Raw genomic sequence first — 56698 nt, 5'->3', positions numbered from 1 at the left:
TTCGCTGCCGAAGGCGACAACGTGTATGAAGGTCAGCTGGTCGGCATCCACTCCAAGGACAACGACCTGACCGTCAACGCGATCAAGACCAAGCCGCTGACCAACATGCGCGCTTCGGGCAAGGACGATGCGATCCAGCTGACCCCGGCGATCAAGTACTCGCTGGAACAGGCCCTGGACTTCATCGAAGACGATGAGCTGGTCGAGATCACCCCGAAGGAGATCCGCCTGCGCAAGAAGTTCCTGACCGAAAGCGATCGCAAGAAGGCTTCGCGCGGCGGCTGAGCCTGCACCCCGTGAACCAGAGCGGCTACAACCCGGATCCACACCGGCATCCGGGCCTGCACGTCATCGCCCTGCTCGAAGCGAGCAAGGCGATGCTGGCGCTGTTGGCCGCCACCGGGCTGGAAGTGCTCGGACCGCAGCCGCTTCGGCACGGCATCATGGTCCTGATCCGGCGTTTCAGCCTGGATCCGGACCATGGCACCCTGCCCTCGCTGCTGCATATGATCAGCCCCGACGCGGTCCACCTGGCCGCGGCGGGGATGATCGGCTACGGCCTGCTGCACCTGGTCGAAGCCTGGGGCCTGTGGCGGGCCAAGGCCTGGGCCTCCTGGCTGGGCTGCCTGACTGCCTCGCTGTACCTGCCCTTCGACATCTTCGCGATCATCCGCCACCCCGGCTGGCCGTCGTGGACGATCCTGGCGATCAACCTGATCGTGGTCTACGTTCTCGCCCGCGACCTGCGCAAGCGCCACCGCTGAGCACCGGCTACACTGGGGATTGGAGCCGACCAAGCCGCCCCATGCGCCCGTCCTTGCCGCCTCTGCTGACCTGCCTGCTCGCCGCGCTGCCTGCGCTGCTTTCGGCTGGCTGCAGCCCGGCCACGCCCAGCGCGCATGCGGCCGAACCTGCGAGCCGCAACGTGCCGTTCCCGTACGCTGAAACCGATGTTGCCGACCTGCAGGCGCGGATGACCGCCGGTGAACTGGACAGCACCACCCTGACCCAGGCCTACCTGCAGCGGATCGCCGCCCTGGATCGGGCCGGCCCCCGCCTGCGCGCGGTGATCGAGCTCAACCCCGATGCCCTGAAGGAAGCCGCGGCGCGCGACCGCGAGCGCCGCGATGGACGCCTGCGTGGCCCGCTGCACGGCATCCCGGTACTGCTGAAGGACAACATCAACGCGGCGCCGATGGCCACCAGTGCCGGCTCTCTGGCCCTGCAGGGGCTCCGCCCTGACGATGCGTATCTGGTGCGGCGCCTGCGCGAGGCCGGGGCCGTGGTGCTGGGCAAGACCAATCTCAGCGAATGGGCCAATTTCCGCGGCAACGATTCGGTGTCCGGCTGGAGCGCGCGCGGCGGCCAGACCCGCAATCCCTATCGCCTCAGCCACTCGCCTTGCGGCTCCAGCAGCGGCAGCGCGGTAGCGGTCGCCGCCAACCTGGCCAGCGTGGCGATCGGCACCGAAACCGACGGCAGCATCGTCTGCCCTGCGGCGATCAATGGCATCGTCGGCCTCAAGCCGACCGTCGGCCTGGTCAGCCGCGATGGGATCATCCCGATTTCCTTCAGCCAGGACACTGCGGGGCCGATGACACGCAGCGTCGCCGACGCTGCGGCCGTACTGACCGCAATTGCCGGCCGCGATGATGCCGACCCGGCCACCGCAACCATGCCCGGCCGTGCGGTGTACGACTACACCGCGCGGCTGGATCCGCAGGGACTGCGTGGCAAGCGCATCGGCCTGCTGCAGACGCCGCTGCTGAAATACCGCGGCATGCCGCCACTGATCGAACACGCCGCCACCGAGCTGCGCCGGGCCGGTGCCGTCGTGGTGCCGGTGGAACTGCCCAACCAGGGCGCCTGGGCCGACGCCGAACGCAAGGTACTGCTGTACGAGTTCAAGGCCGGGCTGGAGCGTTACTTCAGCGCCCACCGCGCTCCCCTGCACAGCCTGGCCGAATTGATCGCCTTCAACCGGGCGCACAGCAAGCAGGAACTGGGCCTGTTCGGCCAGGAACTGCTGGTAGAGGCCGACGCCACCGCCGGCCTGGCTGACCCCGCCTACATCCGCGCACGCAGCGATGCGCGCCGGTTGGCGGGCCCGGAAGGCATCGATGCGGCCCTCGCCGCCCACCAGCTCGACGCCCTGGTCGCGCCGACCACCGGCGTTGCGTGGCCGATCCGCAGCGAAGGCGACGACTTCCCCGGCGAGAGCTACAGTGCCGCCGCCGTCGCCGGCTATCCCAGCCTCAGCGTGCCGATGGGCCAGATCGATGGCCTGCCGGTCGGCCTGCTGTTCATGGGCACCGCCTGGAGCGAACCGAAGCTGATCGAAATGGCGTACGCCTACGAACAGCGCACCCGCGCGCGGCGGCCACCGCATTTCGGCACCGACACGCTGATCGACGCCGGCGAGCCCTGATCCGGTAGTGCCGGCCGCTGGCCGGCGCTACCGCTCGGGTTCCGGCTCCATCGGCACGATTGCCGCCTCACCGTCTTCAGCCCCCGGCGAACGCACATCTGCAGTACGTGCGCGTGGACCACGCGGCATGTCCAGCTCGTCAGCATGCTGCAGCCGCGCGCGCAGCTGCGGCAGCGACTGCGGATGCTCACGTGCGAGGAAATCGAGCATGCGCTCGCGTACCAGGCAACGCAGGTCGAACGCGTCGCCGGAGCTGCGCGCACTCACCAGCAGGCGCACCTGGATCGCGCGCTCGCTGGTTTCGGTCACCTGGGTCACGCAGACCCGGCCATCCCACAACGCTTCGCCCCGGCAGATGCGCTCCAGTTCAGCACGGATCGCCGCAATCGGGGCACGATAATCCAGCCACAGGAAGGCTGTGCCGAGCAGGTCAGCGCTACGCCGCGTCCAGTTCTGGAAGGGGTTCTCGATGAACCAGGTCAACGGCACCACCATCCTCCGCTCGTCCCAGATGCGTACCACCACGTAGCTGCTGCCGATCTCCTCGATGCGTCCCCACTCGCCCTCGACGATCACCACATCGTCCAGCCGGATCGGCTGGGTCACTGCAATCTGCAGGCCAGCGATCAGGTTGCCGAACACTGGCTTTGCGGCGATACCGGCCACCAGGCCGATGAGGCCCGCCGAGGCCAGCAGCGCGGTGCCGATCTTCTGCACCATGGGGAAGGTCAGCAGCACCAGCGAAGTGCCCAGCACGATGATGCCGCCCATCAGCACGCGGCTGAGCACCCGCGTCTGGGTCTGGATGCGGCGCGCTTCCAGATTATCGGAGACATCGATGGGATGGCTGCGCAGGATGGCCCGCTCACCCGCTGCCACTGCGCGTACCAGCAACCAGATGAAGCAGGCGGTCAGTGCGATATGCAGCACCCGTTGCAGGTTGCCCAGAAGGGGATCCTGCAGCGGCGTGGCCTGCAACGCAGGAATCAACAGCAGCAGCGGCCATGCGGTGGCCATTGGCAGCCCGAGCACACGCCCGATGCGCGCGCGCCGCCGATCACGCCCTTTCAGCCGATGATAGATCCACAGGATCAGCCACGCGCCGATGCCGCCCACCAATGCGGCCAAACCCAATGGCCATGCATAGGCCTGCATGTGCTCCCAAGGCACTCTTGCCACCTCCACGTGAAAGCGTGAACGGACAGCCTCGCGCATGGCACATGAGCGTCACGTCAGCCGTTCGTAAGGAGGGTGTTGATCGGCAGGGCTTGCAGCCTGCACCTGCGGTAGTGCCGGCCGCTGGCCGGCAACCTCAACAGCAACAGCCGAAGCAGAAGCGGGTTTGCTGTGGGATGGCGGGGTGGGTCCGGTTGCGGGCGGCGCTGCAAGTACCCCTCCGGGGCCCGGCCCAGCCGCTGGCGGCTGTGCGTTCGGGCGCTTGCGAAGCAGTGCTTCGCAAGCAAAGCGCCCTCACCCATGTAAGCTCGGTCGCCGCATCCATGCGGCTCACGCCCCCGCAACCGGACCCACCCCGCCTACGACAGATCTCCGCGATCTGCAGTAGATCCACGCCATGCGTGGATGAATCTCCATCGGAATCGAATATTTCGAATTGGATTCCAAAAGCATCCACGCATCGCGTGGATCTACCGTGTCGACCAAGGTCGACACCTACCAGCAGCCGAGTGAACCTGTCGAAGGTGGGGCGGTGTCGGGGTGCGGGGTGTCAGCCGCATGGATGCGGCTGCCAAGCCTACAAGGACGTACTTGCGGCGTCCCCGCACTCCGACACCGTCCCGCCAACCCACGGATAGCCCGCTTTTGACGTTGACGTTGACGTTGCTCTGGCTCGTAGCAGGTGCAGGGCTGCAAGCCCTGCCGAAAAATCCTTACCGCACCAGCTCCTGCTTGCGCACGATCGCCATCGCGATCTCCAGCGACTGCTCGTAGTTCAACCGCGGGTCCACCGTCGAACGATACGCACGCTCCAGGTCGCGCTCGGTCAGTTCGCGCGCGCCGCCGATGCACTCGGTCACGTCCTCGCCGGTCAGTTCCAGATGCACACCGCCCAGGCGCGTACCGGCGGCCGCATGCAGATCGAACGACATCTCCACCTCGCCACGCACGTTGTCGAAGCGGCGTGTCTTGAAACCGTTGGCGGTGCTTTCGGTATTGCCATGCATCGCATCGCACACCCACAGCACGCGGCGACCATCACGCTTGACCGCGTCCAGCAGCGGCGGCAGTTTCTCTGCGATCTGCGTTGCGCCCATCCGGTGGATGAAGCTCAGGCGGCCCGGCTCGTCATGTGGGTTGAGCACATCGATCAGGCGCAGCAGCTGGTCCGGCGTCACCGACGGGCCCACCTTGATCGCAATCGGATTGCGCACGCCACGCAGGTACTCCACGTGCGCGCCATCGAGCGCGGCCGTGCGCATGCCGATCCACGGGTAATGCGTACTCAGGTTCAACCAGCCCTGCTGGCGCGGCACCTGGCGGGTCAACGCCTGCTCGTAGGGCAGCAGCAGCGCTTCGTGCGACGTGTAGAAGTCGATGCGGTTGAGGTTGTGCACGCGGGCCCCGGCCAGGGTCTCCATGAAGTGCACCGCATCGCCGATCGAGGCCACCATCTTCTGGTACTCGGCCGCCAGCGGCGAGTGGCTTACCCACTCCAGGTTCCAGTATTCGGGGTGGTGCAGGTCGGCGAAACCGCCGTCGATCAGCGCACGCACGAAGTTCATCGTCATCGCCGAATGCGCGTGGGCCTGCAGCATCCGCTTCGGGTCCGGCAGGCGTGCTGCCTCGGTGAAGGCCGGCGCGTTGATCACATCGCCGCGGTAGCTGGGCAGGGTCACGCCGTCGCGGGTCTCGGTGTCGGCCGAGCGCGGCTTGGCGTACTGGCCGGCGAAGCGGCCCACGCGGATCACCGGCTGGCGCAGGCCGTGCACCAGCACCAGGCTCATCTGCAGCAACACCTTCAATCGGTTGGAAATGGTGCCCGATTCGCAGTCGCTGAAATTCTCGGCACAGTCGCCGCCCTGCAGCAGGAAGCGCTTGCCTTCCTGGGCCTCGGCCAGCTGCTGCTTCAACGCCAGGATCTCCCACGAGGTGACCAGCGGCGGCAGCCGCTTCAGCTCGTGCAGAGCGGCGTCCAACGCCACCGGGTCCGGGTAGGTCGGCATCTGCAGCGCGGTCTTGCCACGCCAGCTCTCCGGCGACCAGGCAGCGCCAGCGGTGGTCGCGTCGGAATCGGAGGCGGGCGGAACGGCGGACAGGCTCATTGCAGACTTCCGGGGTGGGGGCGGCCATGGTCGCAGAGCCAGCCGCTGACGCAAAGGCCCACCCCACCGCCCCGGCCACCTGAACGGCAGGGAAAGGCCAACGCCAGCAGCCAGATCCGGCATGGCCAGCCGCACGGGACAGGCGCATGATTTGTTACGGAGTAACACTTGCACGTCATGGACCGGCCCCTTCCACGCCCAGCCGCCCCCTCTCTCACCATGAAGCCCTCGCCCCTCGCTACCGGTATTACCTTCGCCCTGGCCTTGGCCAGCCTGCCCGCCTTCGCCGCAACGACCGACGACACCTCTTCCTCCGTCAAGGATCTGGACGCAGTCACTGTCCACGCCCAGCTCGACCAGGCCCGCAACGCGCTGTCGCCGGACATCGGCAGCAGCCAGTACCAGATCACCGCCGAGGACATCCAGAAGCAGCCGCTGGGTGCCTCCGCGCCGCTCAGCCAGGTACTGCTGCAGGCCCCGGGCGTGGTCCAGGATTCCTATGGCGGCGTGCACGTGCGCGGCGACCACGCCAATCTGCAGTACCGCATCAATGGCGTACTGCTGCCCGAATCGATCTCCGGCTTCGGCCAGACACTGGATGCCCGCACCGTCAAGAGCATCCGCCTGATGGATGGCGCGCTGCCGGCGCAGTTCGGCGAGCGCACCGCTGCAGTGGTCGACATCACCACCCGCAATGGTGCCGAGCTCGGCAATGGCGGCAGCGCCGGTCTGACCGCAGGCTCGTTCGGCAAGATCAATCCGAATGCCTCGTGGTGGGGCAACCAGGGGCGATGGAGCTGGTTCCTGACTGGCAACTACGACCAGAACGAGGTTGGCCTGGAAAACCCGACCCGCTCGCGCAAGCCGCTGCACGACGACACCCACCAGGGCAAAGCGTTCGCTGACCTCACCTACCTGGTCAACGAGAACACCCGCCTGAGCGTGTTCGCCGGCTTCGCCAACAACCGCTTCCAGATCCCGGTCAACCCCGGGCAGACCCCGCAGTTCGGTTACCTGGACACCACCACCTTCGACTCCAGCCAGCTGGATGAAACCCAGCGCGAAACCACCCGCTTCGGCATGCTGGTGCTGCAGGGCGCGCTGGGCAGCACCGCCTACCAGCTGTCCGCCGGGCAGCGCTACAGCGATGTGGCGTTCAACCCGGATGTCATCGGCGACCTGGTATTCAGTGGCGTCGCCTCGCAGGTGCAGCGCAGCAACCGCGCCAACACGCTGCAGGCCGATTTCTCCACCCCGCTGGGCAACGACCACACGCTGCGCTATGGCCTGTACGGCAACTACGAGAACGCGCGGGCCAGCAACAGCAGCTGGGTGTTCCCGGTCGATGACGCCGGCCAGCAGTCCAGCACCACGCCGCTGCTGATACCTGACCGCAGTGCCTTCCATGCCAGCACGCTGGCGTTGTACGTGCAGGATGAATGGAAGATCGGCGACGACTGGACCGTCAACTACGGCCTGCGCGGCGATCGCTACAAGGCCTTTGGCCACACCGAGGGCCAGCTCAGCCCCCGCCTGGGCGTGGCCTGGAATGCCAGCGACAGCACCACCGTGCATGCCGGCTATTCGCGTTACTTCACGCCGCCGGCCAGTGAGCTGATCGCCAGCAGCGATATCGCGCTGTACGACGGCACCACCAACCAGCAGCCGAGCGGCGGCAACAACACGCCACTGGGCGAGCGCAGTGACTACTACGACATCGGCGTATCGCATCAGCTGGGCGAACACCTGACCCTGGGCTTGGACGCGTACGACCGCCGTGTTGCGCGCCTGCAGGACGAAGGCCAGTTTGGTGCCGCCTACATCTATTCGACGTTCAACTACCGCCGCGGCCATATCCGTGGCCTGGAGTTCAGTGCCGACTACAGCAACGGTCCGTTCAGCGCTTACGTCAACGCGGCGTACAACAAGGCCATCGGCACCCAGGTCATCACCAGCCAGTACAACCTCGATCCAGAAGCGCTGGCCTATGTGGCCAACCACTGGATCCACCTCGACCACGACCAGAAGCTGACCTCATCGGGCGGCTTCAGCTACGCCTTCGCCGGCCACAACCGGGTCGGCGCCAACTACGTGTTCGGTAGCGGCCTGCGTTCGGACATCGAGGGCGTGCCCAACGGCGGCGAGCTGCCATCCTACCTGCAGGTGAACCTCAGCGCCGGGCATGACTTCAATGCCGACAGTGGCCATCCGCTGCATGTGCAGCTGGCCGTGATCAACGCATTGGATCGCAGCTACCAGCTGCGCGATGGCGGCGGTGTTGGCGTGTTCGCGCCGCAGTGGGGGCCGCGCCGTGGCGCCTACCTGAGCCTGCAGCAGGATTTCTGAGAACGGACCGTGGTAGTGCCGGCCGCTGGCCGGCATCTACGGGAACGCTGCCATCGTTCATGCGGTTGCCGGCCAGCGGCCGGCACTACCCTGCGTTCAGCGCTTGACCTTGCGCAGCGACACCACCAGCGCCCACAGCGCCAGCAGCACGAACCACACGCCCGACCACATCGGCATTGTCAGGCCCAGGAACGTCCAGTCGATATTGCCGCAGTTGCCGGTACCGGTCAGCACCGTGCGGAACACTTCCAGCGGCCCCATGGTCTCGCGCAGGAAGCTCAGCGGCGGGCCGCAGGTCGCCCCCATCTCCGGTGGCAGCATCTGCACGTAGACGTGGCGCGCAGCGATGCCTACGCCGACCGCGGCGGCAATGAAGGCGAGCACGCCGTAGGTTGCCCGGCCAGAACGGTTGGAGGGCCCGTGCAGTGCACCGATCAGGAACAGCAGGCCCAGCGCGGCGAACGCCAGCCGCTGGAAGATGCACAGCGGGCACGGCTCCAGGCCCATCTTCAGCTGCAGGAAGATCGCGTAGCCCAGCAGGCCGGCGCAGATCAGGAAGCCCAGGAAGAACTGGGCGCGGAAGGGCCAGCGCAGTGGATTCATCGTCAACGCTCGAATGGATCAGGCGCCAAGCGTAACCGAGAGTGCATGCCATTCGAACCGCCACAGGTGACGCCTGTCGGAACGGTGCGGGTCAAATCCCGCAGAAACGCAAAAGCCCGGCAGAGGCCGGGCTTTCGCTGTGTCGCATTGGAGCGGTCCGATTACTCGGCCACTTCCTCGGCCACGACCGGACGGTCAACCAGCTCGACGTAGGCCATCGGCGCGTTGTCGCCAGCGCGGAAGCCGCACTTCAGCAGGCGCAGGTAGCCGCCCGGACGGTTCGCGTAGCGCGGGCCCAGGATGGTGAACAGGTTGCCCACGGCTTCGTTGTCGCGCAGGCGGGCGAAAGCCAGACGGCGGTTGGCGACGGAATCGACCTTGGCCAGGGTGATCAGCGGCTCGGCAACGCGGCGCAGTTCCTTGGCCTTCGGCAGGGTGGTCTTGATCAGCTCGTGCTTGAACAGCGAGGCGGCCATGTTCTTGAACATCGCTTCGCGGTGGGCGCTGGTACGGCTGAACTTACGGCCAGACTTCTGGTGACGCATGGTGATATTCCTTGGTTAATGATGAGGCTGTGTGGATCGTTGTCGCCATCCTGGCGTTGCTGCGCGGACTGCGGATGGTCCTGGCCGCCCGTCCTGGACGACCTGCCCGCGAACCTGCGGTTCGTCGTGGCATGGTGTGGTGCGTTGAAGGCCCCACCGCGAACGGTGGAGCCTTCAGGTATTACCGATATCAGCCCAGCATGCCGTGGCTGGCGACGCCGGCCGGCGGCCAGTTCTCCAGCTTCATGCCGAGCGACAGGCCGCGCTGAGCCAGCACTTCCTTGATCTCGGTGAGCGACTTCTTGCCCAGGTTCGGGGTCTTCAGCAGCTCCACTTCGGTCTTCTGGATCAGATCGCCGATGTAGTAGATGCTTTCAGCCTTCAGGCAGTTGGCCGAACGCACGGTCAGCTCCAGATCGTCGATCGGGCGCAGCAGCACCGGATCCACGCCGTTGTTGGCCGGCTTGGCCGCACCGCGGTCGCGGTGGGTGAAGTCACCGAACACCGACAGCTGGTCGCTGAGGATGTCGGCGGCGGTGCGCACGGCTTCCTCGGCATCGATGGTGCCGTTGGTCTCGATATCGATGACCAGCTTGTCCAGGTCGGTGCGCTGTTCGACACGCGCCGCTTCCACGGCATAGGCGACACGGCGAACCGGCGAGAACGAGGCATCCAGGACCAGACGGCCGATGGCACGGGTTTCTTCGTCCGGACGACGACGCGCGGCAGCCGGCTGGTAGCCGAAACCACGTTCGATCTTCAGACGCATGTTGATTGCCGTGTCCTTGGTCAGGTGGCAGATCACATGGTCGCCGTTCAGGATCTCCACATTGTGGTCGACCTTGATGTCGGCAGCGGTGACAACGCCCGGGCCCTGCTTGGACAGGGACAGGGTGGCGCTGTCGCCGGAGTGCATACGGATGGCCACATCCTTCAGGTTGAGCAGGACTTCGAGGACGTCCTCCTGCAGACCTTCGACCGTGGTGTACTCATGCAACACGCCGTCGATTTCGACTTCCGTGATGGCGAAGCCCGGGATGGACGACAGCAGCACGCGACGCAGGGCGTTGCCCAGCGTATGCCCGTAACCCCGCTCCAAAGGTTCGATAACGACCTTTGCACGGGTGTCGGTAAGGCGTTCGATCTGCGGACCGCGAGGACGCAGAACCTGGTTGGCGGTAACCGTCATGTTGCGGGTTCTCCTAGTGAACCCCCGGCCGTCGCCGGGGGCTCTCCAATGTGAATTACTTCGAATACAGCTCGACGATCAGCGCTTCGTTGATGTCCGCAGGCAGATCCGAACGATCCGGAACAGCCTTGAAGATGCCGGTGAACTTGCCGGAATCCACTTCAACCCACGACGGGCTCAGGTCATGCTGGGCGGCGACGGTCAGGGCTTCCTGGACGCGCAGCTGCTTGGCAGCCTTTTCGGACAGAGCGATGGCGTCGCCAGCCTTGACCTGGTACGAAGCCAGGTTGACCGACTTGCCATTCACGGTGACGCCGCGGTGCGACACCAGCTGACGGGCAGCCGGACGGGTCACGGCGAAGCCCATGCGGTAGACGACGTTGTCCAGGCGGGTTTCCAGCAGCTGCAGCAGGTTCTCGCCGGTGTTGCCCTTCTTGGTCGAGGCCTTCTTGTAGTAGTTGCGGAACTGACGCTCCAGCAGGCCGTAGATACGCTTGACCTTCTGCTTTTCACGCAGCTGGGTGGCGTAGTCGGACAGCTTGCCCTTGCGGGCAGTGGCGCCGTGCTGGCCGGGCTTCTGCTCCAGCTTGCACTTGGAGTCCAGCGCACGCGCCGGGCTCTTCAGGGACAGGTCGGCGCCTTCGCGGCGGGCGAGCTTACAGGTAGGACCGATATAACGAGCCATTTCTTATCGCTCCCTTTAGACGCGACGCTTCTTCGGCGGACGGCACCCGTTGTGCGGGATGGGCGTCACGTCGATGATGTTGGTGATCTTGTAGCCGACGTTGTTCAGCGAACGCACGGCCGACTCACGGCCCGGACCCGGGCCCTTGATGCGGACTTCCAGCGACTTCACGCCGTAGTCCAGCGCAGCACGACCGGCCTTTTCAGCAGCCACCTGGGCAGCGAACGGGGTCGACTTGCGCGAACCGCGGAAGCCAGCGCCACCGGAGGTCGCCCACGACAGAGCGTTGCCCTGGCGGTCGGTGATGGTGACGATGGTGTTGTTGAACGAAGCGTGGACGTGGGCAACGCCGTCGGTGACGACGCGCTTGATCTTCTTCTTGGTCTTAGCAGCGGGCTTAGCCATTTCTCAGTCCCTTACTTCTTGATCGCCTTGCGCGGACCCTTGCGGGTGCGGGCGTTGGTACGGGTGCGCTGGCCACGCAGCGGGAGGCCACGACGGTGACGCAGGCCGCGGTAGCAGCCCAGGTCCATCAGGCGCTTGATCGCGATGCCGATCTCACGGCGCAGATCGCCTTCCACGATGTACTTGCCGACTTCGGCGCGCAGGCGCTCGATTTCCGGCTCCGACAGATCGCGGATCTTGGTGGTCGAAGCAACGCCTGCGACTTCGCAGACCTTCTTCGAACGGGTACGGCCGATGCCGTAAATGCTTTGCAACCCGACCCAGACGTGCTTCTGGGCTGGCAGGTTGACGCCTGCAATACGCGCCATGACGCGGTTCTCCAGCTGAGTGATGGCCGACAGCGCGCCTCGGGCACGCCAATCCGGCAGGATGGATCAAAAAAGTGAACTAGCGATACTAACAAGGTTCCGGTTTACATGGAAGCCCGTGAAACCATTGGTTTCATGAACCCGGCCTGGGGAGTGTGCCCAGGCTCCGGCGCCGGATGGGGTTGGACCTGGGGTTTCCCCCGGGACCGCCCGCGCTACTCCAGCGCGGGACCACCTCATCACACCCCCACCCGGAACCGCTGCGGGGGCCGCCCTTCGTTTGTGTGGCCGGAGTCCGCGAAGCGGAGGGACCATCACGTCAGGAAGACGAAAGTATAACAGGCCTATCAGCCGCGGGCAAAACCGCCGCGGTTGCCGCCCTTCAGGTTGGCCTTCTTCAGCAGGCTCTCGTACTGATGGGACATCAGGTGTGCCTGCACCTGGGCGATGAAGTCCATCACCACCACCACCACGATCAGCAGCGACGTGCCACCGAAGTAGAACGAGGCATTCAGCTGCGTGCGCATCAGTTCCGGCAGCAGGCAGACGATCACCAGGTAGGCCGAGCCGGCCGCGGTCAGGCGGGTCAGCACGCCGTCGATGTAGTCGGCGGTGGCCTTGCCCGGACGGATGCCCGGAATCAAAGCGCCCGACTTCTTCAGGTTGTCGGCGGTTTCCTGCGAATTGAACACCAGCGCGGTATAGAAGAACGCGAAACCGGTGATCAGCGCAGCGAACACGATCATGTGCAGCGGCTCGCCCGGGCCCAGGGCATTGGCGACCTTCTGCAGGACCTGGCCGAAGCTGCTCTGGTTGGCAGCCTGGCCGGACCACATGGCCAGGGTGGCCGGGAAGGCCAGCAGGCTCGAGGCGAAGATCGCCGGGATGACGCCGGCCATGTTGAGCTTCAGCGGCAGGAACGAGGTCTGGTTCATGTACGCGTTGCGACCGCCCTGGCGGCGCGCGTAATTGACCGTGATCCGGCGCTGGCCACGCTCCACGAACACCACGAAGAAGGTGAAGGCGAGTACGACGATGGCGATCAGCAGGAGCTGGATGAACTGGATGTTGCCGTCGCGGTAGGCGTCGAAGGTGTGGATGACCGCACCCGGCAGACCGGCGACGATACCGGCGAAGATGATCAGCGACACGCCGTTGCCGATACCGCGTTCGGTGACCTGCTCACCGACCCACATCAGGAACATGGTGCCGGCAGTCAGTGCGACCACCGCGGTGAGCACGAAGCCCATGCCGGGGGCGTACACGACCGGAGCGCCCGACGGCGAAACCTGGCCCTGCAGGGCCAGCGCGATCGAACCGCCCTGCACCACTGCCAGCAGCACGGCGCCGATGCGCGAATACTGGGTGATCTTGCGGCGGCCGGACTCACCTTCCTTCTGCATCGCCTTCAGGGCGGGGAAGATGTGCACGGCCAGCTGCATCACGATCGATGCCGAGATGTACGGCATCACGTTCAGCGCAAAGATGCTGAAACGGTGCAGGGCGCCGCCCGAGAACATGTTGAACATGTCCACGATGCCGCCGCCCTGCTGTTGCATCATGGCAAGCATGGCATCGGGATTGACGCCCGGCACCGGCACGTAGCAGCCGATGCGATAGACGATCAAAGCCCCGACGACGAACAGCAAACGTTGGCGAAGTTCAGTGAACTTGCCCATTCCGCCCGCGAGGTTACCGATGCCAGCTTGCGCCATGATTTTCTTACTCCGTTACGCTGCCGCCGGCAGCTTCGATCGCAGCCTTGGCACCAGCCGTGGCAGCAATACCCTTCAGGGTGAACGCCTTGGTCACTTCGCCCTTGACGACGACCTTGGCCTTCTTGGCAGTGCTCGGGACCAGCTTGGCAGCACGCAGGGCGGCGAAGTCGATCTCACCGGCCGGCAGCTTGTCCAGCGCGTACAGCAGCACTTCAGCGGTGTCCTTGGCGATCGGCGAACGGAAGCCGATCTTCGGCAGACGACGCTGCATGGGGGTCTGGCCGCCTTCGAAGCCAGCCTTGATCTTGCCGCCACCCTTGCGGGCGAACGAACCCTTGTGGCCGCGGCCGGCAGTCTTGCCCAGGCCCGAGCCGATACCGCGGCCGACGCGGGTGCGCTCGGTGCGGGCGCCCGGTGCCGGGCTCAGTTCATTGAGACGCAGAGTCATGGTCGATTACTCCTCAACCTGGACGAGGTACTGAACCTTGTTGATCAGGCCGCGCACCTGCGGGCTGTCCTTCAGTTCACGCACATCGTTGAGCTTGTTCAGGCCCAGGGCACGCACCGACAGGCGGTGACGCGACTGGGTGCCACGCAGGCCACGCACCAGGCGGACCTTCACAGTCTTGTTGGACTCATTAGCCATGGTTGAGTTCCTCCACCTTCTTGCCACGCTTGGCCGCGATGCGGGCCGGCGACTGCGCAGCAGTCAGGCCCTTCACGGTGGCGCGCACCAGATTGATCGGGTTGCGCGAACCGGTGGCCTTGGCCAGCACGTTCTTCACGCCAACGGCTTCCAGCACGGCGCGCATCGCACCGCCGGCGATGACGCCAGTACCTTCCGAAGCCGGCTGCATGAACACGCGGGCTGCGCCGTGACCATCCTTGATGGTGTGCCACAGGGTGCCGTTGTTCAGGTCAACGCTGACCAGGTTCTTGCGGGCCTGTTCCATCGACTTCTGGATGGCGACCGGCACTTCGCGGGCCTTGCCATAACCGAAACCGACCTTGCCTTCGCCGTCGCCGACCACGGTCAGGGCGGTGAAGGTGAACTGGCGGCCACCCTTGACGGTCTTGCTGACGCGGTTGACCGCGACCAGCTTTTCGATCATGCCGTCGTCGATCTTCTCTTCGCGGTTACGGTCGCGATCGCGACCCCGCTGCTGACGCTCTTCTGCCATGTTGATTCCTTGGTTGTTTGGGTATGTACGGCTCGAGGCCGCTTATGGTTGTGGAGTGACGCGTTGTTCCGGTGGACCGCTGCAGAAGAGCGGCGCCGTCCAGCCTCACTCAGGCTGGCGAGCAGGCAGGCAGGAGGCCATCGGCCCCCTGCCCTTGTCCCTTAGAACTGCAGGCCGGCTTCGCGGGCGGCTTCTGCCAAGGCCTTGATGCGACCGTGGTAGCGGTAGCCCGAACGATCGAAGGCAACCTTCTCGATGCCGGCGGCCTTGGCGCGCTCGGCAACGATGCGGCCGACCTTGGCAGCGGCATCGGCGTTCTTGCCGTTCTTCAGGCCTTCCTTGACGTCGGTCTGGGTGGTGTTGGCGGCAGCCAGCACCTTCGAACCGTCAGCGGTGAAGACCTGGGCGTACAGGTGCTGGCCGGTGCGCAGCACCGACAGGCGGGCGACGCCGAGCTCACGGATGTGGGCGCGGGTCGACTTGGCGCGACGCAGGCGGGCGATGTTCTTGTTCATGATGTTTTTTCCTTGAAAGCGGAAGCGCCTAATTAGGCCTTCTTGGCTTCCTTACGGATGATGACTTCGTCGGAGTACTTCACGCCCTTGCCCTTGTACGGCTCCGGCTTGCGGAACGCACGGATCTTGGCGGCGACTTCACCGACGACCTGCTTGTCAGCGCCCTGGACCAGGATCTCGGTCTGGGTCGGGGTGGAAATGGTGATGCCTTCCGGCGCCACGAACACGACCGGATGCGAGAAACCGAGCGACAGGCTCAGATCCTTGCCCTGCATGGCAGCACGGTAACCCACGCCGACCAGCTCCAGCTTGCGCTCGAAGCCTTCGGACACGCCCTTGACCATGTTGGCCAGGATCGCGCGCACGGTACCGGTCAGCGCGACCAGGTCGGCGCTCTCGGTGCTCAGGGTGGCAACGCCGCTGTCGACGTTGATGGCAATACCGGCCGGCTTGACCAGCGACAGGGTGCCCTTCGGGCCCTTGACGGTGACACTTTCCGACTGGACGTTCAGTTCGACCTTACCCAGGGTGACGGGCTTCTTGGCTACGCGGGACATAGTTCTACTCCTTTCGCCTTAGGCCACGAAGCACAGGACTTCGCCGCCGACGCCCAGCTGGCGCGCCTGCGCATCAGTCATGATGCCCTTGGAGGTGGAAATGATGGAGATGCCCAGGCCATTCATGACCTTCGGCAGCTCGCTCTTGCCGCGGTACTGGCGCAGGCCCGAACGCGAGAAGCGCTTCAGGGTCGCGATGACCGGCTTGCCTTCGAAATACTTCAGCACGATTTCCAGCTCGGCCTTGTTGTTTTCCAGCTGGGTCACGCGCAGGTCGGTGATGTAACCCTCGTCCTTCAGGACCTGGGCGATCGCAACCTTGATCTTGGACGACGGGGCTTTCACCGTCTGCTTGCCAACCGCAGCCGCATTCTTGATGCGGACCAGCAGGTCGGCGATGGGATCAGTCATGCTCATATGAGTACCTTTGAGTGCACCGATATCCGCTTTCGCGAAAATCTGTTGTCTCCTGGAAACGGGCCAGGTCCCTTGATGCAGCGGGCCGGGGCCCACTCCTACAACCCCGTTTGCGCAGGGCAAGACGCGGGAGTATACGCCAAAAGAGCCCGACTTGCGCCGGGCTCTTCGGGTTTTTTCGCAGAAAGGAAGCTGAACGCCTCCCTCCCCCGGTTCAGAAGCCCCCGAGGGGGCTCCTGATCGCAGGGCCGGCTGGGATTACCAGCTGGCCTTGCGCAGGCCCGGGACGTCGCCACGCATGGTGGCTTCGCGCAGCTTGTTGCGGCCGAGGCCGAACTTGCTGTACACGCCACGCGGACGACCCGACAGCTCGCAACGGTTGCGCTGGCGGCTCGGCGACGAATCGCGCGGCAGCTTGGCCAGCTTGGTTGCGGCGTCGATTTTCTCTTCGTAGGTCGCGTCCACGGAGGACACGATCTTCTTCAGAGCCGCACGCTTCTCAGCGTACTTCTTGGCCAGCTTTTCCCGCTTGATGTCGCGGTTGACCATGGAGGTCTTTGCCATTTCGGTTTCCTCGACAGATCAGTTACGGAACGGGAACTTGAACGCTGCCAGCAGCGCCTTCGCTTCCGCGTCGGTCTTCGCAGTGGTGGTGATGGCGATATCCATACCGCGGATCGCGTCGACGGCGTCGAAGTCGATTTCCGGGAAGATGATCTGTTCCTTCACACCCATGTTGAAGTTGCCGCGGCCGTCGAAGGAACGACCGGAAACACCACGGAAGTCGCGCACGCGCGGCAGCGAGATGTTGATCAGGCGGTCCAGGAACTCGTACATCTTGTGGCGACGCAGCGTGGTCTTGCAGCCGATCGGCCAACCATCACGGATCTTGAACGACGCAACCGAGATACGCGACTTGGTGACAACCGGCTTCTGGCCGGAAATCTTGGTCATGTCCGCGACGGCGTTTTCCAGGATCTTCTTGTTGGTGGCAGCCTCGCCGACACCCATGTTCAGGGTGACCTTGACGAGCTTCGGTACTTCCATCGGATTGGTGTAGCCGAACTGCTTCATCAGCGCCGGCACCACTTCTTCCTTGTAGATCTTTTCGAGACGGGAAGTCATCTTCACATTCCTCAGGCGTCGAGCGCCTCACCGCTGGAGCGGAACACACGCAGTTTGCGTCCATCCTCCAGCACCTTGAAGCCAACGCGTTCGCCCTTGCCCGAAGCCGGGTTCAGCACGTTCACGTTGGAGATATGGATCGAAGCTTCGCGCTCGACCACGCCGCCGGCAACACCTGCCTGCGGGTTCGGCTTGGTGTGGCGCTTGACGATGTTCACGTTGGCGACGACCACGCGGTCGCCGTCGACGCGGACGACTTCGCCCTGCTTGCCCTTGTCCTTGCCAGCGTTGACGACAACCTGGTCGCCCTTCTTGATACGGTTAGCCATGATTATCTCCTGTCGCTCACAGCACTTCGGGAGCGAGCGAGACGATCTTCATGAACTTCTCCGAACGAAGTTCACGGGTCACCGGCCCGAAGATACGGGTACCGATCGGCTCCTGCTTGTTGTTCAGCAGGACGGCAGCGTTGCCGTCGAAGCGGATCAGCGAACCGTCGGCGCGACGCACACCCTTGCGGGTACGCACCACGACGGCGTCATACACTTCACCCTTCTTGACCTTGCCGCGCGGAATCGCATCCTTCACGGTGACCTTGATGATGTCGCCGATACCGGCGTAACGGCGCTTGGAACCACCCAGCACCTTGAAGCACATCACCTGCTTGGCACCCGAATTGTCCGCGACGTCAAGGTAGCTCTGCATCTGGATCATGATTCAGACTCCTTATTCAGCCGCACGCGTGATGACTTCCACCACGCGCCAGTTCTTGGTCTTGGACATCGGAGCAATCTCGGTCACGCGGACGACGTCGCCTTCCTTGCAGGCGTTGTCGGCATCGTGGGCGTGCAGCTTGGTCGAGCGCTTGATGTACTTGCCGTACAGCGCGTGCTTGACCTGACGCTCAACCAGGACGGTAACCGTCTTGTCCATCTTGTTGCTGACGACACGGCCTTCGACCGTGCGCAGCGTCTTCTTTTCAGTATTGTCGCTCATAGCGGCCATCCTTACTTCGTGCTGCCGAGCAGGGTCTTGACGCGAGCAATCTCGCGACGGACCCGGCGAATGTCGTGGGTCTTCGGCAGCTGGCCGGTGACCTGCTGCATACGGACAGAGAACTGTTCCTTACGCAGGTCGATCAGGTGGGCCTTGAGTTCGTCAGCCGACTTTTCACGGAGAGTTTTGATATCCATCAGCGCACCGTACGGGTCACGAAAGTGGTGGTGACCGAGAGCTTGGCGGCGGCCAGGCGGAACGCCTCGCGAGCCACTTCCTCGGAAACACCCTCGATTTCATAGATCATGCGGCCGGGCTGGATCTGGGCCACCCAGTATTCCACGTTACCCTTACCCGAACCCATTCGGACTTCGATGGGCTTCTTGGTGATGGGCTTGTCGGGGAACACGCGGATCCACATCTTGCCGCCGCGCTTGACGTAGCGGCTGATCGAGCGGCGGGCCGCTTCGATCTGGCGCGCGGTCAGCTGACCGTGTGCGGTTGCCTTCAGGCCGTATTCGCCGAAGCTGACAGCGTTGGCGCTCCAGCTCAGGCCATCGTTACGGCCCTTGTGTACCTTGCGGTACTTGGTTCGCTTGGGTTGCAACATTGTCGTTACCTCGCTTCACGGGCCGGGCGCTGACGGTCACCGCGGTCGCCGCGATCGTGACGATCGTTGCGCGACGGGGTGTCGTCCTGCTTTTCCTGGCCAACCTGGGAGAAATCGAAGACCTCGCCCTTGTAGATCCAGACCTTGATGCCGATGATGCCGTAGGTCGTCTTGGCTTCAGCGAAGCCATAGTCGATGTCGGCACGCAGGGTGTGCAGCGGCACGCGGCCCTCGCGGTACCACTCCGAACGGGCGATTTCTGCACCGTTGAGGCGGCCACCGACGTTGACCTTGATGCCCAGGGCACCCAGGCGCATCGCGTTGCCGACCGAGCGCTTCATTGCACGGCGGAACATGATGCGACGCTCCAGCTGCTGGGCGATCGACTCGGCAACGAGCTGCGCGTCCAGTTCCGGCTTGCGCACTTCGGTGACGTTGATGTGCGCCGGGACGCCCATCATCTCGCTCACTTCCTTGCGCAGCTTCTCGATGTCCTCACCGCGCTTGCCGATCACCACGCCCGGACGGGCGGTGTGGATCGTCACGCGAGCGGTCTTGGCCGGACGCTCGATCAGGATCTTGCTGATGCCGGCCTGAGCCAGCTTCTTGCGCAGCATGTCGCGCACTTTCAGGTCGGCTGCCAGGTAACCGGCGAACTCGGCCTTGTTGGCGTACCACTTGGAGTTCCAGTCCTTGGAAATGCCGAGGCGGATACCAATCGGATGAACTTTATGACCCATGGTCTTTTCCTTATCCGCTTACTTGGCGGCGCCCACAACCACAGTGATGTGGCTGGTGCGCTTGAGGATGCGGGTACCGCGGCCTTTCGCCCGCGCCATGAAACGCTTCAGGGTCGGACCTTCATCAACCATGATGGTCTGAACCTTCAGCTCGTCGACGTCGGCGCCCTGGTTGTTCTCGGCGTTGGCAATTGCCGACTCCACCACCTTCTTGATCAGGTGGGCAGCCTTCTTGTCCGAGAACTTCAGCAGGTTGACCGCACGTTCGGCCGGCAGACCGCGCACCTGGTCAGCGACCAGACGAGCCTTCTGCGGGGAGATGCGCGCAGTGCGCAGGATGGCTTTCGCTTCCATTGTCATCTCTCCTTACTTGCCCGACTTCTTGTCACCACCGTGACCCTTGAAGGTCCGGGTGATGGCAAATTCGCCGAGCTTGTGGCCGACCATGTTCTCGTTGACGAGAACCGGGATGTGGTTCTTGCCGTTATGCACGGCAATGGTGATGCCTACCATGTCAGGCAGGATCATCGAACGGCGCGACCAGGTCTTGATCGGCTTCTTGCTGCCCGCAGCGGCCTCCACCTTCTTGACGAGGTGGTGATCGACGAACGGGCCCTTCTTGAGTGAACGTGCCATGGTCGATTAGCCCCTACGATCGCGGACGATGAACTGCTGAGTGCGCTTGTTATGGCGCGTCTTGTAACCCTTGGTCGGGACACCCCACGGGGTGACCGGATGCGGGTTACCCTGGCCGGCCTTGGCCTCACCACCACCGTGCGGGTGGTCAACCGGGTTCATGGCAGCACCACGAACGGTCGGGCGGACGCCGCGCCAACGCTTGGCACCGGCCTTGCCCAGCTTTTCCAGGCTGTGCTCGTCGTTGCCGACTTCGCCGATGGTGGCGCAGCACTCGACCGGAACCTTGCGCATTTCACCCGAGCGCAGGCGCAGGGTGGCATAGATGCCCTCACGAGCCACCAGCTGCACGGCCGCACCAGCGGCGCGAGCGATCTGAGCGCCCTTGCCCGGCTTCAGCTCGATGCAGTGGATGGTGGTACCGACCGGGATGTTGCGCAGCGGCAGGGTGTTGCCGGCCTTGATCGGGGCGTCCGAACCAGCGATCACCTGATCACCAGCCTTCAGGCCCTTCGGGGCGATGATGTAGCGACGCTCACCGTCGACGTAGCACAGCAGAGCGATGTGGGCGGTGCGGTTCGGATCGTATTCGATGCGTTCCACGCGCGCCGGGATGCCCAGCTTGTTGCGCTTGAAGTCGATGATGCGGTAGTGCTGCTTGGCACCACCACCGACGTGACGCACGGTGATGCGACCGTGGTGGTTACGACCACCCGAGCGGCTCTGCGACTCGACCAGCGCGGCGTGCGGAGCACCCTTGTGCAGGTCGGGGGTGACCACGCGCACGGCCGAACGGCGGCCGGGGGAGGTGGGCTTGAATTTCATCAATGGCATGGGATGTACCTCAGGCCTTGGCCGTTACATCGATCGACTGGCCGTCGGCCAGGCGAACGTACGCCTTGCGCCAATCGCCGCGGCGGCCAGCACGGTTACGGAAGGACTTGTTCTTGCCCTTGACGTTGACCACGTTGACGGCTTCGACCTTGACGTCGAACAGCTGCTCAACCGCGGCCTTTACATCGGCCTTGGTGGCTTCGTTCGAAACTTCGAAGACATACTGATTGGAGAGTTCCTGCAGGCGCGCGGTCTTTTCCGAGACACGCGGGGCACGCAGCACGCTGAAGATTTTTTCGTTGCTGTTCATGCCAGCCACTCCTCGACCTTCTTGACCGCGTCAGCGGTGATGACGACCGTGTCGGCACCCACCAGCGAGACCGGGTCCAGACCCTGCACATCACGCACCTGCACGTACGGCAGATTGCGGGCGGACAGGTACAGGTGCTCGGACGCTTCCTCGGTGACGATCAGCGGGCGCTTGCCCACTTCCAGGCCGGCCAGCTTGGCGATCAGACCCTTCGTGCTGGTGGCTTCGACGTCGAAGGCCTCCACGATGGTCAGACGGCCCTGACGGTTCAGCTCGGACAGGATCGCGCACATGGCGGCACGGTACTGCTTGCGATTGACCTTCTGCTCGAAGCTGCGCGGCTTGGCCGCGAAGGTGACACCGCCGCCGACGAAGATCGGAGCCGTCAGTGCGCCATGACGCGCGCCGCCGCCCTTCTGCTTCTTCGACTTCTTGGTGGTACCAGCCACTTCGGAGCGAGTCTTCTGTGCCTTGGTGCCGGCGCGACCGGCGTTGCGGTAAGCAACGACGACCTGGTGGACCAGATCTTCGCTGAAATCGCGACCGAACACGGCTTCGGAGACCGAGACCTTGTTGTTGCTACCCGTGATAACGAGTTCCATCGTCATCTCTCCTTATGCCTTGCTCGCCGGACGGACGATCACATCGCCACCCGCCGCGCCCGGAACGGCGCCGCGAACCGCGATCAGACCGCGCTCGACGTCGACCTTGACCACTTCCAGGTTCTGGGTGCTCTGCTGCACCGCGCCCATGTGGCCCGACATCTTCTTGCCCGGGAAAACGCGACCCGGGGTCTGGCGCTGACCCAGCGAACCCGGCGCGCGATGCGACAGCGAGTTACCGTGGGTTGCATCGCCCATACGGAAGTTGTGGCGCTTGATGGTGCCCTGGAAGCCCTTACCCTTGGTGACACCCTGGACGTCGACGATCTGGCCGACTTCGAAGATGTCCGCCTTGACTTCGCCGCCAACGGCGAAATCGCCGAGCTGCGCGTCTTCAACGCGGAATTCCCACAGGCCGCGACCCGCTTCCACCTTCGCCTTGGCGAAGTGGCCGGCTTCCGGCTTGTTGACCAGGGCAGCGCGACGCGCGCCGACGGTCACCTGCACGGCGCTGTAGCCGTCGGTTTCGACGGTCTTGATCTGCGCGATGCGGTTCGGGGTTGCTTCGATCAGGGTCACCGGGATGGAGCGGCCATCTTCAGTGAACACGCGGCTCATGCCGGCCTTGCGGCCCACGAAGCCCAACGAATACTTCTTCGTCATGGTCGTAGTCCTCAGGTCAGCTTGATCTGAACGTCGACGCCGGCAGCCAGTTCGAGCTTCATCAGCGCGTCCACGGTCTTGTCATTCGGGTCAACGATATCGAGCACGCGCTTGTGCGTGCGGGTCTCGTACTGGTCACGCGCGTCCTTGTCGACGTGCGGGGAAACGAGAACGGTGTAACGCTCGATCTTGGTCGGCAGCGGGATCGGGCCACGCACTTGCGCGCCGGTCCGCTTTGCCGTTTCAACGATCTCGCTGGCCGAACGGTCGATCAGACGATGATCGAACGCTTTCAGCCGGATCCGGATCTTTTGGTCCGCCATGGCGGTAGGTTCCTTCGTTAAAAGAGCGACAGACAAAGCCTCTGGGTTGCTTTGTCCCATGAAATTCCTGAATACGGACGGCCCGCAGTCCTGCAGGCCGCCAAGGTCAATCCATGGACCTCAAAAACGTAGGCAGACCAGTCACCCGGCCTGCCCAGACGTAGAAGCATAATGGCACGCAAGGCAGCTGTCAACAGTCGCCTGTTGACGCCGCCTGAATGGCATTGACCCTTCCTGGTCCGGGGAACACAAGGCACATCCTGTGCCTGCTTTCCCATTTGATACGCCCCGATGCCCTACCCAGGCAACATCGGGGCGCTGATACTACCAGATTACTCGATGATCTTCGAGACCACGCCGGCGCCGACGGTACGGCCGCCTTCGCGGATGGCGAAGCGCAGACCTTCGTCCATGGCCACCGGGTTGATCAGGGTGACTTCCATCTTGACGTTGTCACCCGGCATCACCATTTCGACGCCTTCCGGCAGCTTGGCGGCGCCGGTGATGTCGGTGGTGCGGAAGTAGAACTGCGGACGGTAGCCGTTGAAGAACGGGGTGTGGCGGCCGCCCTCGTCCTTCGACAGCACGTACACTTCGCCTTCGAACTTGGTGTGCGGCTTGATCGTGCCCGGCTTGGCCAGCACCTGGCCACGCTCGACGTCGTCACGCTTGGTGCCGCGCAGCAGCAGGCCAGCGTTGTCGCCTGCCTGACCCTGGTCCAGCAGCTTGCGGAACATTTCAACGCCGGTCACGGTGGTCTTCTGCACCGGACGGATGCCGACGATTTCGATTTCGTCGCCAACCTTGATCACGCCGCGCTCGATACGACCGGTCACCACGGTGCCGCGGCCCGAGATCGAGAACACGTCTTCCACCGGCATCAGGAACGGCTTGTCGATCGCACGCTCCGGCTCCGGAATCCAGCTGTCCAGCGCGTCGACCAGCTTCAGGATGGCCGGCACGCCGATGTCGCTCTGGTCGCCTTCCAGCGCCAGACGGGCCGAACCGGCGATGATCGGGGTGTCGTCGCCCGGGAACTCGTACTTGCTCAGCAGCTCGCGCACTTCCATCTCGACCAGCTCGAGCAGCTCGGCGTCGTCCACCATGTCGGCCTTGTTCAGGAACACGACGATGTACGGCACGCCGACCTGGCGCGACAGCAGGATGTGCTCACGGGTCTGCGGCATCGGGCCGTCAGCGGCCGAGCACACCAGGATCGCGCCGTCCATCTGGGCGGCACCGGTGATCATGTTCTTGACGTAGTCAGCGTGGCCCGGGCAGTCAACGTGGGCGTAGTGACGGGTCGGGGATTCGTATTCGACGTGCGCGGTCGAGATCGTGATGCCACGCGCCTTTTCTTCCGGCGCGGCGTCGATCGAGGAGTAGTCCTTGAACTCGCCACCGAAGCGCTCGGCACCGATCTTGGTCAGTGCGGCGGTCAGCGTGGTCTTGCCGTGGTCGACGTGACCGATGGTGCCGACGTTGACGTGCGGCTTGGTGCGTTCGAACTTACCCTTTGCCATTGTTCTATACCTTGATTGTTCGTAAGTGGTTTCAAGAGAGGCTGAGCGAGGCTCAGCCCTTCTTCATGACGGCTTCGGCGATGTTGGTCGGAGCCGGCTCGTAGTGATCGAATTCCATGGTGAAAGTGGCGCGGCCCTGGGTCTGCGAACGCAGTGCAGTGGCGTAGCCGAACATTTCACCCAGCGGGATCATCGCGTTGATGATGCTGGCCGAACCGTCACCGGTGGTGTCGGAACCCTGCAGCACGCCGCGACGACGGCTGACGTCGCCCATCACGTCACCCTGGTAATCCTCCGGGGTCACGATCTCGACCTTCATGATCGGCTCCAGCAGCACCGGCTTGGCCTTGGCGAAGCCCTGCTTGAAGGCCATCGACGAAGCCAGCTTGAACGCCATTTCCGAGGAGTCGACGTCGTGGTACGAACCGAACACCAGCTTCACCTTGACGTCCACGACCGGGAAGCCAGCCAGCGGGCCGCTGGTGATGGTTTCGCGCAGCCCCTTCTCGACCGACGGGATGAATTCCTTCGGGATCACGCCGCCGGTGATGTCGTTGATGAACAGGAAGTCGTCCTTGATCATCGGAGCGATCTTCGGATCGGCACGGTCGGCAGCAGTGATCGGCGACAGTTCGATCACGACGTGACCGTACTGACCCTTACCACCGGACTGCTTGGCGTGCTTGTAGTCCGACTTGACGTCGGCCAGGGTGATGGTTTCGCGGTAGGCCACCTGCGGCGCACCGACGTTGGCTTCAACGTTGAACTCGCGCTTCAGGCGGTCAACGATGATGTCCAGGTGCAGCTCGCCCATGCCCGAGATGATGGTCTGGCCGGATTCTTCGTCGGTCTTGACGCGGAACGACGGATCTTCCTGCGCCAGGCGGCCCAGGGCCAGGCCCATCTTTTCCTGGTCCGACTTGGTCTTCGGCTCGACGGCCATCGAGATCACCGGCTCCGGGAACGTCATGCGCTCCAGGATGATCGGGGCGTCCACGGCGCACAGGGTGTCACCGGTGGTGGTGTCCTTCAGACCCACGGCAGCGGCGATGTCACCAGCCAGAACTTCCTTGATTTCCTCGCGGTTGTTCGAGTGCATCTGCAGGATGCGGCCGATGCGCTCCTTCTTGCCCTTCACCGAGTTCAGCACGGTGTCGCCACCGTTCAGGGTGCCCGAGTAGACACGGAAGAAGGTCAGCGCGCCGACGAACGGGTCGGTGATGATCTTGAAGGCCAGCGACGAGAACGGAGCCTTGTCGTCCGACTTGCGGGTCATTTCGACGGTGTCGTCGTCAACGTCCACGCCCTTCACGTCCGGCACGTCGACCGGCGACGGCAGCAGCTGGATCACGCCGTCCAGCATGGCCTGCACGCCCTTGTTCTTGAAGGCCGAGCCGCAGTACATCGGCACGATTTCGGTGGCCAGGGTGCGGGTACGCAGCGCGTTGATGATTTCAGCCTCGGCCAGCTCTTCGCCGCCCAGGTACTTTTCCATCAGCTCTTCGCTGGCTTCGGCAGCGGTCTCGACCATGAACTGGCGAGCTTCTTCCGCTGGGCCCTGCAGTTCGGCCGGGATGTCGCTGTATTCGAACTTCATGCCCTGCGAAGCTTCATCCCAGTGGATGGCCTTCATCTTCAGCAGGTCGACGACGCCCTTGAAGTTGTCTTCAGCGCCGATCGGCAGCTGCATCGGCACGGCAACCGCACCCAGCTTGGCCTTCAGCTGGCCGACGACCTTCTGGAAGTTGGCACCGGTGCGGTCCATCTTGTTGACGAACGCGATGCGCGGCACGTGGTACTTGTTGGCCTGGCGCCACACGGTTTCCGACTGCGGCTGCACGCCACCGACGGCGCACAGGACGAAGACGGCACCGTCGAGCACGCGCAGCGAACGCTCCACTTCGATGGTGAAGTCGACGTGCCCGGGGGTGTCGATGATGTTGAAGCGGTGCTCCGGCAGGGACTTGTCCATGCCCTTCCAGAACGCGGTGGTGGCAGCGGACTGGATCGTGATGCCACGCTCCTGCTCCTGCTCCATCCAGTCCATGGTGGCGGCGCCGTCGTGCACTTCACCGATCTTGTGGCTCTTGCCGGTGTAGAACAGGATGCGCTCGGACGTGGTGGTCTTGCCGGCATCGATGTGAGCCATGATGCCGAAGTTACGGTAACGCTCGATGGGAGTGGAACGGGCCACGGGAGCCTCTCAGATTTCTTGGATTTCGGATGGCCGAACGCCGCCTTTCGGCGGCCTTCGGATTGGCGCAGTCCTTCTGGGACCGCGAGGCAGCACGCACCGAAGTGGTGCTGCCCTGCCTGTTTTACAAGGCCGTCAAACTCACCAGCGGTAGTGGGCGAATGCCTTGTTGGCTTCGGCCATGCGGTGGGTTTCTTCGCGCTTCTTGATGGCGCCGCCGCGGTTTTCCGAGGCGTCGATCAGTTCAGCAGCCAGCTTCTTCGGCATGGTGTTCTCACCACGCTTGCGCGCGGAGTCGATCAACCAGCGCATGGCCAGGGCCATCTTGCGCGACGAACGCACTTCGACCGGCACCTGGTAGGTGGCACCACCGACGCGGCGCGACTTGACTTCGACCGCCGGAGCGACGTTGTCCAGAGCCTTCTGCACCAGTTCAATGGCGTTGGCGCTGCTGTTCTTCTCGGTGATCACGTCCATGGCGCCGTACACGATCTTTTCGGCGACGGACTTCTTGCCGCTCTGCATGACCATGTTGATGAAACGGGCGATGGTTTCGCTTCCGTGCTTCGGATCGGGCAGGACGGAACGCTGCGGAGTATTACCCTTACGCGACATAGTGCTCTCTCCTTATGCCTTCGGACGCTTGGCGCCGTACTTGGAACGGGCCTGGCGACGCTTGGCAACGCCGGCGGCGTCGAGCGAGCCACGAACGGTGTGGTAACGCACACCCGGCAGGTCCTTGACGCGACCGCCGCGGATCAGGACCACGGAGTGCTCCTGCAGGTTGTGGCCTTCACCACCGATGTAGGAAATCACTTCTTCCTGGTTGGTCAGGCGGACCTTGGCAACCTTGCGCAGAGCCGAGTTCGGCTTCTTCGGAGTGGTGGTGTAGACACGGGTGCAGACGCCACGGCGCTGCGGGCACTTGTCGAGCGCCGGCGAGGCACTCTTGTAGGTGGTCGCTTGCCGCGGCTTGCGGACCAGCTGGTTGATCGTCGCCATCAGTAGGTTCTTCTGATTGGTGGCCGGAAAATCCGGCCAGAGATGCGGAAATGTTAAAGCAGGCCGAAATTTTGGCCTGCTGAGACAGACGATTGTAGCAACCTGCAAGGAAAGCAGTCAAACGCCTCCTGTCAAGCCCGTCCCTGATCCCGGGACGTTACTGGGGGGCCTCCATGTACCCCGTTCAGGTTGGCTGGGTCGATCGCGGACGATCTCCCCTGCCCTTTCCCAATCCCATCGATGGACCGACGGGGTGGTCCGGCCTTGCGGCCGGACCGGATACCTCATTCTTCGCCCGAGGCCTGTTCAGCTTCGGCTTCAACCACCGGGGACTCGACCGCAGCCGGGGTGCCGGCCAGGGTCTGCATTTCCGAGTCGGTGAGACCGGAAGCGCCGCGACGGCGGCTGCTGTGGTAGGACAGGCCGGTACCGGCCGGAATCAGGCGGCCGACGATGACGTTTTCCTTCAGGCCACGCAGGTTGTCCTTGGTACCGCGGACGGCAGCCTCGGTCAGCACTCGGGTGGTCTCCTGGAAGGAGGCCGCCGAGATGAACGATTCGGTCGCCAGCGAGGCCTTGGTGATACCCAGCAGAACCGGATCGAAGCGCGCCGGCAGTTCGTTGCGGGTCGACAGGCGCGCATTCTCCTCGATAACGCGCTGGCGCTCCACCTGTTCGCCGTTCAGGAACTTGCTGCTGCCCTGGTCGGTGATCTCGACCTTGCGCAGCATCTGGCGGGTGATCACCTCGATGTGCTTGTCGTTGATCTTCACGCCCTGCAGGCGGTACACGTCCTGGATTTCCTTGACCAGGTAGGCAGCCAGCGGCTCGACACCCAGCAGGCGCAGGATGTCCTGCGGGCTCGGCTCGCCGTCCACGATGGTTTCACCCTTGGTGACATGCTCGCCTTCGAACACGATGACCTGGCGGTACTTCGGGATCAGCTCTTCGTGCTCCGAACCATCAGTGTCCTTGATGATCAGGCGCTGCTTGCCCTTGGTGTCCTTGCCGAAGCTGATGATGCCCGAACGCTCGGCCAGCACCGCCGGATCCTTCGGCTTGCGCGCTTCGAACAGGTCGGCCACGCGCGGCAGACCACCGGTGATGTCGCGGGTCTTCGACGCTTCCTGCGGGATCTTGGCGACGACGTCGCCCACGCCCACCGGGGCGCCGTCCTGCAGGTTGACGATCGAACGCGGCGGCAGCAGGTACTGCGCCGGCAGGTCGGTGCCCGGGATCGACAGGTCGTTGCCCTTGGCGTCGACGATGCGCACGATCGGGCGCAGGTCCTTGGCCTGGGTACCACGACGCTTCGGATCGGTGATTTCGCGCGAGGCCAGGCCGGTCAGCTCGTCGGTCTTCTCGATGACGGTGACGCCGTCGACGAAGTCGATGAAGCGGATGAAGCCGGCCACTTCCGACACGATCGGGTGGTTATGCGGATCCCAGTTGGCCACGGTCTGGCCAGCCTTGATCGCATCACCGTCCTTGGACGTGATGGTCGCACCGTACGGCAGCTTGTAACGCTCACGCTCACGGCCGTGCGCATCGAGCACCGAGATTTCGCCCGAGCGCGACACCGCCACCAGCGAGCCGTTGGCGTGCTCCACGGACTTGAGGTTGCTGAACTTGACCGAGCCGGTGGTCTTGACGGTGATGTTGTCGACCGCAGCAGCTCGCGACGCCGCACCACCGATGTGGAACGTACGCATGGTCAGCTGGGTACCCGGCTCACCGATGGACTGGGCGGCGATGACGCCGACCGCTTCACCGATGTTGACCAGGTGGCCACGCGCCAGGTCGCGGCCGTAGCAGCGCGAGCAGACACCGAAGGCCGATTCACAGGAGATGGTCGAGCGGACCTTGATGGTCTGCACGCCGGCATCTTCCAGCTTGGCAACCCAGGCTTCGTCCAGCAGGGTGTTGCGGGTGACGATCGGATCTTCGTCGTTGCCCGGCAGGAACACGTCCTCGGCAACCACGCGGCCCAGCACGCGATCCTTCAGCGGCTCGACCACGTCGCCGCCTTCCACGATCGGGGTCATGATCAGGCCTTCGGTGGTACCGCAATCCACTTCGGTGATCACCACGTCCTGCGCCACGTCGACCAGGCGACGGGTCAGGTAACCCGAGTTCGCGGTCTTCAGCGCGGTATCGGCCAGACCCTTACGGGCACCGTGGGTGGAGTTGAAGTACTCCTGCACGTTCAGGCCTTCGCGGAAGTTCGCCTTGATGGGCGTCTCGATGATCGAGCCGTCCGGGCGGGCCATCAGGCCACGCATGCCGGCCAGCTGACGGATCTGCGCCTGCGAACCACGCGCACCGGAGTCGGCCATGATGTACAGCGAGTTCATCGACTTCTGGTCGATGGTCTCGCCCTTGGCATTGACGACCTTCTCGGTACCGATGGTGTCCATCATCGCCTTGGCGATGCGCTCGTTGGTGCGCGACCAGATGTCGACCACCTTGTTGTAGCGCTCGCCGGCGGTGACCAGGCCCGACTGGTACTGCTCCTGGATTTCCAGCACTTCGGCTTCGGCCTCGGTGAGGATGCCCTTCTTCTCGTCCGGGATCAGCATGTCGTCGATGCCGATCGAGACGCCGGCGCGGGTCGCATAGGCGAAGCCGGTGTACATCAGCTTGTCGGCGAACACGACCGTGTCCTTCAGGCCGAGCTGGCGGTAGCTGGAGTTGATCAGGCGGCTGATGTTCTTCTTGGTCAGCTCGACATTGGCCAGCGCGAACGGCAGGCCTTCCGGCAGGATTTCAGCCAGCAGGGCGCGACCGATCGTGGTGTCCACGATCGAGGTCTTGTTCTGCTTGTTGCCGTCTTCGTCGGTCACCACCTCGGTGATGCGGACCTTGACCTTGGCGTGCAGTTCCACCACGCGGTTGTCGTAGGCGCGCTTGACTTCGGCGATGTTGGCGAAGGCCATGCCCTCGCCCTTCTTGTTCTCCAGCGAGCGGGTCATGTAGTACAGACCCAGCACGACGTCCTGCGACGGCACGATGATCGGCTCGCCGTTGGCCGGCGACAGGATGTTGTTGGTCGACATCATCAGCGCACGCGCTTCCAGCTGGGCTTCCAGCGAGAGCGGCACGTGGACGGCCATCTGGTCACCGTCGAAGTCGGCGTTGAACGCGGTGCAGACCAGCGGGTGCAGCTGGATGGCCTTGCCCTCGATCAGTACCGGCTCGAACGCCTGGATGCCCAGGCGGTGCAGGGTCGGCGCACGGTTCAGCATCACCGGATGCTCGCGGATGACCTCTTCCAGGATGTCCCAGACTTCGGCTTCTTCGCGCTCGACCAGCTTCTTGGCAGCCTTGATGGTGGTGGCCAGGCCACGACGCTGCAGCTTGGCGAAGACGAACGGCTTGAACAGCTCAAGCGCCATCTTCTTCGGCAGGCCGCACTGGTGCAGGCGCAGGTACGGGCCGACCACGATGACCGAACGGCCCGAGTAGTCGACGCGCTTGCCGAGCAGGTTCTGGCGGAAGCGGCCCTGCTTGCCCTTGATCATGTCGGCCAGCGACTTCAGCGGGCGCTTGTTGGTGCCGGTGATGGCACGACCGCGGCGGCCGTTGTCCAGCAGTGCATCGACCGATTCCTGCAGCATGCGCTTTTCATTGCGCACGATGATGTCCGGCGCGCTCAGTTCGAGCAGGCGGCGCAGGCGGTTGTTGCGGTTGATGACGCGGCGGTACAGGTCGTTCAGGTCGGAGGTCGCGAAGCGGCCGCCATCCAGCGGGACCAGCGGACGCAGGTCCGGCGGCAGCACCGGCAGCACGGTCATGACCATCCATTCCGGACGGTTGCCCGATTCCAGGAAGGCTTCGATCAGCTTGATGCGCTTGGTGAGGCGCTTGAGCTTGGTTTCCGAACCGGTAGCGGCGATTTCCTCGCGCAGGCGGGTCATCTCGGACTGCAGGTCGATCGTGCGCAGCAGTTCGTAGACGGCCTCGGCGCCCATGGCGGCGTCGAAGTCGTCACCGTGTTCCTGGCGCGCCTGCAGGTACTGTTCCTCGGTCAGCAGCTGGCGGCGCTCCAGGGCGGTCAGGCCCGGCTCGGTCACCACGTACGCTTCGAAGTACAGCACGCGCTCGATGTCGCGCAGGGTCATGTCCAGCATCAGGCCGATGCGCGACGGCAGCGACTTGAGGAACCAGATGTGCGCGACCGGCGAGGCCAGGTCGATGTGGCCCATGCGCTCGCGGCGCACCTTGGCCAGGGTCACTTCGGTACCGCACTTTTCGCAGACCACGCCGCGGTGCTTCATGCGCTTGTACTTGCCGCACAGGCACTCGTAGTCCTTCACCGGGCCGAAGATGGCGGCGCAGAACAGGCCGTCGCGTTCCGGCTTGAAGGTACGGTAGTTGATGGTTTCCGGCTTCTTCACTTCGCCGAAGGACCACGAACGGATCAGGTCCGGCGAGGCCAGCGCGATCTTGATCGCGTCGAAGTCCAGCGTCTGGCGCTGCTGGTTGAAGAGGTTGAGCAGGTCTTTCATGGTGTTCTCCAGAAGGAGGAATGCTGTGTCGATGGGCTTTCAGTTCACTGCCAGCGGCGCGGCGGCGGACCGCCGCGCCGGCATGGATCAGTTGTCTTCCAGTTCCATGTTGATGGCCAGCGAGCGGATTTCCTTCACGAGCACGTTGAAGGATTCCGGCATGCCCGCGACCATCTCGTGCTCGCCGTCGACGATGTTCTTGTACATCTGGTTGCGGCCCTGCACGTCATCGGACTTCACCGTCAGCATTTCCTGCAGGGTGTAGGCCGCGCCGTAGGCTTCCAGCGCCCAGACTTCCATTTCACCGAAGCGCTGGCCGCCGAACTGCGCCTTGCCGCCCAGCGGCTGCTGGGTGACGAGCGAGTACGGACCGGTCGAACGGGCGTGCATCTTGTCGTCGACCAGGTGGTTCAGCTTCAGGTAGTGCATGTAACCGACGGTGGTATGGCGGTCGAAGGCTTCACCGGTGCGGCCGTCGTACAGCTGGGTCTGGCCACTGCTCGGCAGGTCGGCCAGTTCCAGCATGCGCTTGATTTCCGCTTCGGTGGCGCCGTCGAACACCGGGGTGGCCATCGGCACGCCGTCGGTCAGGTTGCGGGCCAGGCGCAGCAGCTCCTCGTCGCTGAACTGCGACAGGTCGACACGGTTGGCCACGTTGGTGTCGTCGTGGTTGTAGATGTCGTCCAGGAACTTGCGCAGGTCGGCGACCGCCGCCTGGGCTTCCAGCATCGCCTGGATCTTGCGACCCAGACCCTTGGCGGCCCAGCCCAGGTGCACTTCCAGGATCTGGCCGATGTTCATACGCGACGGCACGCCCAGCGGGTTCAGCACGATGTCCACGGTCTCGCCCGAGGCCATGTACGGCATGTCCTCGACCGGCACCACGTTGGACACCACACCCTTGTTGCCGTGGCGGCCTGCCATCTTGTCACCCGGCTGGATGCGGCGCTTCACCGCCAGGAACACCTTGACCATCTTCAGCACGCCCGGGGCGAGGTCGTCGCCCGCGGTGATCTTGCCGCGCTTGTCGGCGAAGCGACGCTCGAATTCCTTCTCGTGCGCCTGGATCTGCTTCTGGGCGCGCTCGATGGCTTCCGAGGCGTCCTCGTCCTTCATGCGCAGGGCGAACCAGTCAGACTTCTTCAGGCCGTCGAGGAAGGCGTCGGTGATCACGTCACCCTTCTTCAGGCCAGCACCACCATTGACCACCTTGCCCACGATCTGCGAACGCAGACGCATGTAGATGGCCGCTTCCAGGATGCGGAACTGGTCATCGAAGTCCTTCTTGACGCGCTTGATTTCGGACTCTTCGATCTGGCGCGCGCGCTTGTCCTTCTCGATGCCGTCGCGGGTGAAGACCTGCACGTCGATGACGGTGCCGTCCATGCCCGGCGGAACGCGCAGCGAGCTGTCCTTAACGTCCGAAGCCTTCTCGCCGAAGATCGCGCGCAGCAGCTTCTCTTCCGGGGTCAGCTGGCTTTCGCCCTTCGGGGTGACCTTGCCGACCAGGATGTCGCCAGCGCGCACTTCTGCACCGATGTACACCACGCCGCTCTCGTCCAGGCGGTTCAGCGCCTGCTCGGAGACGTTCGGGATGTCGGCGGAGATTTCCTCCGGCCCCAGCTTGGTGTCACGCGCGACGCAGGTCAGCTCTTCGATGTGGATCGTGGTGTAGCGATCCTCTTCCACCACGCGCTCGGAGAGCAGGATGGAGTCTTCGAAGTTGTAGCCGTTCCACGGCATGAACGCGATCAGCATGTTCTGGCCCAGGGCCAGCTCGCCGATGTCGGTGGACGGACCGTCGGCCAGCACGTCGCCGCGGGCGATGACGTCACCCACCTGGACCAGCGGACGCTGGTTGATGCAGGTGTTCTGGTTCGACCGGGTGTACTTGACCAGGTTGTAGATGTCCACGCCGGCGTCGGTGGCGCCAACGATCTCTTCCTCGTTGACCTTGACCACGATGCGGGCCGCGTCGATCTGCACGATCTCACCACCACGACGGGCGTTCACGGTCACACCCGAGTCACGCGCCACGGCGCGCTCGATGCCGGTGCCGACCAGCGGCTTCTGCGAACGCAGGGTCGGCACGGCCTGACGCTGCATGTTGGCGCCCATCAGTGCGCGGTTCGCGTCATCGTGCTCCAGGAACGGAACCAGCGCGGCCGCGATAGAGACGGTCTGCATCGGCGAAACGTCCATGAAGTGGACTTCCGCCGGCGGCTTCAGCAGCGATTCGCCCTGGAAGCGGCACGGAACGAACTGCTCGGCCAGGGTGCCCTTGGCGTCGGTCAGCGCGTTGGCCTGCGCAATGACGTACTCGTTCTCTTCAATGGCCGACAGGAACTCGACTTCGTCATAGACCTTGCCGTCCACGACCTTGCGGTACGGGGTCTCGAGGAAACCGTACTTGTTGGTGCGGGCGTACACGGCCAGCGAGTTGATCAGGCCGATGTTCGGGCCTTCCGGGGTTTCGATGGTGCAGACGCGGCCGTAATGGGTCGGGTGCACGTCGCGCACTTCGAAGCCGGCGCGCTCACGGGTCAGGCCGCCCGGGCCCAGGGCCGAGACGCGACGCTTGTGGGTCACTTCCGACAGCGGGTTGTTCTGGTCCATGAACTGCGACAGCTGCGAGGAGCCGAAGAACTCCTTGATGGCAGCGGCGACCGGCTTGGCGTTGATCAGTTCCTGCGGGGTCAGGCCTTCCGACTCGGCCATCGACAGGCGCTCCTTAACCGCACGCTCGACGCGGACCAGGCCGACGCGGAACACGTTCTCGGCCATTTCGCCGACCGAACGCACGCGACGGTTGCCCAGGTGATCGATGTCGTCGACCACGCCGCGACCGTTGCGGATCTCGGTCAGGACCTTGATCACGTCCAGGATGTCGGAGCTTTCGCCGTGGGCAGCGACCAGGCGCTTGGACTCTTCGTCGTTGCGCTCGCCGAAGTACTTGCTGTCGTACAGCACGGCTTCGCCGGTGGTTTCCTTGCGGCCCACGCGACGGTTGAACTTCATGCGGCCGACCGCGGACAGGTCGTAGCGCTCGAAGGTGAAGAACAGGTTGTGGAACAGGTTCTGCGCGGCATCCTTGGTCGGCGGCTCGCCCGGACGCATCATGCGGTAGATCTCGACCAGGGCTTCCAGCTGGGTCTTGGTCGGGTCGATACGCAGGGTGTTGGACAGGTACGGGCCACGATCCAGGTCGTTCACCCACAGGGTGCCCACGGCATCCACACCGGCCTTGCGGAAGGCCTGCAGCTGCTCGTCCGTGATCTCGTCGTTGGCCTGGGCCAGCAGTTCGCCGGTCGAGGCATCGACCACGTCGTGCGACAGGATGCGGCCGACGATGTAGTCGTCCGGCACGGCCAGGGCGGCAATGCCCGAGGCTTCCAGCTGCTTGATGTGACGCGCGGTGATGCGCTTGCCGGCTTCCACGATGACCTTGTCGCCGTCGGCGAGGTCGAAGCCCAGGGTCTCGCCACGCAGGCGCTCCGGCACCAGCTCCAGCTGGACGCCTTCATCCGGGTTGATGTGGAAGGTGTTGATCTCGAAGAACTCGGCCAGCATCTCTTCGTTGCTGTAGCCGAGCGCGCGCAGCAGGATCGACACCGGCAGCTTGCGGCGGCGGTCGATACGGGTGAACAGCGCGTCCTTCGGGTCGAACTCGAAGTCCAGCCAGGAGCCGCGGTAGGGAATGATGCGGGCGCTGTACAGCAGCTTGCCCGAGCTGTGGGTCTTGCCACGGTCGTGGTCGAAGAACACGCCCGGCGAGCGGTGCAGCTGGGAGACGATGACGCGCTCGGTGCCGTTGACGATGAAGGTGCCGTTCTCGGTCATCAGCGGGATTTCGCCCAGATAGACCTCCTGCTCCTTCACGTACTTGATGGCCTTGGTCGACGACTCACGGTCGTAGATCACCAGGCGCACGGTCACGCGCAGCGGGGCGCCGTAGCTCATGCCGCGCTGGCGGCACTCACGCTCGTCGAAGACCGGTTCGCCCAGCTTGTAGCCGACGTATTCCAGGGCAGCGTTGCCGCTGTAGCTGGCGATCGGGAAGACCGACTTCAGCGCAGCGTGCAGGCCGTGGTCCGTGCGCTTGGCCGGATCGACGTTTTCCTGCAGGAATTCACGATAGGAATCCACCTGGATGGCGAGCAGGAACGGCACTTCGAGAATCGAGCGCTGCTTGCCGAAATCCTTGCGGATACGCTTTTTTTCGGTGAACGAATAGGACGTCATGAGGTCTTCCACCTTGTTGTGCGGATCGTGCGCCCACGATCCGAAGGGAACTTGAAATTGTCAGTTGGAAGTCGCTGGTATTGCCGGCACCAGCACGCCTTCTCCCGCTACTTCCAACTGCCAACTCGTCTGCTACCACTCCCCCGCTGCCGCGCTCGGCGCTGGCCTGCCGGGGTTTGACTGCAGCCCGTGTTGGGCTTTTTCCTGCTTTTTTTTCACATCCACGCATGGCGCGGATCTACAACACCGCAACAACGACCAAAGGCCGGGGGCTTACGCCCCCAGCCTTGGCTGCATCGCCGCGAATCGGTGACGATGCAAGGTAACTGCTTACTTGACTTCGACAGTCGCGCCAGCAGCTTCCAGGTCCTTCTTCATCTTCTCGGCTTCTTCCTTCGAAGCGTTGTCCTTCAGGACGCCGCCGGCTTCGGCCAGGTCCTTCGCTTCCTTCAGGCCCAGGCCGGTGATGGCGCGGACGGCCTTGATGACTTCGACCTTCTTCTCGCCGGCAGTCTTCAGGGTGACGACGAATTCGGTCTGCTCTTCAACAGCAGCAGCCGGGCCAGCGGCAGCAGCCACGGCAACCGGAGCAGCGGCGGAGACGCCGAACTTCTCTTCGATGGCCTTGACCAGCTCCATCACTTCCATCAGGGACTTCTCGGCGATGGCGTCGACGATCTGTTCGTTGGTAAGGGACATGATTAATACCTTTGGATGATTTTCTGGATTGAGGTTCCGTCAGGAACCACGGCAAGTCGAAACTCAGGCGGTCTCGGCGGCCGGCTCGGCAGCGTCAGCGGCGACATCGCCACCCCCCTGCTTCTCGCCAACGGCCTTGATGGCGCGGGCAAACATCGTGACCGGCTCGGTCAGGACGCGGGCCAGCATGGCCAGGGCCTGGTCGCGGGTCGGCAGCGATGCCAGCACGTCGACGTGGCTCGCCGGGAACACTTCACCACCGATGGCGACGACCTTAGCCTTCAGCTTGTCGTTGCCCTTGGCGGCTTCCTTGATCAGGCGACCGGCAGCGCCGGGCTCCTCGAGCGAGAACGCGTACAGCAGCGGACCAACCATCTGGTCCTGGGCGACTGCGAACTCGGTGCCTTCAACGGCGCGCGAAGCCAGGGTGTTCTTGACAACCTTCAAGAAAACACCGGTTTCACGAGCCTGCTTGCGCATCGCGGTCATCTGGGCGACCGTGGTGCCAGCGTATTCGGCTGCGATCAAGGAGTGGGCCTTGGCGGCGACGTCTGCCAGCTCGGCGACTACTTCTTGCTTCTGGGACAGATTGAGAGCCATTGCACTCCTCCTATTGAACTCCGCTTACGGCTCCTGCCGTGTGCGGTCCTGTGCGGCATCCATCCTGGACGCCGGGAACATCGGGATGATGTTCCGGGGGTGGGCCGTTCTAGACCTGGAGTGGGCCAACCTGGGAAACCCAGACGTGCGTGAACCAGAAAAACTCCAGAAGGGCACCATCTACGCAGGGTGATTCCGGGGAATCGATTAAGCGCTCCTGACTGCTCCGGCGGCGACTCCTTGCCAGATCGAGCTTCCATGCCCGTCGCCGGTATTGCCACGACCGCGCCTGCGGTCTTTGACGGCTACCGCGGGCGATGCACTGCCAGCGATGCCTTCAAATGTCACGGTCACGGCACCCGGGGCACCGTGACCGCTTGAAACAATTACTTCAGGGTCAGCGACGACTGGTCGACGGTGACGCCCGGGCCCATCGTCGAGCTGACCGAAACCTTCTGCAGGTAGGTGCCCTTCGAGGTGGCCGGCTTGGCCTTGATCAGGTCCAGCAGCAGCGCGGTCAGGTTCGACTTCAGCGCGTCTTCGGCGAAGTCGGCCTTGCCGATGGTGCAGTGGATGATGCCGGCCTTGTCGGTGCGGTAACGGACCTGACCCGACTTGGCGTTCTTCACGGCTTCACCCGGGTTCGGGGAAACGGTGCCGACCTTCGGGTTCGGCATCAGGCCGCGCGGGCCCAGCACGGTGCCCAGCTTACCGACGACGCGCATGGCGTCCGGGGTCGCGATGACGACATCGTAGTTCAGATCGCCGGCCTGCATCTTCTCGGCCAGGTCATCCATACCGACGGCGTCGGCGCCAGCAGCCAGGGCTTCGTCAGCCTTGGCACCGGCCGGAGCGAACACGGCGACGCGGACCGACTTGCCGGTACCGGCCGGCAGCACGGTGGAGCCACGGACCTGCTGGTCGGACTTCTTCGCATCGACGCCCAGGCGCACGGCGACGTCGATCGACTCGACGAACTTGGCCTTGGTGGCGGTCTTCAGGATGTTGATCGCGTCCTCGAAGGCGTATGCCTTGCCCGGAACGACGGCGGCCTTGATGGCCTTCTCACGCTTGGTCTGTGCCATCTTATTAACCCTCCACCACGAGGCCCATGGAACGGGCAGAGCCAGCGATGGTACGCACGGCGGCGTCCAGGTCGGCGGCAGTCAGATCCGGTTCCTTCGCCTTGGCGATCTCTTCCAGCTGCTTACGGGTGACCTTGCCGACCTTCTCGGTGTTCGGGCGCTTGGAGCCCGACGAGATGCCAGCGGCCTTCTTCAGCAGGGTGGTAGCCGGGGTGCTCTTGGTGATGAAGGTGAACGTACGGTCCGAGTAGGCCGTGATGATCACCGGAACCGGCAGACCCGGCTCGAGCTTCTGCGTGGCAGCGTTGAACGCCTTGCAGAATTCCATGATGTTCAGGCCACGCTGACCCAGCGCAGGACCGACCGGCGGCGAGGGGTTGGCCTGACCGGCCTTCACCTGCAGCTTGATGTAACCGACAACTTTCTTTGCCATGTGAGTGCTCTCCGGGTGCTAGCGCCTTTCGACAACAGGCTCCCCATCGGACCGGGAATCACGCGTCCCGGCATCGCGTTTTGAAATCATGCTGAAGGCCACCTTGCGGCGGCCTCGTCCTGCTGGCTTTCCCAGCGGGGAGCCGCGCACTATAACAGGTTTTTTCTTCACATGCCTGAAGCGGCAGGTAAACGAACGGAACCGGGCCAGGCCCGGTTCCCTTTGGAGAGTCGAGCCTTGCCCGACTACCGCACCATCCATACCCCGGAGCCGAGCATGGCTCGACTCGACAGCACAGGTCAGACGGCCTTTTCGACCTGGCCGAACTCGAGCTCGACCGGAGTGGCACGACCGAAGATCAGCACCGAGACGCGCAGACGGCTCTTCTCGTAGTTGACTTCTTCGACGACGCCATTGAAATCGTTGAACGGACCGTCGGTGACGCGAACCATCTGGCCCGGCTCGAACAGCACCTTCGGACGCGGCTTCTCGACACCCTCCTGAACGCGATTCAGGATGGCCTCGGCCTCGGAATCGGCGATCGGCAGCGGGCGATCAGCGGTGCCGCCGATGAAGCCCATGACCCGCGGGGTTTCCTTGACCAGATGCCAGCTTTCGTTGTCGATGCGCGGAATGCCGGCTTCCTCGTGGGTCTCGATCTGGACCAGCACGTAACCCGGGAAGAACTTGCGCTCGGAACGGCGCTTCTGGCCGGCGCGCATCTCGACCACTTCCTCGGTCGGGACCAGGACGTCGCCGAAGCGCTCTTCCATGCCATCACGGACGATGCGATCGCGCAGAGCCTGCGCCACCGACTTCTCGAAGCCCGAATAGGCGTGAACGACGTACCAACGCTTCATGCAATTCTCCTTAGCGGCTCAGGAACCACTGAGTCAGTTTCTGGATCAGGAAGTCGAAGCCACCCAGCAGCAGGCTGAGGATGAGCACCACGACGATCACGACCCAGGTCATGCGGACGGCTTCCTGGCGCGTCGGCCAGACCACCTTGCGCAGTTCGAAGCGCGACTCGGAGAGGAATTCGCGGGTGTCGCGCCCCTTGCCGGTCAGCATGAACACGCCGATACCGCCAACCAGACCGACCACGACCGCCAATGCACGCAACTGACCCGCCCACGCACCCAGCTGGGCGGCGCGACCGGAGTCCGCGGAGAACCAGAACCAGACGAACAGACCGGCCAGCACCAGCAGCGATGCGGCGACATACTTGACGATATCTCCACCGTTGGCGGAGTTGTCCTTGGAGTGTTCGATCTTGCTATTCATCCGGCTGTGTCTGCTTTAGCGGCCCAGGCCGCTGGATAAGGTGGGCAGATGGCACGCCAGGAGGGACTCGAACCCCCAACCTGCGGTTTTGGAGACCGCTGCTCTGCCAATTGAGCTACTGGCGTACGTTGAAAACTTGCCTTCCCTTAGACGGCGAAGGCGGACCGAGGTTCCCGGCCCGCCATTCGCGTAACCGGCGGCGCTATGCAACCACCGGTACTGCAGGCTTACTCGATGATCTTCGAGACCACGCCGGCGCCGACGGTACGGCCGCCTTCGCGGATGGCGAAGCGCAGACCTTCGTCCATGGCCACCGGGTTGATCAGGGTGACTTCCATCTTGACGTTGTCACCCGGCATCACCATTTCGACGCCTTCCGGCAGCTTGGCGGCGCCGGTGATGTCGGTGGTGCGGAAGTAGAACTGCGGACGGTAGCCGTTGAAGAACGGGGTGTGGCGGCCGCCCTCGTCCTTCGACAGCACGTACACTTCGCCTTCGAACTTGGTGTGCGGCTTGATCGTGCCCGGCTTGGCCAGCACCTGGCCACGCTCGACGTCGTCACGCTTGGTGCCGCGCAGCAGCAGGCCAGCGTTGTCGCCTGCCTGACCCTGGTCCAGCAGCTTGCGGAACATTTCAACGCCGGTCACGGTGGTCTTCTGCACCGGACGGATGCCGACGATTTCGATTTCGTCGCCAACCTTGATCACGCCGCGCTCGATACGACCGGTCACCACGGTGCCGCGGCCCGAGATCGAGAACACGTCTTCCACCGGCATCAGGAACGGCTTGTCGATCGCACGCTCCGGCTCCGGAATCCAGCTGTCCAGCGCGTCGACCAGCTTCAGGATGGCCGGCACGCCGATGTCGCTCTGGTCGCCTTCCAGCGCCAGACGGGCCGAACCGGCGATGATCGGGGTGTCGTCGCCCGGGAACTCGTACTTGCTCAGCAGCTCGCGCACTTCCATCTCGACCAGCTCGAGCAGCTCGGCGTCGTCCACCATGTCGGCCTTGTTCAGGAACACGACGATGTACGGCACGCCGACCTGGCGCGACAGCAGGATGTGCTCACGGGTCTGCGGCATCGGGCCGTCAGCGGCCGAGCACACCAGGATCGCGCCGTCCATCTGGGCGGCACCGGTGATCATGTTCTTGACGTAGTCAGCGTGGCCCGGGCAGTCAACGTGGGCGTAGTGACGGGTCGGGGATTCGTATTCGACGTGCGCGGTCGAGATCGTGATGCCACGCGCCTTTTCTTCCGGCGCGGCGTCGATCGAGGAGTAGTCCTTGAACTCGCCACCGAAGCGCTCGGCACCGATCTTGGTCAGTGCGGCGGTCAGCGTGGTCTTGCCGTGGTCGACGTGACCGATGGTGCCGACGTTGACGTGCGGCTTGGTGCGCTCGAACTTACCCTTGGCCATGGCTGCTTATCTCGAATTCGTCTGAGAGGTGATGCTTAAGATGGTGCTCACGAAAGGAATCGAACCTTCGACCTCTTCCTTACCAAGGAAGTGCTCTACCGACTGAGCTACGTGAGCCGAGTTTTGCATTATGACATGAACTCGATAATATTCAAAGTTCATTCAATGGAGCGGGAGACGGGAATCGAACCCGCACCATCAGCTTGGAAGGCTGAGGTTCTACCATTGAACTACTCCCGCGCCGGGAATGTCACAACGTGAAACTGGTGGAGGGAGGTGGATTCGAACCACCGAAGGCGTAAGCCAGCAGATTTACAGTCTGCCCCCGTTGGCCGCTTGGGTATCCCTCCTTACCACCCCAACCCGTTGCCGCCGAAGCGTTGCGGTGTGTGGTGGTGAGCCGCTTATTCTGCTGATCAGGCGGGGGGCTGTCAACGCTTTTTTCCATCTTTTTCACACGTTGTCGCAAACCCATTGATACGCAAGGTTATTGCCCAGGGACCGACAGGGTCTCGCTGGCGAAAATTGCGACATGGGGGACGCCATCGGCGCCGATCCAGCCCCGATACATGCCCCGGGTGTTGAACGGCATGGCCATTTTTCCGTCTGCGGCAAGCACGATCGCGCCGCCGTCGCCGCCCATCTTCGGAATCATCTCGTTGATCACGCCCCTGCCGGCCTGCTCCGGCGTCTGCCGCTGGTAGCGCATGCGCGCACAGATCTCGTGCGCGGCCGCAGTCCGGATGTAGTACTCGCCCCAGCCGGTGCCCGATACCGCGCAGCCCGCGTCGGCCCAGGTACCGGCGCCGATGATCGGCGAATCACCCACACGGCCATAGCGCTTGTTGGTCATGCCACCGGTGGAGGTGCCGGCGGCAAGCTGCCCCTGCGCATCCAAGGCAACCGCGCCCACCGTGCCGAAGTGCCTTGCGGTCTCCAGGTCGGCGTGCGCCTGGCCACTGGCCTCTTCCTTCAATGCGCGCTGCAGTTGCTGCCAGCGCTTGTCGGTACGGAAGTAGGATGGATCGACAAGGCCGATGCCCTGCTCCACCGCGAATGCCTCGGCACCCTGCCCGACCATCATCACGTGCCTGGACTTCTGCATCACGGCCTGGGCCAGCAGGATCGGGTTGCGCACCCGCTGCACGCCGGCCACCGCACCTGCAGCCAGGGTGGCGCCATCCATCACTGCGGCATCCAGTTCGTTGTGGCCGTCATGGGTGAACACCGCGCCCTTGCCGGCGTTGAAGGTCGGATCGTCCTCCAGCACGGTGATTGCCGCAGTGACGGCTGCAAGCGCCGGGCGACCGGCCGCCAGTTCGGCATGGCCCTTCAGCAGCGCCGCGCGCAACGCGTCGCGCGCAGCCTTCTCTTCAGCCGGCGACAGGTCCTTGCGCTCGACACCGGCGCCGCCGTGGATGACCAGCAACGGCGAGGCGGCCGGGGCGGCCTGGGCAAGCAACGGCAGGGACAGCAGCGCGGACAGCACCAGGCGCAGTTTCATCGGGTACATCTCCAGCAGGTGTAGTGAATGGATTGCACCGGCAGTGCCGGCCGCTGGCCGGCACCGGTCGCATCAGGAAGGTGGGTTGCCGGCCAGCGGCCGGTACTACCGAAGCGTGAACTCAATCTCGCCGTCGCTGACGTCGGCCACGGCCTGGTAATCGGCCTCGGCCTGGAAATCATCCAGCCGCATGCGGCTGCCGCTGGCGACCACCGTCACCGGCACCGCATGGAAGCGCAGCGGCTCGCCCTCCACCAGGCGGTCGGCGTCGCGGCCGGGGCTGACCACCCAGACCTTGCCTTCGCCATCTGCGCTGTAGACCTGGGCCCGGCCATCGGGCTCAACGCACAGGGCGGTGTCCTCATCGACGCCGATGCCGACGATGTCAGGGTCGCCGCTGTCCTGGGCGGCACGTGCCACGAACACGATCAGGCGACCGAGCCGGTCACGCTTGTCGAAATGGGTGTCGGTGACCACGCGCTGCAGGTAGGGCATCTGCAGGAAGCCGCTGTCCAGGGTCACGGCACTGCCCATCGGGTCGGCCAGCGCACCGGCCGAGGTGATGCTGCCGCCATCCATGGCGCCATAGGCATAGCCGCCGAGGATGGCCAGGCCAGCGCTGGTACCGGCAAGCGGCTTGCCGGCGCGCACATGGGCGTTGAGTGCACGGTTGAGTGCGGTGCCCTTCCAGAAGCGGATATAGCGGGACTGGTCGCCGCCGGCAATGAAGATGGCATCGGCCGCCGCGACCACGCGCAGCACCGCCGGATCATCGGCACCGCGGCGGCTGTCGAAGACCAGGGTCTGCACTGCGGTAGTGCCGCCGATCTCGCGGTACAGGCGGTCCTGCAGTTCGTCGCCACCGGAGGCGCGCAGAATCAGCACACGGCCATTGCCGGCCTGCTTCAGCCACCACTGGAAGGCCTCCGGCACCCACTCGCCACCGCCCATCAGCATCATGGCGGGCGCGCGCGGACCGGGACGCGGGGATTCCAGATCGCCGATTTCGTAATAGGCGAAGCCGGGGCCCTGCAGGTCCTGCGCGGGCGTGGCCAATGGCCAGGCCAGCACCAGCAGCGCCAGCCAGGCGAAGGGGCCAGGCAGGATCCGGTCGAGGCGTCGCATCTTGATCTCCCTGAACAAAATCGACTTGCAAGCGTTTTCACTCTTTGCCAGATAGGGGCCCAGTAGTCAAGGACATGAAAAAGGCGTTAAATGCGCGCGCCCATTCCGGAAGTCTGAATGGGGGACAGGGCCCCTCCTCTGCGGGCCGGCTTCATTTCCGAGAATTCCTCATGCGTAGACAGGCGATGGCGTGGTCGATCCAGCTGGCGTTGATGGGCGTGGCTGCTTCCGCGGCGGCCCAGGCACCGGCTTCCTCTTCGGTGCAACAACTGGACGCGGTGCAGGTCACCGGCTCGCGCATTCCGCGCGCCCAGGTGGAAGGCCCCGCTCCGATCACGGTGATCAATGCCGAGCAGATCCGCTCCAGTGGCTTCACCACCGTGCCGGACGTGCTGCGTGCAATGACCCAGAACGGCGGTGAGACGCAGAGCCAGCAGTCTTCCAGTGGCGCCGACTTCTCGCCGGGCGCCCAGCAGGTGGACCTGCGCGGCCTGGGCCCGAACCACACGCTGGTGCTGGTCAATGGTCGGCGTATTGCCGATTTCCCGATGCCGTTCAAGGGCCGCAGCAACTTCACCGATGTCTCCAACATCCCACTGGGCATGATCGAGCGCATCGAAGTACTGACCGGCAGCGCCTCGGCCATCTACGGCTCGGACGCGATCGCCGGCGTGGTCAACTTCATCCTGAAGAAGAAGGCCGACGGCACCACGATCGACATGCGCATGGGCACCTCCAGCGAAGGCGGCGGCGAGTCGTTCGACATGAGCCTGGCCAGCGGTTTCAGCCGTGGCAACTTCAACGCCGTGTACAGCGTCGAGCTGCAGTCGCAGACCCCGCTGTGGGCCTATGACCGTGACATCCAGGACTCGACCCGGGATGGCCCCACCGAGGGTTCGCGCATCGCGCGCCGTGCCTATCTGCGCACCGACTACAACGATGACTACCTGGACCCGGGCGCCGCCACCTGCGAAGCGCTGTCCGGCCAGAACCAGGGCAGCACCTATCGTGCCTACCGCCCGAAGTACGGCTACTACTGCGGCAGCGACAGCTCGATCGGCTACGGCACCATCCTCAGCAAGCGCCGCGGCGCCAACGGCTACGCGTCGCTGAGCTACGACTTCGACAATGGCCAGCAGTGGTTCGCCGACGTGCAGCTCGGCTACCACTCGATGTCGCTGATGCGCGACGTCACCCAGTGGGGCCGCATGGATGCCAACGGTGAGGAGTCGGGCTACTTCAACAACAAAGCCACTGGCGAGATCGAGTTCTGGCAGCGACAGTTCTCGCCCGAGGAAATGGGCGGCCTGCGCAACGCCATGGTGCGCAGCACTCAGAAGACCTTCAGCGTGACCACCGGCTTCAAGGGCAACCTGATTGGCAACTGGGATTACGAAGCGGCGTTGAGCCATTCGCAGTACCAGTCGCGCATCAGCTGGGCACAGATCATTGCCGCCAAGGCCAATGACCTGTTCCTCGGCCCGCAGCTGGGCGTGGATGACGACGGTTTCCCGGTCTACAACGCCGATCCGTCACGCCTGTACCGTCCACTGACCCGCGCCGAGTACGACTCGATCGCCGCGCGTACCACCTACACTCCGAAGTCGCGCACGGAAACCGCCGCCTTCACCCTGACCAACGCAGCACTGTTCGCACTGCCCGGTGGCGATGCCGGGTTTGCCGCGACCGTGGAAGTGGGCCAGCAGGCCTATTCTCTGAACCCCGATCCGCTGGCGACCGGGTACTACTACTACAGCTGGAAGGATTCGGACGGCAAGGGTTCGCGCAACCGCTGGGCGACGGCTGCGGAGCTGCGCATGCCGCTGCACGACACGGTCAACCTGAGCGTGGCGGGCCGCTACGACCAGTACCGCTATTCCGGACACAGCATCGGCAAGGAGACCTGGAGCGGCGGCCTGGAATGGCGCCCGATCGATACCCTGCTGGTGCGCGGCTCCTACGGCACCGCATTCCGTGCACCGGACCTGCACTATGTGTTTGCCGGACCGGGCAACGACGAGACCAGCGCCGAGGATCTGTACACCTGCCGCCTCGAGGAGGCCAGCGACTGTTCCGATTACGAGCGCAACCTGATCCGCAGCCGCACCGGCAACCGCCAGCTCGACCCGGAAACCAGCACCTCGTGGAGCGCCGGCTTTGTCTGGTCACCGGCGATCGGCCTGGACCTGTCGGTGGACTGGTTTGACATCGATATGCGCAACCAGGTGCAGGACATGGACGTGCGCACGCTCCTGGCCAACGAAGCAAACTGCCGCCTGGGCAGCGCCGACATCAATTCGCCGACCTGCGTGGACGCGCTCGCCCGCATCACCCGCAGCAACGACGGACGCCTGTATGGCGTGCGCGTGGAGCCGATCAACGTCGCCCGCGAATCCACCTCCGGCATCGACGCCGGCCTGCGTTATCGCCTGCAGACGGGCATCGGCGATTTCATCTTCAACGGCACGCACACCTGGGTGAAGAAGCATGATTTCCAGCGCTACCCCGGCGACCGCACCGAAGACCAGTTCGCGGTCAACAGTGGCTTCGACATTCCGCGCACCAAGACCAGCCTGAGCGTGACCTGGGAGAAGGATGCGTGGTCGGCAACGGTGTACGGCTCGCGCCTGGGCAAGCTGCCGACCTCGGACAGCTACGACCAAGTGTTCGACTGGGACAGCGGCGACAGCCCGTACGTGAAGGCGACCTATCGCTACAACGCCTCGCTGCAGTACCGCGTCGACGACCACTCGCGCCTGTCGCTGTCGGTGGTCAACGTGTTCAACAAGATGCCGCCGAAGGACCGTACCTACACCGCTTACCCGTACTACGACGTGTCCTGGTTCGACAGCGTCGGCCGCACGATCAACCTGCAGTACACCCACAAGTTCGGTGGCAGCGCACTGTAAGTGCCTGGCCAGCGCCGATACAGGAGACCCCCGCTTCGGCGGGGGTTCTCTTTTCCGCCGCCTGAACGGTACCCACGCGCAGGCTCCGGCCTGACCGGCCAGCGGGGGATTTTAGGAAACAGCTGATTCCGCGCCATCAGCGCCGCTCCCTAGCATCGTTGCATGTTCCGCTTTCCCCGCCCTTCGCTGCAGCAGGCCGTGCCATCGACCACCGCGTCGGTGTTGCTGCGCTGCCTGACCGTCTGCGTCTTCATCTGCCTGGCCGCCGCGGCCGGGTTCTACCTGCTCACGGCATTCACCGAAGACATCTCGACCCATCGCCGCGAGATGAATGCAGCGGCCTACAAGGCACAGATCTATTTCGACCAGCGCGAAGCCCTGCTGCGCTACCTGGGGGATTCGGTACTGGCCGGCAACCCGGATGCACCGGCCGCAGACAGCGAGGGCGTGCGCCAGCTGCCGCTGGATGGTCCCGGTGGCCAGCCGGGCCAGCGGCTGCTGCTGTCAGCGCGCGCCGAGCACACGCTGCAGGCACTGCAGACGCATCTGCTGCTGATCGATGCACGCGGCGCGCACTGGCTGGCCGGGGGCGAGGTCGACGTCGACCTGGTGCACCTGCCATCACTGCGTGCGCTGCAGGCACGCAGCGGCAGCCTCCAGGGTGCAGACCCGGTGTACTGGCTGCGGCCGGGTGACAGTGGCGTTGCGCTGGCGCAGCCGGTACAGGCGGGCCCCCAACCGGCGCAGTGGCTGGTGCTGCTGCTCGATGGCGCGGCGGCGGCGAGCATGATCGACGGCCAGGGCATTGGCGGTTACGCGCTGCTCGACCGTGCGGGGCAGCCTGCATTGTCCAGCCAGGCACCGCGGCTGGATGGTGCGGGCTGGAAGACCCTGCGGGAGCGCCAGGACGACAGCTTCGGCACGTTGTGGAGCGGCGGCCTGCCGCGCGGCGTAGCGCTGGTGAAAAGTGTCGGCAATGACGGCTGGCGGTTGGTCTACCACCTGCCGCCGCCGCTGCTGCTGGGCGACCTGGCCGTGCCCCTGCTGGTCTGCGTGCTGTTGCTGCTGCTGGCCGGTGTTGCGCTGCGCCTGCTACGGCATCGCGTTGACCTCCAGCTGATCCAGCCGGCCCTGCAGCAGCACCGCCGCCTGCTGGAGAACCTGGACTTCAGTTCGACGGTGATCGACATGGCGCCGGTCGGCATCTGCGTCCTGCGCCGCAGCGACCGCGCGCTGCTGCTCTCCAACCAGCTGCTGCGCGACTGGCTCGGCGAAGAAGGCGAACACAGCGACTGGCAGGCACCATGGCGCGGACATGCCGGCGAACGCGGGCGTGGACTTGAATTCACCGCCCGCGATGGGCGCCAGCTGCAAGTGCTGCACGCGGCCTGCCGCTACCAGGGCGATGACGTGCTGCTATGCGTCTTCCATGATATTTCCCGGCACCGCCAGGCACAGGCCGCACTGTCGTCGGCACGCCAGGCCGCCGATGCGGCCAACCAGGCCAAGAGCGCGTTCCTGGCCACCATGAGCCATGAGATCCGCACCCCGCTGTATGGCGTGCTGGGCACGCTGGAGCTGCTGGGGCACACCTCGCTGGACGCCCGGCAGTCGCAGTACCTGCGCACCATAGAGAGTTCCTCGTCGGTCCTGCTGCAGTTGATCAGCGATGTGCTGGATGTTTCCAAGATCGAGTCAGGACAGCTCAGTCTGGAGCCGACGGCGTTCTCGCCGCGCGAGCTGACCGAGAGCGTGCTGCGCAGCTTCGCCGCGTCGGCCACCTGCAAGGGCCTGCAGATCCTGGTCTGTACCGATCCGCGCCTGCCGACACGGGTGCTCGGTGATGCCGACCGCATCCGCCAGGTGCTGGGCAACCTGCTCAGCAACGCGATCAAGTTCACCGAGCATGGCCGGGTGGTATTGCGCGTGCGCCAGGTGCAGCGCGAAGCTGAATCGAGCGTGCTGGCATGGCAGGTGACCGATACCGGCGTGGGCATCGCTGCGGAGGAACAGGCGCGGTTGTTCGAACCGTTCCGCCAGGTCCGCGGCGCAGCCAGCGCGCAGGGCACCGGCCTGGGCCTGTCCATCAGCGACCGCCTGGTACGCCTGATGAGCGGCGAGCTGCAGGTGGTGAGCGAACCCGGGCTGGGCAGCAGCTTCAGCGTCCGCCTGCCGTTGCCGGTGCTGGCCGCTGCCGAAGATGGCCCCACACTGCTGCCGGAACCACCGATCCTGGTGCGCGGCCGCGACCGCGAGCTGGTCGACAGTGCCTGTGGCTGGCTGTGTCGCTGGGGCGCCAACGCGCAGCCCCTGCTTGGTGACCCGGCGTTGCTGGACCATGACGGCGCGATCCTGATGGATGGCGAAGCCGGGATGCCGCTGGCCTGGTCGGGCCCGCGCGTGGTGGCATCGATCGAGGGCGGTGACCAGCCGATCACTGCCGCCGACGGCAGCCTGGTGGTGACCCTGCACGGCATGACCGCGATCGGCAAGGCGCTGGCCAGCGTGCAGCAGCAGCGCGCGGCGCAGCCGGAGGCCACGCGCACGGCACCACCGATGCCTCTGGGCCTGCGCGTGCTGGCCGTCGAGGACAACCCGATCAACCGGGTGATCCTGGCCGAGCAGCTGCGCACCCTCGGCTGCGACGTGGAGCTGGCACAGGATGGCATGGAAGCGCTGCAGCGGTGCCGCGAGCAGTGCTTCGATCTGGTGGTGACCGACATCAACATGCCGCGCATGGACGGCCACGCGCTGGCCCGCCAGCTGCGCGATGACGGCAACCCGGTACCGGTGATCGGCGCCACCGCCAATGCCACCGCCGAAGAGCGCGAGCGCTGCCTGGCCAGTGGCATGCAGGGCTACCTCAGCAAACCCGTCGACATCGCCCGCCTGCGCAAGGCGCTCACCACCCTGCGCCAAGGAGACCCCGCATGACCCAGCGCGTCCTGATCCTGGAAGACCAGCCCTTCCAGCGTGGTTTCCTGGCCAATCTGTTCGGCAGCCGCGCCGGTATCCAGGTCGATGCCTGCGAAGACGTGGATGCCGCCATCGCACTGTGTGCCTGCCAGCCCTACGACCTGGTGGTCAGTGACCTGCTGATGCCCGGGCAGGACGGCATCCAGTTCATCCAGGCACTGGCGGCGCAACCACGCCCGCCGCGCCTTGCCGTGGTCAGCGCGGCCCCGCGGCGGATGATGACCTCGGCACGGCTGATGGCCGAATCGCTGGGGCTGGATGTGATCGGCCTGCTGCCCAAGCCGGTGGCGGCCGCCGACGTGGACCCGCTGTTCGAGGCGCTGGCGCAGGCGCGCCCGGCCACCGACAAGGCCCCCTCACTCGCGGCAGCGGCAGTCCCCGAACCGGATGCGTCGCAGCTGCGCCAGGCGATGGCCGATGGCAGCCTGACGGCGTGGTTCCAACCCAAGAAGTCACTGCAGTCCGGACGGGTGGTGGCGGCCGAAGCACTGGTGCGCTGGCGCCACCCGCAGCTGGGCACGCTGGCCGCCGGCAGCTTCCTGCCGGCGATCTGCCGCTACGGGCTGGAGGGCGACCTGCTGCGGATGATGCTCAAGGCCAGCATCAGCGCACAGGCGCGTTGGCGCAAGCAGGGCTTCCGGGTACCGGTGTCGATCAACCTGCCGCCTCATCTGCTGGAGCAGTCGGACCTGCCCGATGAGCTGCTGGCGCTGACCCTGGCCCACGGCGGGACGCCCGGCGAGTTGTGCTTCGAACTGATGGAGAACAGCACCACGCGGCACGTCAGCGACTTCTATGCCGGTGCCTGCCGGCTGCGCATGAAGGGCTTCGGCTTGGCCCAGGATGATTTCGGGCAGGGCCTGAGCTCGGTCCACAACCTGGTCAATACCCCCTTCACCGAGGTCAAGATCGACCGCGCGCTGGTCAGTGGCTGCGCCCGTGACCCGGCCCTGCACCTGACCCTGTCGACGGTGATCGCACTGGCCAACCAGCTGGGCCTGATCATCGTGGCTGAGGGCGTGGAAAGTGATGCCGACCTGGCCGCACTGCGGCAGTTAGGGTGCAGCCAGGTGCAGGGGTTCCTGATCTCGCAGGCGCTGCCGTCGGACGAATTCAACTGTTTGCTGGACGAGGAAGCACCGCAACTGGACGAAAGACCGCGGGCCGCCCTGCGCTGACGCGGATTCCACGACGGCTTCACAAAAACATCAAGCGGCATTGATGATCCTGTCTATGCAGTAGCGGCGGACTTCGCGCCGCCACCGGTGCCGATGTCCGCCCCATGCCCTGAGACCTGCCATGCCGGCCGAGGCCGCTCCTGTACGCCGACTCGCTCGCCGCTCGCTCCGCGTCCATGCCCTGTTGATCGGCGTGGTGGTGCTGGCGACCCTGCAGGCCGGACTGCTGCTGTCGGCCGGCTCGCAACTGTTGAACGAAGAGCGCAGCAAGATCGAGTACCACTTCCGCCGCCTGGACGGCACGTTGCGCGAGCAGGAGCGCTTCCTGCGCCAGTGGCGGCTGCATGATGTCGGCGTACGAGGCCAGCCGGTTGCCGATGCCAGCGTGGAACTGCAACGCGGTCCGTTGTATGCCAACTTCGCGGTGATCGGGAGCGAGGGGGCCGGTCGTTCGCCACCGACCGAGCTGGGCGACCGGTTCCTGCGCTTCTACGGCACGTTCTGGTCCGCTTCGCGCTACCCACCACCGCAATGCCTGCTGGTCGATGGCCAGGGCACACGCGGGCTGCTGGCACCGGTACAGACCGTCGGTACCGATGCAAGCCAGAACAGCCCGCATCACCTGCGACCGGCGATCGCCGACATCCACCGCGCACTGGGTACGCGGCCCACGCTGCAGCGCGGCGGCATCGCCTGGGTAAGCGTGCCGTGGCGCGACCGGCAGACCTGGCTGCTCGCCATCGCCCACGCTCCGCAGGATGCGCGCCTGTGGGGGAGGACGGCAAGGATTCGCAGGCCGCGCTGGCGTGCCTGCTCGATCCGGCACGCGTCGATGACTACCGGCAGGTGCTGGGTGTTCCGGTGTTCCAACGGCTGTCGCTGTTCGATGCCGATGGCCAGCGCCTGCTGGGCGATGCTGCAGATGCCAGCAACGCTGGCACCTCCTGGCAGGCAGGCCTGGGAGGCCTGCAGTTCCGCATGCGCAGCGAGCGCGGCTGGCTGGCGGTCTACCACGTCAGCTGGCGGCAGGTATTCCAGCACCCGCAGGGGCCGCTGCTCGGTGCGACGGTGGTGGCCCTGCTGCTGGCACTGGGTGGCACGCTGGTGCTGCGCGCGTATCGGCGTTCGGTCATCGAGCCGCTGCGCAGCAACCACGCGCGGCTGCTGGAAAGCGAAGCCTTCAGCCGCACCATCCTGGACAACGCGCCGATCGGGCTGTGCCTGCTGCACCGTACCGATGGCAATGTGCTGCTGGACAACACCCTCGCCCGCCGCTGGCTGGGCGAAGACCACCACAGCGGAGGCTGGCATGGCCCTTGGCGGCGCAGCGTGCTGTCCGCTGGAGGCACCACGCTCGGCGATGGGCTGGCCTACACCACGCCCGAAGGCCGCCACCTGCTGGTGACCGCGACGCCGGCGCGCTATCGCGGCGAGCCGGCGGTGCTGTGTCTGTTCATCGATCTCAGCAGCCAGCACGAAGCCGAGCAGGTGCTGCAGCAGGCGCGCCGTGCCGCCGACCAGGCCAACCGGGCCAAGAGCCAGTTCCTGGCCACCATGAGCCACGAGATCCGCACGCCGCTGTACGGCGTGCTCGGCACCCTCGAACTGCTCGGACTCACGCCACTGGATGCGCGTCAGCGGGACTACCTGGGGACGATCCAGCGTTCGTCCTCGACGCTGATGCAACTGATCAGCGACATCCTCGATGTCAGCAAGGCCGAGGCCGGGCAACTGAGCCTGGAACCCAGCCCGTTCGATCCAGTGCATCTGACCGAGGATGCGCTCGACTCGTATGCTGCCGCGGCCGCCAGCAAAGGGCTGCAGTTCTACGCCTGCATCGATGCCGACGTGCCGTCCGTGGTGTGCGGTGATGCGGCACGGATCCGCCAGATACTCAACAACCTGATCAGCAACGCGCTGAAGTTCACTGACAGCGGACGCGTGGTGGTGCGCGTCTCGGCACGCTGGCAAGAGCAGCGCTGCTGGCTGCAGTGGCAGGTCGCCGATACCGGCATCGGCATTGCCAGCGAGCACCAGGCACACCTGTTCGAGCCGTTCTTCCAGGCCAACCCGGGCACCGATGCGATGCGCGGCACCGGCCTGGGCCTTTCCATCTGCGCGCATCTTGTGGCGTTGATGGAAGGCCAGCTGCGCGTGGTCAGCGAGAGCGGCCTGGGCAGCAGCTTCAGCGTAGAACTGCCGCTGCCCCCGGCGCCGGCCGATCCGCAGCAATCTCCTGCGCCGCAGTTGCCTGCGGGCCTGCAGGTACAGGTGCGGGGTGGTGTGCGCGAGCTGGTCCAATCACTGTGCGACCGCCTGCAGCAGCGCGGTGCACTGGCCAGCGTGTACCGCGATGAAAGCGCGGCGGGCTTGCCGTCGTCCACCGTGCTGCTCGACCTGGTCCTGGGCGACGCGTTGCCCGGGTGGGTGGATGGACCGCGTGCGGTTGCCTGCCGCGACGGCGGCGTGCGGCCACGGCAGATCGATGGCGCCTGGCAGGTTGGCCTGCACCGGTTCGACGCGATCGTGCTCGCGTTGGCTGCCGCCAGTGGCCAGCCGCTGGCGGCCAGCGCCGAAGGGCGCCTGCCGGCGACGCGCCGTTTCGGCCTGCAGGTGCTGGTGGCCGAGGACAACCCGATCAACCAGGCGATCCTGCGCGACCAGCTGGAACAGCTCGGCTGCCGCGCCGTGGTCGCCAGCGACGGCAATGAAGCGTTGGGCTACTGGCAGCAGGACGAGTTCGCGCTGGTGCTGACCGACCTGAACATGCCCGGGCTGGATGGCTATGGCCTGGCGCGCGCCTTGCGGGCGCGCGGTGTCAGCGTGCCGATCCACGGCGCCACCGCCAATGCCGACCCGGCCGAACGCCAGCGCTGCCAGGAATCGGGCATGCAGGGCGTGCTGGTCAAGCCGATCACGCTGGAAGCGCTGCAACGCCTGCTGATCGGGATAACCCGGGGCGACGCAACGGTTCCCGCGCCATCGCAAGCACCGGAATCCACCGATACGGGCGATGATGATCTCCCGCTGCAGGTTCCCGCGAGGATGCAGGCGTTGTTCGTGCAGACCATGCAGGCCGACCTGGACAGCCTGCGCCAGTCGATTGCCAGCGCCGATCCCGCGCGCGTGGTGCAGGTACTGCATCGCATCCGTGGCGCACTGGTCATCGTGGGCGCACCCGCCCTGGTGGACAGCGGCCTGCAGATCGAGCACAGCCTTGCGAGCGGCGATGACCTGACCACCCAGGCGGCGTCGCTTGCCCACTTCCAGCGACGCCTCGAACAGCTGTTGCATCCGCTGCTTGATGCGGCCTCCCCTTCCCCACCTGACGACCCGACCCTGCCATGACCACACGGATCCTCATCGCCGACGACCACCCGATCGTGCTTGCCGGCATCCGCGACGTATTGGCCGGGGAACTGGACCTGGACGTGGTGGGTGAGGCGGCCGACCCGGCGACGCTGATCGAACTGATGACCCGCACCCGCCCACAGGTCGTGATCACCGACTACAGCATGCCGGGGGCGACCGCTTCGGTGACGGCATCAAGCTGATCTCGTTCCTGCGCCGCAGCTTCCCGGAGACGCGCCTGCTGGTGCTGACGATGGTGTCCAATCCGTCGTTGGTTGCAGCGATGTATGCCGCCGGCGCCGGCGGCGTCGTGCTCAAGAGCCATGGATTGGGCAGCCTGGTACAGGCCCTGCGCGTGGTGCTGGCCGACCGCGTCTACCGGCCACCGGGCCTGCTGCCGGTCGCGGCGAGCGAACCAGCCGATGCCGATGCGGTCCGTGCACGCCTGTCGCCGCGCGAACTGGAAGTGATCCGGCTGTTTACCGGCGGCATGAGCGTGGGCGACATCGCACGCCAGCTGCAGCGCAGCGCCAAGACGGTCAGCACGCAGAAGATCAGTGCGATGCGCAAGCTCGGCGTGGACAGTGACCAGGCACTGATCGAGTACTGCCTGCAGGCCTCGTTGTTCGCCTGAGGCCCACTCCAGGCTGAATCCTGCGGGCCCCGTACGAGGGCCTGCGACGGCTTTAGGAAACGCCTGATTCCATAGGACAGTGCCGATTTCTAGGCTGGACGCATCCCGCCATGGTGCGCCTGCCGGCAGCAACCGCGTCGCCGTGGGGACGGAAGCCCGATGGCGCCTGCAGCTGCTATCGCGTGTGGCTTCCGCAGCGACGCGGCCCTGCCGCGCCAGTCCGCGCAGCCCTGCTGCGCCCTGCCACAGGAAGTCCAACAGCATGTACGCCTCCCCCACTCGGCGCCGCCGAGCGTCCGGGCGCGCGCGCCTCGCGCCTGCTCCCCTCCTTCCCAGCCTGCTGGCAACCGCCCTGTGGGCGGCACTGCCAGTCCACGCCGCCGATCTGACCGGGCCCCTGCAGGTCAGCGACGGCAACAACCTGCAGCTGGGTGCCGATGATGTCCTCACCCATGGCGCGGGCAGCTTCGCACTGACCGTCACCGGCGCTGGCAGCAGCGCACTGATCGATGGCAGCCGCATCAACGTGACCGGTAATGGCAGCGCCGTGTCTGCTGCCAGTGGCGGCCAGGTGCAGCTGCGCGGTGCCACCCTGTCGATCGCACCCGCTACCGGCGTGGGCTTCTACGCACTGTATGCCAATGGTGCCGGCAGCGTGATCGATGCGCGCGATGTCGATATCGATGCCACGCGCAACGGCAGCGGATTCGGCAGCGTGCAGGCCTACAACGGTGGCGTGATCCGTTACACCGGGGGCCGTCTTTCAGTGACAGGTACCGGTGCGGCGCTGGCCGGTGCGTCCGGCAAGGGCAGTGAACTGCACCTGGCCGATCTGCAGATGAGCGCCGACGGTGGTGCCCGCCTGCGCGCCGACAGCGCGGGCCTGCTGACGATCCGCAACAGCCGCATCACCCTCGCTCCCGGTGGCATCCTCGCCGGCGTTGCCGTCGATGGCG

56 protein-coding genes, 4 tRNA genes and 1 pseudogene (2 of these 61 running past the window's edge) are annotated in these 56698 nt (G+C 64.8%); 11 read left to right on the top strand and 50 right to left on the bottom strand.

Features of this window, described 5'->3' with window-relative positions; genetic code table 11:
- The 3 genes and pseudogenes from typA to DL544_RS04015 all read left to right on the top strand — a co-directional run.
- Window positions 1-285: pseudogene (gene typA, locus DL544_RS04025) on the top strand (translational GTPase TypA) (it extends 1561 nt beyond the left edge of the window).
- Between the two features lie 11 nt (window positions 286-296).
- Window positions 297-764 (top strand): DUF2127 domain-containing protein, encoded by a 468-nt coding sequence (locus DL544_RS04020; protein WP_005415426.1) that lies wholly within the window; start codon window positions 297-299, stop codon window positions 762-764.
- 41 nt (window positions 765-805) lie between these two features.
- Entirely contained in the window at window positions 806-2428 is a 1623-nt protein-coding gene (locus DL544_RS04015; protein WP_095377054.1) for an amidase, read from the top strand.
- 27 nt (window positions 2429-2455) lie between these two features.
- Here DL544_RS04015 and DL544_RS04010 read toward each other — a convergent pair whose 3' ends face one another.
- Window positions 2456-3643, bottom strand: a complete 1188-nt coding sequence (locus tag DL544_RS04010) for a mechanosensitive ion channel family protein (RefSeq protein WP_176556897.1) — start codon at window positions 3641-3643, stop codon at window positions 2456-2458.
- A gap of 674 nt (window positions 3644-4317) precedes the next feature.
- Window positions 4318-5709, bottom strand: a complete 1392-nt coding sequence (locus tag DL544_RS04005) for a class II 3-deoxy-7-phosphoheptulonate synthase (protein ID WP_005415423.1) — start codon at window positions 5707-5709, stop codon at window positions 4318-4320.
- Between the two features lie 219 nt (window positions 5710-5928).
- On the opposite strand from DL544_RS04005, the gene DL544_RS04000 reads away from it, so the two are divergent.
- Window positions 5929-8055 carry a TonB-dependent receptor gene (locus DL544_RS04000; RefSeq protein WP_139726763.1) on the top strand — a complete coding sequence of 709 codons (2127 nt, stop codon included), beginning with the start codon at window positions 5929-5931 and terminating at the stop codon, window positions 8053-8055.
- A gap of 96 nt (window positions 8056-8151) precedes the next feature.
- Here DL544_RS04000 and DL544_RS03995 read toward each other — a convergent pair whose 3' ends face one another.
- The 47 genes from DL544_RS03995 to DL544_RS03760 form a co-directional block, all read right to left on the bottom strand.
- Window positions 8152-8658: a disulfide bond formation protein B gene (locus tag DL544_RS03995; protein ID WP_065186362.1), complete on the bottom strand. Its 507-nt coding sequence runs from the start codon at window positions 8656-8658 to the stop codon at window positions 8152-8154.
- Between the two features lie 161 nt (window positions 8659-8819).
- Window positions 8820-9203, bottom strand: coding sequence for a 50S ribosomal protein L17 (gene rplQ / locus DL544_RS03990; protein WP_005408217.1), 384 nt, complete (start codon window positions 9201-9203; stop codon window positions 8820-8822).
- Window positions 9204-9393: 190 nt separating this feature from the next.
- The gene (locus DL544_RS03985) at window positions 9394-10392 is read right to left on the bottom strand and encodes a DNA-directed RNA polymerase subunit alpha (protein WP_005408216.1); all 999 of its coding nucleotides are present in this window, start codon (window positions 10390-10392) and stop codon (window positions 9394-9396) included.
- Window positions 10393-10447: 55 nt separating this feature from the next.
- Window positions 10448-11077, bottom strand: coding sequence for a 30S ribosomal protein S4 (gene rpsD / locus DL544_RS03980; RefSeq protein WP_004145446.1), 630 nt, complete (start codon window positions 11075-11077; stop codon window positions 10448-10450).
- A 15-nt stretch (window positions 11078-11092) separates the two neighbouring features.
- Window positions 11093-11482 carry a 30S ribosomal protein S11 gene (rpsK, locus tag DL544_RS03975; protein ID WP_004145443.1) on the bottom strand — a complete coding sequence of 130 codons (390 nt, stop codon included), beginning with the start codon at window positions 11480-11482 and terminating at the stop codon, window positions 11093-11095.
- Between the two features lie 11 nt (window positions 11483-11493).
- Window positions 11494-11850, bottom strand: coding sequence for a 30S ribosomal protein S13 (gene rpsM / locus DL544_RS03970; protein ID WP_004154500.1), 357 nt, complete (start codon window positions 11848-11850; stop codon window positions 11494-11496).
- Between the two features lie 347 nt (window positions 11851-12197).
- Window positions 12198-13565, bottom strand: a complete 1368-nt coding sequence (gene secY, locus DL544_RS03965; protein ID WP_005415420.1) for a preprotein translocase subunit SecY — start codon at window positions 13563-13565, stop codon at window positions 12198-12200.
- 7 nt (window positions 13566-13572) lie between these two features.
- Entirely contained in the window at window positions 13573-14016 is a 444-nt protein-coding gene (gene rplO / locus DL544_RS03960) for a 50S ribosomal protein L15 (RefSeq protein WP_004154498.1), read from the bottom strand.
- Between the two features lie 6 nt (window positions 14017-14022).
- Entirely contained in the window at window positions 14023-14214 is a 192-nt protein-coding gene (rpmD, locus tag DL544_RS03955) for a 50S ribosomal protein L30 (RefSeq protein WP_005408214.1), read from the bottom strand.
- Window positions 14207-14749 carry a 30S ribosomal protein S5 gene (rpsE, locus tag DL544_RS03950; RefSeq protein ID WP_005415419.1) on the bottom strand — a complete coding sequence of 181 codons (543 nt, stop codon included), beginning with the start codon at window positions 14747-14749 and terminating at the stop codon, window positions 14207-14209. Before rpsE ends, rpmD begins: the two co-directional genes overlap by 8 nt.
- 161 nt (window positions 14750-14910) lie before the next feature.
- Entirely contained in the window at window positions 14911-15264 is a 354-nt protein-coding gene (rplR, locus tag DL544_RS03945; RefSeq protein ID WP_004154495.1) for a 50S ribosomal protein L18, read from the bottom strand.
- 32 nt (window positions 15265-15296) lie between these two features.
- Window positions 15297-15821, bottom strand: a complete 525-nt coding sequence (rplF, locus tag DL544_RS03940; protein WP_005415418.1) for a 50S ribosomal protein L6 — start codon at window positions 15819-15821, stop codon at window positions 15297-15299.
- Between the two features lie 18 nt (window positions 15822-15839).
- Window positions 15840-16238: a 30S ribosomal protein S8 gene (rpsH, locus tag DL544_RS03935; protein ID WP_005415417.1), complete on the bottom strand. Its 399-nt coding sequence runs from the start codon at window positions 16236-16238 to the stop codon at window positions 15840-15842.
- A 258-nt stretch (window positions 16239-16496) separates the two neighbouring features.
- Window positions 16497-16802 carry a 30S ribosomal protein S14 gene (gene rpsN / locus DL544_RS03930; RefSeq protein ID WP_005408209.1) on the bottom strand — a complete coding sequence of 102 codons (306 nt, stop codon included), beginning with the start codon at window positions 16800-16802 and terminating at the stop codon, window positions 16497-16499.
- Window positions 16803-16820: 18 nt separating this feature from the next.
- A complete protein-coding gene (gene rplE / locus DL544_RS03925; protein WP_005415416.1) occupies window positions 16821-17363 on the bottom strand; it encodes a 50S ribosomal protein L5 in 543 nt (180 codons plus the stop codon).
- An 11-nt stretch (window positions 17364-17374) separates the two neighbouring features.
- On the bottom strand, window positions 17375-17692 hold the full coding sequence (rplX, locus tag DL544_RS03920) for a 50S ribosomal protein L24 (protein ID WP_004154490.1): 318 nt from the start codon (window positions 17690-17692) through the stop codon (window positions 17375-17377).
- Window positions 17693-17708: 16 nt separating this feature from the next.
- Window positions 17709-18077 carry a 50S ribosomal protein L14 gene (gene rplN, locus DL544_RS03915; protein WP_010483978.1) on the bottom strand — a complete coding sequence of 123 codons (369 nt, stop codon included), beginning with the start codon at window positions 18075-18077 and terminating at the stop codon, window positions 17709-17711.
- A gap of 12 nt (window positions 18078-18089) precedes the next feature.
- Window positions 18090-18359, bottom strand: a complete 270-nt coding sequence (gene rpsQ, locus DL544_RS03910) for a 30S ribosomal protein S17 (RefSeq protein WP_004154489.1) — start codon at window positions 18357-18359, stop codon at window positions 18090-18092.
- Window positions 18360-18370: 11 nt separating this feature from the next.
- Window positions 18371-18556, bottom strand: a complete 186-nt coding sequence (gene rpmC / locus DL544_RS03905; RefSeq protein WP_004154487.1) for a 50S ribosomal protein L29 — start codon at window positions 18554-18556, stop codon at window positions 18371-18373.
- Window positions 18556-18969 carry a 50S ribosomal protein L16 gene (gene rplP / locus DL544_RS03900; protein WP_004154486.1) on the bottom strand — a complete coding sequence of 138 codons (414 nt, stop codon included), beginning with the start codon at window positions 18967-18969 and terminating at the stop codon, window positions 18556-18558. Before rplP ends, rpmC begins: the two co-directional genes overlap by 1 nt.
- A 5-nt stretch (window positions 18970-18974) precedes the next feature.
- Entirely contained in the window at window positions 18975-19709 is a 735-nt protein-coding gene (gene rpsC, locus DL544_RS03895; RefSeq protein ID WP_005415414.1) for a 30S ribosomal protein S3, read from the bottom strand.
- An 18-nt stretch (window positions 19710-19727) separates the two neighbouring features.
- Window positions 19728-20063 carry a 50S ribosomal protein L22 gene (gene rplV, locus DL544_RS03890; protein ID WP_004145348.1) on the bottom strand — a complete coding sequence of 112 codons (336 nt, stop codon included), beginning with the start codon at window positions 20061-20063 and terminating at the stop codon, window positions 19728-19730.
- A 12-nt stretch (window positions 20064-20075) separates the two neighbouring features.
- Window positions 20076-20345 (bottom strand): 30S ribosomal protein S19, encoded by a 270-nt coding sequence (gene rpsS / locus DL544_RS03885; RefSeq protein WP_005415413.1) that lies wholly within the window; start codon window positions 20343-20345, stop codon window positions 20076-20078.
- A 6-nt stretch (window positions 20346-20351) separates the two neighbouring features.
- Window positions 20352-21179, bottom strand: a complete 828-nt coding sequence (gene rplB / locus DL544_RS03880; RefSeq protein WP_004145339.1) for a 50S ribosomal protein L2 — start codon at window positions 21177-21179, stop codon at window positions 20352-20354.
- Between the two features lie 10 nt (window positions 21180-21189).
- On the bottom strand, window positions 21190-21489 hold the full coding sequence (rplW, locus tag DL544_RS03875) for a 50S ribosomal protein L23 (protein ID WP_004145338.1): 300 nt from the start codon (window positions 21487-21489) through the stop codon (window positions 21190-21192).
- Window positions 21486-22091, bottom strand: coding sequence for a 50S ribosomal protein L4 (rplD, locus tag DL544_RS03870; protein ID WP_005415412.1), 606 nt, complete (start codon window positions 22089-22091; stop codon window positions 21486-21488). The genes rplW and rplD overlap by 4 nt, the downstream gene beginning before the upstream one ends.
- Before the next feature lie 12 nt (window positions 22092-22103).
- Window positions 22104-22754, bottom strand: a complete 651-nt coding sequence (gene rplC, locus DL544_RS03865; protein ID WP_004145336.1) for a 50S ribosomal protein L3 — start codon at window positions 22752-22754, stop codon at window positions 22104-22106.
- 11 nt (window positions 22755-22765) lie between these two features.
- Window positions 22766-23077 (bottom strand): 30S ribosomal protein S10, encoded by a 312-nt coding sequence (gene rpsJ / locus DL544_RS03860; RefSeq protein ID WP_005408208.1) that lies wholly within the window; start codon window positions 23075-23077, stop codon window positions 22766-22768.
- A gap of 332 nt (window positions 23078-23409) precedes the next feature.
- Window positions 23410-24600, bottom strand: a complete 1191-nt coding sequence (gene tuf / locus DL544_RS03855) for an elongation factor Tu (RefSeq protein ID WP_065178958.1) — start codon at window positions 24598-24600, stop codon at window positions 23410-23412.
- Window positions 24601-24652: 52 nt separating this feature from the next.
- Window positions 24653-26794, bottom strand: coding sequence for an elongation factor G (gene fusA, locus DL544_RS03850; RefSeq protein ID WP_049414677.1), 2142 nt, complete (start codon window positions 26792-26794; stop codon window positions 24653-24655).
- Between the two features lie 141 nt (window positions 26795-26935).
- Window positions 26936-27409: a 30S ribosomal protein S7 gene (gene rpsG, locus DL544_RS03845; protein WP_004145321.1), complete on the bottom strand. Its 474-nt coding sequence runs from the start codon at window positions 27407-27409 to the stop codon at window positions 26936-26938.
- Between the two features lie 12 nt (window positions 27410-27421).
- The gene (gene rpsL / locus DL544_RS03840) at window positions 27422-27796 is read right to left on the bottom strand and encodes a 30S ribosomal protein S12 (RefSeq protein ID WP_004145320.1); all 375 of its coding nucleotides are present in this window, start codon (window positions 27794-27796) and stop codon (window positions 27422-27424) included.
- A gap of 284 nt (window positions 27797-28080) precedes the next feature.
- Complete coding sequence (gene rpoC / locus DL544_RS03835) at window positions 28081-32304, bottom strand: DNA-directed RNA polymerase subunit beta' (RefSeq protein WP_061480645.1); 4224 nt, start codon at window positions 32302-32304, stop codon at window positions 28081-28083.
- Window positions 32305-32391: 87 nt separating this feature from the next.
- Window positions 32392-36546, bottom strand: coding sequence for a DNA-directed RNA polymerase subunit beta (gene rpoB / locus DL544_RS03830; RefSeq protein WP_139726762.1), 4155 nt, complete (start codon window positions 36544-36546; stop codon window positions 32392-32394).
- A gap of 330 nt (window positions 36547-36876) precedes the next feature.
- On the bottom strand, window positions 36877-37245 hold the full coding sequence (gene rplL / locus DL544_RS03825; protein ID WP_005415408.1) for a 50S ribosomal protein L7/L12: 369 nt from the start codon (window positions 37243-37245) through the stop codon (window positions 36877-36879).
- 63 nt (window positions 37246-37308) lie between these two features.
- The gene (gene rplJ / locus DL544_RS03820; RefSeq protein WP_005408203.1) at window positions 37309-37845 is read right to left on the bottom strand and encodes a 50S ribosomal protein L10; all 537 of its coding nucleotides are present in this window, start codon (window positions 37843-37845) and stop codon (window positions 37309-37311) included.
- A 386-nt stretch (window positions 37846-38231) separates the two neighbouring features.
- Window positions 38232-38930 carry a 50S ribosomal protein L1 gene (gene rplA / locus DL544_RS03810; protein WP_005415407.1) on the bottom strand — a complete coding sequence of 233 codons (699 nt, stop codon included), beginning with the start codon at window positions 38928-38930 and terminating at the stop codon, window positions 38232-38234.
- 4 nt (window positions 38931-38934) lie between these two features.
- On the bottom strand, window positions 38935-39363 hold the full coding sequence (rplK, locus tag DL544_RS03805; RefSeq protein ID WP_004145248.1) for a 50S ribosomal protein L11: 429 nt from the start codon (window positions 39361-39363) through the stop codon (window positions 38935-38937).
- Between the two features lie 299 nt (window positions 39364-39662).
- The gene (nusG, locus tag DL544_RS03800; RefSeq protein WP_004154362.1) at window positions 39663-40223 is read right to left on the bottom strand and encodes a transcription termination/antitermination protein NusG; all 561 of its coding nucleotides are present in this window, start codon (window positions 40221-40223) and stop codon (window positions 39663-39665) included.
- 10 nt (window positions 40224-40233) lie between these two features.
- Window positions 40234-40647: a preprotein translocase subunit SecE gene (secE, locus tag DL544_RS03795; protein ID WP_004145202.1), complete on the bottom strand. Its 414-nt coding sequence runs from the start codon at window positions 40645-40647 to the stop codon at window positions 40234-40236.
- Window positions 40648-40696: 49 nt separating this feature from the next.
- A tRNA-Trp gene (locus DL544_RS03790) sits at window positions 40697-40772 on the bottom strand.
- A 102-nt stretch (window positions 40773-40874) separates the two neighbouring features.
- Window positions 40875-42065, bottom strand: a complete 1191-nt coding sequence (gene tuf, locus DL544_RS03785) for an elongation factor Tu (protein ID WP_065178958.1) — start codon at window positions 42063-42065, stop codon at window positions 40875-40877.
- Window positions 42066-42106: 41 nt separating this feature from the next.
- Window positions 42107-42182, bottom strand: a tRNA-Thr gene (locus DL544_RS03780).
- 49 nt (window positions 42183-42231) lie between these two features.
- Window positions 42232-42305, bottom strand: a tRNA-Gly gene (locus tag DL544_RS03775).
- Window positions 42306-42329: 24 nt separating this feature from the next.
- A tRNA-Tyr gene (locus DL544_RS03770) sits at window positions 42330-42415 on the bottom strand.
- Between the two features lie 137 nt (window positions 42416-42552).
- The gene (locus tag DL544_RS03765) at window positions 42553-43569 is read right to left on the bottom strand and encodes an isoaspartyl peptidase/L-asparaginase family protein (protein WP_139726761.1); all 1017 of its coding nucleotides are present in this window, start codon (window positions 43567-43569) and stop codon (window positions 42553-42555) included.
- A gap of 105 nt (window positions 43570-43674) precedes the next feature.
- Window positions 43675-44694, bottom strand: a complete 1020-nt coding sequence (locus DL544_RS03760) for a cyanophycinase (protein ID WP_139726760.1) — start codon at window positions 44692-44694, stop codon at window positions 43675-43677.
- A gap of 170 nt (window positions 44695-44864) precedes the next feature.
- On the opposite strand from DL544_RS03760, the gene DL544_RS03755 reads away from it, so the two are divergent.
- From DL544_RS03755 to DL544_RS03745, 3 genes are all read left to right on the top strand, one after another.
- Complete coding sequence (locus DL544_RS03755; protein ID WP_065186360.1) at window positions 44865-47603, top strand: TonB-dependent receptor plug domain-containing protein; 2739 nt, start codon at window positions 44865-44867, stop codon at window positions 47601-47603.
- Between the two features lie 162 nt (window positions 47604-47765).
- On the top strand, window positions 47766-50537 hold the full coding sequence (locus DL544_RS03750; RefSeq protein ID WP_065186359.1) for a response regulator: 2772 nt from the start codon (window positions 47766-47768) through the stop codon (window positions 50535-50537).
- Complete coding sequence (locus tag DL544_RS03745; RefSeq protein WP_139726759.1) at window positions 50534-51757, top strand: EAL domain-containing response regulator; 1224 nt, start codon at window positions 50534-50536, stop codon at window positions 51755-51757. The genes DL544_RS03750 and DL544_RS03745 overlap by 4 nt, the downstream gene beginning before the upstream one ends.
- A 19-nt stretch (window positions 51758-51776) precedes the next feature.
- On the opposite strand, the gene DL544_RS21550 is transcribed toward DL544_RS03745, so the two are convergent.
- The gene (locus DL544_RS21550) at window positions 51777-52505 is read right to left on the bottom strand and encodes a hypothetical protein (RefSeq protein WP_255313055.1); all 729 of its coding nucleotides are present in this window, start codon (window positions 52503-52505) and stop codon (window positions 51777-51779) included.
- A gap of 20 nt (window positions 52506-52525) precedes the next feature.
- Between DL544_RS21550 and DL544_RS03740 the strand changes: the two genes are divergently transcribed.
- From DL544_RS03740 to DL544_RS03730, 4 genes are all read left to right on the top strand, one after another.
- Window positions 52526-55105, top strand: a complete 2580-nt coding sequence (locus tag DL544_RS03740; RefSeq protein ID WP_255313054.1) for a hybrid sensor histidine kinase/response regulator — start codon at window positions 52526-52528, stop codon at window positions 55103-55105.
- Window positions 55102-55311 (top strand): response regulator, encoded by a 210-nt coding sequence (locus tag DL544_RS21545; RefSeq protein ID WP_255313053.1) that lies wholly within the window; start codon window positions 55102-55104, stop codon window positions 55309-55311. Before DL544_RS03740 ends, DL544_RS21545 begins: the two co-directional genes overlap by 4 nt.
- A 50-nt stretch (window positions 55312-55361) precedes the next feature.
- Complete coding sequence (locus DL544_RS21540) at window positions 55362-55742, top strand: LuxR C-terminal-related transcriptional regulator (protein ID WP_231114059.1); 381 nt, start codon at window positions 55362-55364, stop codon at window positions 55740-55742.
- Between the two features lie 262 nt (window positions 55743-56004).
- On the top strand, window positions 56005-56698 hold the start of the coding sequence (locus DL544_RS03730) for an autotransporter family protein (protein WP_065196892.1). 2555 nt of this gene lie beyond the right edge of the window; only the first 694 of its 3249 coding nucleotides appear in the window; it begins with the start codon at window positions 56005-56007; its stop codon lies beyond the right edge, outside the window.

The sequence above is a fragment of the Stenotrophomonas sp. pho genome (genome assembly GCF_006228405.1).
In the GTDB taxonomy this organism is placed as follows: domain Bacteria; phylum Pseudomonadota; class Gammaproteobacteria; order Xanthomonadales; family Xanthomonadaceae; genus Stenotrophomonas; species Stenotrophomonas sepilia.
The sequence above is the reverse complement of the archived record's forward strand: the minus strand, read 5'-3'. Positions and strand labels throughout refer to the sequence as shown.

Bases quoted from the DNA above. Each gene is read 5' to 3' on its own strand.
- DL544_RS04015 (WP_095377054.1), top strand. From the start codon at position 806: ATGCGCCCGTCCTTGCCGCCTCTGCTGACCTGCCTGCTCGCCGCGCTG.
- DL544_RS04010 (WP_176556897.1), bottom strand. From the start codon at position 3,643: ATGCGCGAGGCTGTCCGTTCACGCTTTCACGTGGAGGTGGCAAGAGTG.
- DL544_RS04005 (WP_005415423.1), bottom strand. From the start codon at position 5,709: ATGAGCCTGTCCGCCGTTCCGCCCGCCTCCGATTCCGACGCGACCACC.
- DL544_RS04000 (WP_139726763.1), top strand. From the start codon at position 5,929: ATGAAGCCCTCGCCCCTCGCTACCGGTATTACCTTCGCCCTGGCCTTG.
- DL544_RS03995 (WP_065186362.1), bottom strand. From the start codon at position 8,658: ATGAATCCACTGCGCTGGCCCTTCCGCGCCCAGTTCTTCCTGGGCTTC.
- rplQ (WP_005408217.1), bottom strand. From the start codon at position 9,203: ATGCGTCACCAGAAGTCTGGCCGTAAGTTCAGCCGTACCAGCGCCCAC.
- DL544_RS03985 (WP_005408216.1), bottom strand. From the start codon at position 10,392: ATGACGGTTACCGCCAACCAGGTTCTGCGTCCTCGCGGTCCGCAGATC.
- rpsD (WP_004145446.1), bottom strand. From the start codon at position 11,077: ATGGCTCGTTATATCGGTCCTACCTGTAAGCTCGCCCGCCGCGAAGGC.
- rpsK (WP_004145443.1), bottom strand. From the start codon at position 11,482: ATGGCTAAGCCCGCTGCTAAGACCAAGAAGAAGATCAAGCGCGTCGTC.
- rpsM (WP_004154500.1), bottom strand. From the start codon at position 11,850: ATGGCGCGTATTGCAGGCGTCAACCTGCCAGCCCAGAAGCACGTCTGG.
- secY (WP_005415420.1), bottom strand. From the start codon at position 13,565: ATGGCGCAAGCTGGCATCGGTAACCTCGCGGGCGGAATGGGCAAGTTC.
- rplO (WP_004154498.1), bottom strand. From the start codon at position 14,016: ATGACTCTGCGTCTCAATGAACTGAGCCCGGCACCGGGCGCCCGCACC.
- rpmD (WP_005408214.1), bottom strand. From the start codon at position 14,214: ATGGCTAATGAGTCCAACAAGACTGTGAAGGTCCGCCTGGTGCGTGGC.
- rpsE (WP_005415419.1), bottom strand. From the start codon at position 14,749: ATGGCAGAAGAGCGTCAGCAGCGGGGTCGCGATCGCGACCGTAACCGC.
- rplR (WP_004154495.1), bottom strand. From the start codon at position 15,264: ATGAACAAGAACATCGCCCGCCTGCGTCGCGCCAAGTCGACCCGCGCC.
- rplF (WP_005415418.1), bottom strand. From the start codon at position 15,821: ATGTCCCGCGTAGCCAAGAAGCCCGTCACCCTGGGTAAGGTCGAACTG.
- rpsH (WP_005415417.1), bottom strand. From the start codon at position 16,238: ATGAGCATGACTGATCCCATCGCCGACCTGCTGGTCCGCATCAAGAAT.
- rpsN (WP_005408209.1), bottom strand. From the start codon at position 16,802: ATGGCAAAGACCTCCATGGTCAACCGCGACATCAAGCGGGAAAAGCTG.
- rplE (WP_005415416.1), bottom strand. From the start codon at position 17,363: ATGACTTCCCGTCTCGAAAAGATCTACAAGGAAGAAGTGGTGCCGGCG.
- rplX (WP_004154490.1), bottom strand. From the start codon at position 17,692: ATGGCTAACCGTATCAAGAAGGGCGACCAGGTTGTCGTCAACGCTGGC.
- rplN (WP_010483978.1), bottom strand. From the start codon at position 18,077: ATGATCCAGATGCAGAGCTACCTTGACGTCGCGGACAATTCGGGTGCC.
- rpsQ (WP_004154489.1), bottom strand. From the start codon at position 18,359: ATGAGCGACAATACTGAAAAGAAGACGCTGCGCACGGTCGAAGGCCGT.
- rpmC (WP_004154487.1), bottom strand. From the start codon at position 18,556: ATGGATATCAAAACTCTCCGTGAAAAGTCGGCTGACGAACTCAAGGCC.
- rplP (WP_004154486.1), bottom strand. From the start codon at position 18,969: ATGTTGCAACCCAAGCGAACCAAGTACCGCAAGGTACACAAGGGCCGT.
- rpsC (WP_005415414.1), bottom strand. From the start codon at position 19,709: ATGGGTCATAAAGTTCATCCGATTGGTATCCGCCTCGGCATTTCCAAG.
- rplV (WP_004145348.1), bottom strand. From the start codon at position 20,063: ATGGAAGCGAAAGCCATCCTGCGCACTGCGCGCATCTCCCCGCAGAAG.
- rpsS (WP_005415413.1), bottom strand. From the start codon at position 20,345: ATGGCACGTTCACTCAAGAAGGGCCCGTTCGTCGATCACCACCTCGTC.
- rplB (WP_004145339.1), bottom strand. From the start codon at position 21,179: ATGCCATTGATGAAATTCAAGCCCACCTCCCCCGGCCGCCGTTCGGCC.
- rplW (WP_004145338.1), bottom strand. From the start codon at position 21,489: ATGAACAGCAACGAAAAAATCTTCAGCGTGCTGCGTGCCCCGCGTGTC.
- rplD (WP_005415412.1), bottom strand. From the start codon at position 22,091: ATGGAACTCGTTATCACGGGTAGCAACAACAAGGTCTCGGTCTCCGAA.
- rplC (WP_004145336.1), bottom strand. From the start codon at position 22,754: ATGACGAAGAAGTATTCGTTGGGCTTCGTGGGCCGCAAGGCCGGCATG.
- rpsJ (WP_005408208.1), bottom strand. From the start codon at position 23,077: ATGGCGGACCAAAAGATCCGGATCCGGCTGAAAGCGTTCGATCATCGT.
- tuf (WP_065178958.1), bottom strand. From the start codon at position 24,600: ATGGCAAAGGGTAAGTTCGAACGCACCAAGCCGCACGTCAACGTCGGC.
- rpsG (WP_004145321.1), bottom strand. From the start codon at position 27,409: ATGTCGCGTAAGGGTAATACTCCGCAGCGTTCCGTCCTGCCCGATCCG.
- rpsL (WP_004145320.1), bottom strand. From the start codon at position 27,796: ATGGCGACGATCAACCAGCTGGTCCGCAAGCCGCGGCAAGCGACCACC.
- rpoC (WP_061480645.1), bottom strand. From the start codon at position 32,304: ATGAAAGACCTGCTCAACCTCTTCAACCAGCAGCGCCAGACGCTGGAC.
- rpoB (WP_139726762.1), bottom strand. From the start codon at position 36,546: ATGACGTCCTATTCGTTCACCGAAAAAAAGCGTATCCGCAAGGATTTC.
- rplL (WP_005415408.1), bottom strand. From the start codon at position 37,245: ATGTCCCTTACCAACGAACAGATCGTCGACGCCATCGCCGAGAAGTCC.
- rplJ (WP_005408203.1), bottom strand. From the start codon at position 37,845: ATGGCTCTCAATCTGTCCCAGAAGCAAGAAGTAGTCGCCGAGCTGGCA.
- rplA (WP_005415407.1), bottom strand. From the start codon at position 38,930: ATGGCACAGACCAAGCGTGAGAAGGCCATCAAGGCCGCCGTCGTTCCG.
- rplK (WP_004145248.1), bottom strand. From the start codon at position 39,363: ATGGCAAAGAAAGTTGTCGGTTACATCAAGCTGCAGGTGAAGGCCGGT.
- nusG (WP_004154362.1), bottom strand. From the start codon at position 40,223: ATGAAGCGTTGGTACGTCGTTCACGCCTATTCGGGCTTCGAGAAGTCG.
- secE (WP_004145202.1), bottom strand. From the start codon at position 40,647: ATGAATAGCAAGATCGAACACTCCAAGGACAACTCCGCCAACGGTGGA.
- tuf (WP_065178958.1), bottom strand. From the start codon at position 42,065: ATGGCCAAGGGTAAGTTCGAGCGCACCAAGCCGCACGTCAACGTCGGC.
- DL544_RS03765 (WP_139726761.1), bottom strand. From the start codon at position 43,569: ATGAAACTGCGCCTGGTGCTGTCCGCGCTGCTGTCCCTGCCGTTGCTT.
- DL544_RS03760 (WP_139726760.1), bottom strand. From the start codon at position 44,694: ATGCGACGCCTCGACCGGATCCTGCCTGGCCCCTTCGCCTGGCTGGCG.
- DL544_RS03755 (WP_065186360.1), top strand. From the start codon at position 44,865: ATGCGTAGACAGGCGATGGCGTGGTCGATCCAGCTGGCGTTGATGGGC.
- DL544_RS03750 (WP_065186359.1), top strand. From the start codon at position 47,766: ATGTTCCGCTTTCCCCGCCCTTCGCTGCAGCAGGCCGTGCCATCGACC.
- DL544_RS03745 (WP_139726759.1), top strand. From the start codon at position 50,534: ATGACCCAGCGCGTCCTGATCCTGGAAGACCAGCCCTTCCAGCGTGGT.
- DL544_RS21545 (WP_255313053.1), top strand. From the start codon at position 55,102: ATGACCACACGGATCCTCATCGCCGACGACCACCCGATCGTGCTTGCC.
- DL544_RS21540 (WP_231114059.1), top strand. From the start codon at position 55,362: ATGGTGTCCAATCCGTCGTTGGTTGCAGCGATGTATGCCGCCGGCGCC.